The sequence below is a fragment of the Streptomyces sp. NPDC028314 genome (assembly GCF_055565795.1).
The window spans coordinates 602,891-659,788 of sequence record NZ_JBVHTP010000003.1; the positions used below are offsets into that span (position 1 = coordinate 602,891).

At 73.3% G+C, this 56,898-nt stretch carries 48 protein-coding genes (2 of these 48 only partly in view); 16 read left to right on the forward strand and 32 right to left on the reverse strand.

The features are described from left to right. The 6 genes from sigK to ACZ4TG_RS10655 all read right to left on the reverse strand — a co-directional run. A protein-coding gene (sigK, locus tag ACZ4TG_RS10630) for an ECF RNA polymerase sigma factor SigK (RefSeq protein WP_468161289.1) crosses the window boundary here: on the reverse strand, nucleotides 1-536 show its 5' portion. Its footprint begins 46 nt before the window's first position; only the first 536 of its 582 coding nucleotides appear in the window; the start codon lies at nucleotides 534-536; its stop codon lies off the left edge, out of view. Between the two features lie 196 nt (nucleotides 537-732). Further along, entirely contained in the window at nucleotides 733-1,206 is a 474-nt protein-coding gene (locus tag ACZ4TG_RS10635) for a hypothetical protein (protein WP_468161291.1), read from the reverse strand. A 96-nt stretch (nucleotides 1,207-1,302) separates the two neighbouring features. After that, on the reverse strand, nucleotides 1,303-3,114 hold the full coding sequence (locus ACZ4TG_RS10640; RefSeq protein WP_468161293.1) for a VanW family protein: 1,812 nt from the start codon (nucleotides 3,112-3,114) through the stop codon (nucleotides 1,303-1,305). A gap of 189 nt (nucleotides 3,115-3,303) precedes the next feature. Beyond that, complete coding sequence (locus ACZ4TG_RS10645; RefSeq protein WP_468161295.1) at nucleotides 3,304-4,914, reverse strand: phospholipase D-like domain-containing protein; 1,611 nt, start codon at nucleotides 4,912-4,914, stop codon at nucleotides 3,304-3,306. Between the two features lie 796 nt (nucleotides 4,915-5,710). Further along, nucleotides 5,711-6,871, reverse strand: coding sequence for an NHL repeat-containing protein (locus tag ACZ4TG_RS10650; protein WP_468161297.1), 1,161 nt, complete (start codon nucleotides 6,869-6,871; stop codon nucleotides 5,711-5,713). A gap of 30 nt (nucleotides 6,872-6,901) precedes the next feature. Further along, nucleotides 6,902-7,966 (reverse strand): gluconolaconase, encoded by a 1,065-nt coding sequence (locus tag ACZ4TG_RS10655; RefSeq protein ID WP_468161299.1) that lies wholly within the window; start codon nucleotides 7,964-7,966, stop codon nucleotides 6,902-6,904. Between the two features lie 572 nt (nucleotides 7,967-8,538). Here ACZ4TG_RS10655 and ACZ4TG_RS10660 point away from each other — a divergent pair. Further along, nucleotides 8,539-8,739 carry a hypothetical protein gene (locus ACZ4TG_RS10660; RefSeq protein ID WP_468161301.1) on the forward strand — a complete coding sequence of 67 codons (201 nt, stop codon included), beginning with the start codon at nucleotides 8,539-8,541 and terminating at the stop codon, nucleotides 8,737-8,739. Between the two features lie 627 nt (nucleotides 8,740-9,366). Here the strand turns inward: ACZ4TG_RS10660 and ACZ4TG_RS10665 are convergent. Both ACZ4TG_RS10665 and ACZ4TG_RS10670 read right to left on the reverse strand, forming a co-directional pair. Further along, on the reverse strand, nucleotides 9,367-10,200 hold the full coding sequence (locus tag ACZ4TG_RS10665; protein ID WP_468161303.1) for an NAD(P)H-binding protein: 834 nt from the start codon (nucleotides 10,198-10,200) through the stop codon (nucleotides 9,367-9,369). Nucleotides 10,201-10,486: 286 nt separating this feature from the next. Then, entirely contained in the window at nucleotides 10,487-11,050 is a 564-nt protein-coding gene (locus tag ACZ4TG_RS10670; protein ID WP_468161305.1) for a TetR/AcrR family transcriptional regulator, read from the reverse strand. Between the two features lie 92 nt (nucleotides 11,051-11,142). Between ACZ4TG_RS10670 and ACZ4TG_RS10675 the strand changes: the two genes are divergently transcribed. Beyond that, nucleotides 11,143-11,832 (forward strand): SDR family oxidoreductase, encoded by a 690-nt coding sequence (locus tag ACZ4TG_RS10675; protein WP_468161307.1) that lies wholly within the window; start codon nucleotides 11,143-11,145, stop codon nucleotides 11,830-11,832. 43 nt (nucleotides 11,833-11,875) lie between these two features. Here the strand turns inward: ACZ4TG_RS10675 and ACZ4TG_RS10680 are convergent, their stop codons facing one another. From ACZ4TG_RS10680 to ACZ4TG_RS10705, 6 genes are read right to left on the reverse strand one after another with little or no spacing between them, the layout of a single operon-like run. Next, complete coding sequence (locus ACZ4TG_RS10680; protein WP_468161309.1) at nucleotides 11,876-12,565, reverse strand: formyltransferase family protein; 690 nt, start codon at nucleotides 12,563-12,565, stop codon at nucleotides 11,876-11,878. After that, nucleotides 12,562-16,140 (reverse strand): non-ribosomal peptide synthetase, encoded by a 3,579-nt coding sequence (locus tag ACZ4TG_RS10685; protein ID WP_468161311.1) that lies wholly within the window; start codon nucleotides 16,138-16,140, stop codon nucleotides 12,562-12,564. The genes ACZ4TG_RS10680 and ACZ4TG_RS10685 overlap by 4 nt, the downstream gene beginning before the upstream one ends. Further along, entirely contained in the window at nucleotides 16,137-17,216 is a 1,080-nt protein-coding gene (locus ACZ4TG_RS10690; protein ID WP_468161313.1) for an NAD-dependent epimerase/dehydratase family protein, read from the reverse strand. The genes ACZ4TG_RS10685 and ACZ4TG_RS10690 overlap by 4 nt, the downstream gene beginning before the upstream one ends. Further along, nucleotides 17,213-19,258, reverse strand: coding sequence for a fatty acid CoA ligase family protein (locus tag ACZ4TG_RS10695; protein WP_468161315.1), 2,046 nt, complete (start codon nucleotides 19,256-19,258; stop codon nucleotides 17,213-17,215). Before ACZ4TG_RS10695 ends, ACZ4TG_RS10690 begins: the two co-directional genes overlap by 4 nt. Nucleotides 19,259-19,262: 4 nt before the next feature. Next, nucleotides 19,263-20,114: a hypothetical protein gene (locus ACZ4TG_RS10700; protein WP_468161317.1), complete on the reverse strand. Its 852-nt coding sequence runs from the start codon at nucleotides 20,112-20,114 to the stop codon at nucleotides 19,263-19,265. A 3-nt stretch (nucleotides 20,115-20,117) separates the two neighbouring features. Beyond that, the gene (locus tag ACZ4TG_RS10705; RefSeq protein WP_468161319.1) at nucleotides 20,118-21,068 is read right to left on the reverse strand and encodes a 3-oxoacyl-ACP synthase III family protein; all 951 of its coding nucleotides are present in this window, start codon (nucleotides 21,066-21,068) and stop codon (nucleotides 20,118-20,120) included. Nucleotides 21,069-21,725: 657 nt separating this feature from the next. On the opposite strand from ACZ4TG_RS10705, the gene ACZ4TG_RS10710 reads away from it, so the two are divergent. Together ACZ4TG_RS10710 and ACZ4TG_RS10715 are read left to right on the forward strand one after the other, a co-directional pair. Continuing rightward, the gene (locus tag ACZ4TG_RS10710; RefSeq protein WP_468161321.1) at nucleotides 21,726-23,228 is read left to right on the forward strand and encodes an MFS transporter; all 1,503 of its coding nucleotides are present in this window, start codon (nucleotides 21,726-21,728) and stop codon (nucleotides 23,226-23,228) included. Next, nucleotides 23,225-23,863: a TetR/AcrR family transcriptional regulator gene (locus ACZ4TG_RS10715; protein WP_468161323.1), complete on the forward strand. Its 639-nt coding sequence runs from the start codon at nucleotides 23,225-23,227 to the stop codon at nucleotides 23,861-23,863. Before ACZ4TG_RS10710 ends, ACZ4TG_RS10715 begins: the two co-directional genes overlap by 4 nt. 92 nt (nucleotides 23,864-23,955) lie before the next feature. Here ACZ4TG_RS10715 and ACZ4TG_RS10720 read toward each other — a convergent pair whose 3' ends face one another. Both ACZ4TG_RS10720 and ACZ4TG_RS10725 read right to left on the reverse strand, forming a co-directional pair. Continuing rightward, on the reverse strand, nucleotides 23,956-25,341 hold the full coding sequence (locus tag ACZ4TG_RS10720) for a sensor histidine kinase (protein WP_468161325.1): 1,386 nt from the start codon (nucleotides 25,339-25,341) through the stop codon (nucleotides 23,956-23,958). Continuing rightward, entirely contained in the window at nucleotides 25,338-26,027 is a 690-nt protein-coding gene (locus tag ACZ4TG_RS10725) for a response regulator transcription factor (RefSeq protein WP_468161488.1), read from the reverse strand. The genes ACZ4TG_RS10720 and ACZ4TG_RS10725 overlap by 4 nt, the downstream gene beginning before the upstream one ends. 80 nt (nucleotides 26,028-26,107) lie before the next feature. Between ACZ4TG_RS10725 and ACZ4TG_RS10730 the strand changes: the two genes are divergently transcribed. Together ACZ4TG_RS10730 and ACZ4TG_RS10735 are read left to right on the forward strand one after the other, a co-directional pair. Further along, nucleotides 26,108-27,292: a UDP-N-acetylglucosamine--N-acetylmuramyl-(pentapeptide) pyrophosphoryl-undecaprenol N-acetylglucosamine transferase gene (locus ACZ4TG_RS10730; protein WP_468161327.1), complete on the forward strand. Its 1,185-nt coding sequence runs from the start codon at nucleotides 26,108-26,110 to the stop codon at nucleotides 27,290-27,292. Continuing rightward, on the forward strand, nucleotides 27,289-28,293 hold the full coding sequence (locus ACZ4TG_RS10735; protein WP_468161329.1) for an SDR family NAD(P)-dependent oxidoreductase: 1,005 nt from the start codon (nucleotides 27,289-27,291) through the stop codon (nucleotides 28,291-28,293). The genes ACZ4TG_RS10730 and ACZ4TG_RS10735 overlap by 4 nt, the downstream gene beginning before the upstream one ends. Nucleotides 28,294-28,316: 23 nt before the next feature. Here ACZ4TG_RS10735 and ACZ4TG_RS10740 read toward each other — a convergent pair whose 3' ends face one another. Both ACZ4TG_RS10740 and ACZ4TG_RS10745 read right to left on the reverse strand, forming a co-directional pair. Next, nucleotides 28,317-29,426 carry a mechanosensitive ion channel family protein gene (locus ACZ4TG_RS10740; RefSeq protein ID WP_468161331.1) on the reverse strand — a complete coding sequence of 370 codons (1,110 nt, stop codon included), beginning with the start codon at nucleotides 29,424-29,426 and terminating at the stop codon, nucleotides 28,317-28,319. A 197-nt stretch (nucleotides 29,427-29,623) separates the two neighbouring features. After that, a complete protein-coding gene (locus tag ACZ4TG_RS10745) occupies nucleotides 29,624-29,797 on the reverse strand; it encodes a hypothetical protein (RefSeq protein WP_468161333.1) in 174 nt (57 codons plus the stop codon). A gap of 126 nt (nucleotides 29,798-29,923) precedes the next feature. Here ACZ4TG_RS10745 and ACZ4TG_RS10750 point away from each other — a divergent pair, with 126 nt between their 5' ends. Next, nucleotides 29,924-31,132, forward strand: coding sequence for an MFS transporter (locus tag ACZ4TG_RS10750; RefSeq protein WP_468161335.1), 1,209 nt, complete (start codon nucleotides 29,924-29,926; stop codon nucleotides 31,130-31,132). Nucleotides 31,133-31,207: 75 nt separating this feature from the next. Here the strand turns inward: ACZ4TG_RS10750 and ACZ4TG_RS10755 are convergent, their stop codons facing one another. After that, entirely contained in the window at nucleotides 31,208-31,636 is a 429-nt protein-coding gene (locus ACZ4TG_RS10755; RefSeq protein WP_468161337.1) for a hypothetical protein, read from the reverse strand. A gap of 502 nt (nucleotides 31,637-32,138) precedes the next feature. Here ACZ4TG_RS10755 and ACZ4TG_RS10760 point away from each other — a divergent pair. The 7 genes from ACZ4TG_RS10760 (at nucleotide 32,139) to ACZ4TG_RS10790 (ending at nucleotide 41,718) form a co-directional block, all read left to right on the forward strand. Continuing rightward, nucleotides 32,139-33,179, forward strand: coding sequence for a terpene synthase family protein (locus ACZ4TG_RS10760; RefSeq protein ID WP_468161339.1), 1,041 nt, complete (start codon nucleotides 32,139-32,141; stop codon nucleotides 33,177-33,179). 41 nt (nucleotides 33,180-33,220) lie between these two features. Beyond that, complete coding sequence (locus ACZ4TG_RS10765) at nucleotides 33,221-34,555, forward strand: cytochrome P450 (RefSeq protein WP_468161341.1); 1,335 nt, start codon at nucleotides 33,221-33,223, stop codon at nucleotides 34,553-34,555. Between the two features lie 194 nt (nucleotides 34,556-34,749). Next, nucleotides 34,750-37,650: an ATP-binding protein gene (locus ACZ4TG_RS10770; protein ID WP_468161343.1), complete on the forward strand. Its 2,901-nt coding sequence runs from the start codon at nucleotides 34,750-34,752 to the stop codon at nucleotides 37,648-37,650. A 185-nt stretch (nucleotides 37,651-37,835) separates the two neighbouring features. Next, nucleotides 37,836-38,321, forward strand: coding sequence for a hypothetical protein (locus tag ACZ4TG_RS10775; RefSeq protein WP_468161345.1), 486 nt, complete (start codon nucleotides 37,836-37,838; stop codon nucleotides 38,319-38,321). 47 nt (nucleotides 38,322-38,368) lie between these two features. Next, nucleotides 38,369-38,911 (forward strand): hypothetical protein, encoded by a 543-nt coding sequence (locus ACZ4TG_RS10780; protein ID WP_468161346.1) that lies wholly within the window; start codon nucleotides 38,369-38,371, stop codon nucleotides 38,909-38,911. Nucleotides 38,912-38,926: 15 nt separating this feature from the next. Continuing rightward, nucleotides 38,927-40,150 (forward strand): MAB_1171c family putative transporter, encoded by a 1,224-nt coding sequence (locus ACZ4TG_RS10785; protein WP_468161348.1) that lies wholly within the window; start codon nucleotides 38,927-38,929, stop codon nucleotides 40,148-40,150. Further along, nucleotides 40,147-41,718, forward strand: a complete 1,572-nt coding sequence (locus ACZ4TG_RS10790) for an amidase family protein (RefSeq protein WP_468161350.1) — start codon at nucleotides 40,147-40,149, stop codon at nucleotides 41,716-41,718. The genes ACZ4TG_RS10785 and ACZ4TG_RS10790 overlap by 4 nt, the downstream gene beginning before the upstream one ends. 62 nt (nucleotides 41,719-41,780) lie before the next feature. Here the strand turns inward: ACZ4TG_RS10790 and ACZ4TG_RS10795 are convergent, their stop codons facing one another. Beyond that, entirely contained in the window at nucleotides 41,781-43,349 is a 1,569-nt protein-coding gene (locus ACZ4TG_RS10795) for a monooxygenase (protein WP_468161352.1), read from the reverse strand. 63 nt (nucleotides 43,350-43,412) lie between these two features. Here ACZ4TG_RS10795 and ACZ4TG_RS10800 point away from each other — a divergent pair, with 63 nt between their 5' ends. After that, nucleotides 43,413-44,090 carry a TetR/AcrR family transcriptional regulator gene (locus ACZ4TG_RS10800; protein ID WP_468161354.1) on the forward strand — a complete coding sequence of 226 codons (678 nt, stop codon included), beginning with the start codon at nucleotides 43,413-43,415 and terminating at the stop codon, nucleotides 44,088-44,090. 69 nt (nucleotides 44,091-44,159) lie between these two features. Here ACZ4TG_RS10800 and ACZ4TG_RS10805 read toward each other — a convergent pair whose 3' ends face one another. Both ACZ4TG_RS10805 and ACZ4TG_RS10810 read right to left on the reverse strand, forming a co-directional pair. Then, entirely contained in the window at nucleotides 44,160-44,789 is a 630-nt protein-coding gene (locus tag ACZ4TG_RS10805; RefSeq protein ID WP_468161356.1) for a DUF305 domain-containing protein, read from the reverse strand. Nucleotides 44,790-44,908: 119 nt separating this feature from the next. Further along, on the reverse strand, nucleotides 44,909-45,322 hold the full coding sequence (locus tag ACZ4TG_RS10810; RefSeq protein ID WP_468161358.1) for a DUF6153 family protein: 414 nt from the start codon (nucleotides 45,320-45,322) through the stop codon (nucleotides 44,909-44,911). A 138-nt stretch (nucleotides 45,323-45,460) separates the two neighbouring features. On the opposite strand from ACZ4TG_RS10810, the gene ACZ4TG_RS10815 reads away from it, so the two are divergent. Continuing rightward, nucleotides 45,461-46,882, forward strand: coding sequence for a hypothetical protein (locus tag ACZ4TG_RS10815; RefSeq protein ID WP_468161360.1), 1,422 nt, complete (start codon nucleotides 45,461-45,463; stop codon nucleotides 46,880-46,882). Between the two features lie 76 nt (nucleotides 46,883-46,958). On the opposite strand, the gene ACZ4TG_RS10820 is transcribed toward ACZ4TG_RS10815, so the two are convergent. From ACZ4TG_RS10820 to ACZ4TG_RS10865, 10 genes are all read right to left on the reverse strand, one after another. Beyond that, nucleotides 46,959-47,474 (reverse strand): NADPH-dependent FMN reductase, encoded by a 516-nt coding sequence (locus tag ACZ4TG_RS10820; RefSeq protein WP_468161362.1) that lies wholly within the window; start codon nucleotides 47,472-47,474, stop codon nucleotides 46,959-46,961. A gap of 62 nt (nucleotides 47,475-47,536) precedes the next feature. Next, nucleotides 47,537-48,613 (reverse strand): SDR family oxidoreductase, encoded by a 1,077-nt coding sequence (locus ACZ4TG_RS10825; protein WP_468161364.1) that lies wholly within the window; start codon nucleotides 48,611-48,613, stop codon nucleotides 47,537-47,539. A gap of 20 nt (nucleotides 48,614-48,633) precedes the next feature. Beyond that, on the reverse strand, nucleotides 48,634-49,899 hold the full coding sequence (locus ACZ4TG_RS10830) for a beta-ketoacyl-[acyl-carrier-protein] synthase family protein (RefSeq protein ID WP_468161366.1): 1,266 nt from the start codon (nucleotides 49,897-49,899) through the stop codon (nucleotides 48,634-48,636). After that, a complete protein-coding gene (locus ACZ4TG_RS10835) occupies nucleotides 49,896-50,174 on the reverse strand; it encodes an acyl carrier protein (protein ID WP_468161368.1) in 279 nt (92 codons plus the stop codon). The genes ACZ4TG_RS10830 and ACZ4TG_RS10835 overlap by 4 nt, the downstream gene beginning before the upstream one ends. 54 nt (nucleotides 50,175-50,228) lie before the next feature. Continuing rightward, nucleotides 50,229-51,491, reverse strand: coding sequence for an aspartate aminotransferase family protein (locus tag ACZ4TG_RS10840; protein WP_468161370.1), 1,263 nt, complete (start codon nucleotides 51,489-51,491; stop codon nucleotides 50,229-50,231). 117 nt (nucleotides 51,492-51,608) lie between these two features. Next, nucleotides 51,609-52,061 (reverse strand): type II toxin-antitoxin system RatA family toxin, encoded by a 453-nt coding sequence (locus ACZ4TG_RS10845; RefSeq protein ID WP_468161372.1) that lies wholly within the window; start codon nucleotides 52,059-52,061, stop codon nucleotides 51,609-51,611. A gap of 124 nt (nucleotides 52,062-52,185) precedes the next feature. Continuing rightward, nucleotides 52,186-53,409: a GNAT family N-acetyltransferase gene (locus ACZ4TG_RS10850; protein ID WP_468161374.1), complete on the reverse strand. Its 1,224-nt coding sequence runs from the start codon at nucleotides 53,407-53,409 to the stop codon at nucleotides 52,186-52,188. Continuing rightward, on the reverse strand, nucleotides 53,399-54,532 hold the full coding sequence (locus ACZ4TG_RS10855) for an acyl-CoA dehydrogenase family protein (protein ID WP_468161376.1): 1,134 nt from the start codon (nucleotides 54,530-54,532) through the stop codon (nucleotides 53,399-53,401). The genes ACZ4TG_RS10850 and ACZ4TG_RS10855 overlap by 11 nt, the downstream gene beginning before the upstream one ends. A 4-nt stretch (nucleotides 54,533-54,536) precedes the next feature. Then, nucleotides 54,537-55,808: a cytochrome P450 gene (locus tag ACZ4TG_RS10860; protein ID WP_468161378.1), complete on the reverse strand. Its 1,272-nt coding sequence runs from the start codon at nucleotides 55,806-55,808 to the stop codon at nucleotides 54,537-54,539. A 334-nt stretch (nucleotides 55,809-56,142) separates the two neighbouring features. Then, nucleotides 56,143-56,898, reverse strand: the 3' portion of a protein-coding gene (locus ACZ4TG_RS10865; RefSeq protein WP_468161380.1) for an AfsR/SARP family transcriptional regulator. The gene runs 2,466 nt beyond the window's last position; only the last 756 of its 3,222 coding nucleotides appear in the window; its start codon lies off the right edge, out of view; it ends in the stop codon at nucleotides 56,143-56,145.

Sequence of the window (56,898 nt, forward strand, 5' to 3'; positions counted from 1 at the left end):
CGGAGCCTCGATTTGACCGTGCCCTCGGGGGACTCCAGGGAGCGGGCCACCTCCCGGTAGGTCATCCCCTCGTAGAAGGCCATCCGCACCGCCTCCCGCTGGGGCCCGCTCAGCGAGTCCAGGCAGCGCCGGACCCGCGCGTACTCGTCGCGGCCCTCGACCTCGTCGGCCACCTCGTCGAAGGGCGGCATCCGGTCCAGCAGGGCCGCCTTCTCCTCCCGCGCGCCCCGCGCCCGTACGGAACGTACGCGGTCGACGGCCCGGTGGTGGGCCAGCAGCAGCACCCACGCCTTGGCGGTTCCGAGCTCGGGCCGGAACCGGTCGGCGGTGCGCCACACCTCGATCATCACGTCCTGGGTCACCTCCGCCGCCTGCTCCTCGTCCCGCAGGACCCGGCAGGCCAGGCCCATCACCGGGGCGCACAGCGCGTCGTAGAGGGGGGCGAAGGCCTCGCGATCGCCCTGGGCCAGTCTCAGGAGGAGCGCGTCCGGTCCATCGGCCGCGTCGTCCGCGCCGCTGTCTGCCCTGTCCACCATCTGAGGTCCCGTGCTGGTCGGGTGCACCGGTCTTCGATCCCATCACCGATGCCGACCGGGCGCATCCGGAGCGCCGCCGGGCCCTCGCTCGCGGATCCTGCCGGCCCGGCAGGATCCGGAAGGGACGGACCGGGCGATGAGGGCCCGCGTGTGCGGGCCCTCGCCGACCGTCCGTGCTGCCTGGAACAGGGGGTCGTCACCAGCGGTGCCCCGAGCAGTCCCAGTGTCCCTTGACCCAGGTCTTCTCCCAATGCCCGGGGACGTGCACCCACTTCCAGTGGCCCTGGCCGCCGCGCCAGGAGTCGTGGCGACCGTTGTCTCCGTCGTTGTTCCCGTCGTGGTCACGGTCATGGTCCCGGTCGCGGTCGCGGTTCCGGTCGCCGTCCCTGCCACCGCCGCCACCGTTGTCGTGGTTGTCGTGGCGGTTGTCGTGGCGGTTGTCGTTGACCCAGCGCTTCTCCCAGTGGCCCTTGACCCACCGCTTCTCCCAGTGGCCCTTCTTCCAGACGCACTGGTCGCCGTGGTCTCCGGTGACGGACGCGGCCACCGTCTGTGCCGGGGCCGGAGCGGCCGCTGCGGGAACCGCGGCTCCCAGCGCCGCGCCGCCGACGAGAACGCCGGTTGCGGATACGGCTGCCACCCAGTGCCGAACACGGATGGGAACGGACATGGATCCCACCTCCTCGCCCTCACCCGTGTGAGAGCAGTGAGTGATGTGACACAAGTTATTCGGTGCCGCGGCGGGTCTGGATGGGACGGGCTGGAATCAGGCCTGCCGCGGCGCGCCCGCGGCGGCGGCCGCCGGGGCCGTGTCCGGGGCTCCCGGGGCGGTCGGCGCTCCCGAGGGGGACGGGCCCGCCGGGGTGCAGGTGACCTCGTCGCGCGGGGTGTAGTGCGTCCGGTACGTCTCGCGCTTCACCTCCTGGCCGCCCCGGAGGAAGATCCGGTCGACGGAGACGTCGAACCCTTCGAGGGGGCTCTGCACCTCGCAGGCCGGACCGGATCCCGTGCGCTTGGCGGGGGGCGTGACGGCGGTGCGCGGACCCTGGGTCGCGCGTATCTCGTCGTACTTCTTCGTGCCGAGGAAGGTGATGGTCACCGAGGTGTCGCTGGACTCGGCCTGGATGTAGATCGCGTGGCCGGAGTCGTTCTTCCAGCGCAGGTCGAGGGTGCCCCAGGCGACGGTGGCCTCGCGGCCCTCGGGGTAGCGCTCGATGTAGAAGGAGTGGGCGCCGTGCTCCAGCGGCTTGACGCCGGCGAAGAACAGGGCGTTGTACATGGTCGTCGCGACCGCCGAGACACCGCCGCCGGGCGACTTCACGTACTGGCCGTCATTGATCATGATCCCGTCGACGAAGCCGTTCTCCTTGGTGCGCTCGCCGACCCGCTTGTTGAAGCTCCAGGTCTCGCCGGGGAGGACGACGGAGCCGTTGATCAGCTCCACGGCGCGGCCGATGTTGGTGGTGCGGTAGGGCGCGGCCGGGAAGGCGACCGTGAAGGAGGACATCTTCTCCTTGATCCCGAGGCGGCGGGCCTCCTCGGCCGTCAGCTTGGGGCGGACCGGTGCCGCGCTGAGCTCCGCGGTGCGGGCGTCGGCTCCGGTACGGGTCAGCAGGGGCTCGACGGCCGCCCGGAAGGCCTGGTCGGTGACCTGGGTCCCGGTGCGCCCCTCGGCGGCCACGACGGCGCGGTTCGCGGTGTCGGCGCGCAGTACGGCGTCGCGCGGCTCGGCGGTGGCCGCGTCCACCTGCCGGGCGACCGCGGGGTCGGCCAGCAGTCCCTTGGAGTCGAACTGGGGCGTGAGGCGGCCGTTGCCGTCCGCCTTGACGTCCAGGTGGCTGCCGAGCACGGCCGGGGATATGGATATCGGCTTGCCCGCGAGGGTGAGCGTGACCGGGCCGGACATCGCGGGTGCGGCGAACTCCTTGAGGGCGCGTGCGGTCTCCTGCCGGCCCACGGCCGGCGGCGTCCGGTCGACGGGGAGCTCGACGGGGCCGCGCTGCGGGCTCAGGTAGGCGGCGCGTACGGCCTCGGTCACCTGGCCGGCGCGCAGCGCGACACCGGTGACGGGCTGGGTGACCCGGGCCTTGCCGCCCGTGAAGGTGATGTCTCCGTCGCGGGCCTGCCGGTCCTCGGCCGCGAGCCGGTCGGCCGCGGCGGCGCTCGTGGCTTCGTCCATGTGGATCACCGGCTCGACGGACCGGTCCCGCTCCGGGGCGAAGAGGCGTCCGATGACGGTGACGGGGTCGGATCCGTGGCTCGCGGCGCGGTCGACGGTGGCCGCGGTGTCGAGGGACAGGCCGAAGGAGGCGGGGGCCGCCTGCTGCGTCCGGTCACCGATCCGGAGGTCGAGGGGGGCGGCCGCGACCGGGCCGAGCTCGCGGTCGAGGGCCGCCTTGGCCTGCGTACGGCTCATGCCCCCGATGTCGACACCGCGTACCCGGGTGCCGTCGGCGACGGCGTCGCCGGCCACGATCAGGCCCGTGACGTACAGGCCGCCGAGGCCGAGGACGGCGCCCCCGCCCGCCAGGGTCAGGGCGATGCGCAGATTGCGCGTCCGGCGGTTTTCACGTCGCATGTCTCTCCCGGTGGTGGCGCTGGTACGTCGAGATGGCGCCTGGCACCCCACCCGAGGACCTGAAATGCGCCAGACCAGGGACCAGCATGGAGCAGATTCACGCAATATCGGACAAAATGTGCCCGTTCTCACGGTGCGGTGCCTCCCGGGGAGCGGCTGCGGGACGGCGGCTCCCCGGGCGCGGGAGGGTCAGGCGGGGCAGATCCCCCGCTCGTGGTCGACGGTGGCGGTCTGCCGGGAGTACTGCCACTGGGGGTTCAGCAGCTGGGCGCCGAGCTGCTGCGCGGCGCCGGGGCTCTCGACGACGTACCCGAAGTCCTGGAGCCAAGCCGGGTAGAGGTTCTTCGAACCGATGTAGAACGCCGAGTCGTCCACGGAGATCAGCTTGTGGTGCTGGGCGTACGGGTGGCCGTCCGCCCAGGTCGGGGCGTCGGAGCTGCGGAAGGTGGCCAGCTGGAGGTTCGAGCACATCGCCGTACGGGCGGCGGCCTTGTCCCCGGTGACCAGGGCGAGGCGGTCGCGGAGCGTGTCGCTGATCTCCGCGAGGGACTTGATCTGCGAGTAGCCGCCGCTGCCCACGGCGCCCCGGTTGGCGGGGTCGCTGACCACGATGCGGACCTTCACACCGGAGGCCAGCTTGGCCGCGAGGGCGTCGTAGACGCGGATGTCGTAGCGGGGCAGCGGCGGGCAGGTCGCGTTGAGGTCCTGCTGGGAGATCTCGATGTGCCGGTCCGCGCTGGAGATCAGCGTCCGCAGCGCGCTCTCCTCCGGGTTGACCGTGTCGTATTCGCGGTCGGCATTGGTGTTGTCGTGGAGGCCGACGACGCACTTGGTGTCGGGGGCGGTGGGCAGCCGGGGCCGGAAGGCCGAGGCGGGGTCGTTGCGCATGATGCCGACGCCGAGTCCGCCGACGGCGATGACCGGTACGTCGCCCTGGGGCGCCGGGGCCGGGGCGGCGGCCCCGGGCATGGACGGCATGCACGCCGCGCCGTTGGAGGAGGCGAACCAGACGCTGGCGATGTTGCTCTTGTTCTGGCAGGTCCAGGACCACAGCTCGTCCAGGTAGCGGCCGGCGGAGGCGGCCGCCGGCCCCCGCAGCGCGAGGTCGACGTCGGACACCGGGTGGGCGGTGTCCAGGTAGTCGTCCTTCCAGCTGTTGATCCCGCCGGTGACCACCGACTGGCCGTCGACCATGAGGATCTTGGAGTGGTTCCAGGAGAAGGCGGTCTTGGACGTCGTCATCGACGCCACGTTCAGGTCGATGTTCCGCGCGTCCGCGCCGAGCCGGGCGACGAGTTCGTCCCGGTACTTCGAGGGCACCACGTTGAGGTGGTAAATCGGCGCGGCACCGACCAGTACACGCACCTTGAGCTTGTTGCCCTTGGCGGCCGACGCCTTCAGGCCCGAGACGAGGGCGTCCTGGAAGGCACCGTTCGGGAAGGGCGCCAGGGTGGATATGTCCACGGTCCGCTGCGCCTGGGAGACGTTCTCGGTGATCTTCGAGAGCAGGCGTTCGGAACCGGTCCGCTGCGCGCAGGCGCTGTCGCCCCAGCAGCCGGGTGTCTGCAGGAGCCAGTCCGCCCCGCCGGGCGTCGAGGCGTCCAGGGCGTTGCCGGCGGTGCGCTCCCATACGCGGCCTTCCAGGCCGGGCGAAACCTGGCGGAGCTGCTGCTCGACCGCGTCGAGGTGCGGGGTCGTGGCGGCTGCGGCCGGGGCGGCGGGCAGGAGGGCGAGCAGCACGGCCGAGGCCGCGGCGCGGGCGGCGAAGCGGGGAGGACGGAGAGAGGTGGGGCGGAGCAATGTGGATTCCTTGCGAGAGGGGTCGCCGTCACCGCGCCTGACCACGACGGGACCTGACGGGGCGACAAGCAAGATCAACTCGCGGACGCTATCAGCCCGGTGGGCGGAGCGGCCGTCCCGCATATCGGATCCGGCCAGGGATTCCGGACGGCCGCGGGGGCGGAATATCCCGATTCACGAAGACCACTCCGGGCCCGCTCCCCGAAGGGGGCGCACACGCTGCCCGAGGGCCTGCCGGGGCGGGACCCGAAGCGGCAGGGCGGGACCGACCGGCGGGGAGCCAACTCGCGTGCGCAGCGGGCGGCTTGGCGCCCAGCGGTACGACCCTCGGCTCGAGCCGACGGCACCGCCGACTGCCTCCGGGGCCACGCGCTCTGCCCCTGAGGGGAGCCGTGTCCGCATTCCGCCTGCGGTCGGGTCGGCCACCGGAAGGAACCGCCGCACGCGGGCGGTTCGGCGCTTGCCGCGGGCGGGCCGGCCGGCGTACCGGCCGACGGGCCGGGCGGCGGGCCGGGCGGCGGGCCCGCCGGCGGGCCGCGACTGCGTGGCGGCGGGGGCGACGCCGCGCCGGCCGGGGCGGCCCGGCGCCAGCCGACCGGTCGACTGGCCGACCTGCCGACCTGCCGACCTGCCGACCTGCCGACCGGAACCGTGGTCCGCCGCTACGCGGCCGACGAGCCAGTCCGACCCGAGAACGCGACCGGCCCGGCGAACGACCACCGCTGCCGCACCGGACCGGGTACCCGGCCGTCAGCGGCGGGAACAACCCTGCCGGTCACTCCGGGACAGCTCCTGGCTAGGCCACGACCTTGCCGACACCGCCCAGGGCCTGGGCGGCACGGTGGTTGATCTGCCACAGCTGGCCTTCACGGTTGCTGACGTAGATCCAGCCGTTGACGGTGTCCAGCGCCAGGCCCTCGCACGTCCCCAGGCCGGTGGCCACCACGCGCTGCGCGCCGTCCGCGAGGGTGATCTCGTACAGGCGCCCGTTCAGGTGGTCGATGGCGTACGCCCGGCCGGCGCCGTCGAGGGCCACGCGGATGCTGCTCGCCCCGGGAAGGTTGGTCACGACGCGGTGGGTGCCGTCGGCCAGAAGGACCTCGTACAGGTGGCCGCCGCTGTCCTTCCGGCCGACGTACGCCTTGCCCCGCCCGTCCAGCGCCACTCCGCCGATGCCCTGCCCCAGGCCGGTGGCGACCGTACGCTTCTGTCCGCCCGGCAGGTCGACGGCGATCAGCTGCCCGTCGAGCCAGCTGGCGACGTAGGCCCTGCCCGCCGCCGCGTCGAGCGCGACGCCGTACGCGCCCGATACGTCGGCGATCTTGCGGGAGGAGCCGCTGGACAGGTCCACCGCGAGCAGGCGCCCGGCGCCGTAGTCGGTGGAGTAGGCCGTGCCCTGGGCGTCCACCTGCACCTCGCCGATGTCGCCCAGGGTGCTCGCGGCCACGCGCTGGGCCCCGGTGTCGACCTTCACCGCGGACAGCCTCTGGCCGCCCCTGTCGGCGACGTACGCCGTGTTCAGCGACGGGTCGACCGCCAGACCTTCGGACGCTCCCAGCCCCGTCGCGATGAGGGCGTAGCTCCTCCTGTTGCCGATGAGCTTCGACAGGTCTTCGAGCTTCGGCATGTCGTCGTCACCGATGCTCACCTTCGGCGGTCCGAACGCCTTCGTGGTCGCCGAGGCCATGCCGGACGCCGAACCGGGGTTCTCGGAGACCTGGCGCTGCGCGGCGGCCGCGCCCTGGGCGTTCTGGAAGAGCGGGCCCAGGAAACCCATGACGTCGAACGCCCCGTGAGCGGTCTGGCGCACGAGCCACGGGTCGCGCTCGCTCTCCAGCTTGCGCACGGCCTCCGAGACGTCACCGGCTCCCGGAGTGTCTTTGCCCAGCGCCTGAGCGGACTTGTCGGCGGAACCGGCTTCGTCTCCGCCGTTGTCGAAGATGTTCTTGAAGGACATGGGATTCCCCTCCTGAAGTCCCGACCCCTGCTAGAGGGGCTGCTTCTGGTTCTGGTAGTCGAGCACTTCCGGCTGGAAAACCCGGTGTTCTCCGGTGCGGACGGCGACGATTTCGGCGGTCCCCTTCTGCAGGAACCGCTTTCCTTCGTCGGCCAGGTCGAAGCGACTGGCATCGATGGCGGCTTCGCCGAGTTTCCACGCGATGACCCGGGAGAACTTCGGTTCGGCGGCCTGCGGCGGAGTCTCCTTCACCGCCACCGGCTCGGGATAGTACAAGGCGACCCAGCCACCGAAGGTGACGGGGAATTCGTAGTCGAACTGGCGAATCTGGCGCCGCGTCGTGGCCATGACGTCCGCCCGGCTGCTGATTTCGAAGCTGACCGACGACTGGTGCTTCCATTCGGTGGTCAGCGAACCACTGACGGAGCCCGTGATCCCGAGCAGGAGCTCTCCCCACAACTCCCCGGTGCCGGTGACGGAACTCGTGGCCTGGGTGTTGCTCGTCGCTTCGGTCTGGGACTCCGTGTTGACGCCCTGGTTGTCCTTGCTGTTGAGCAGGGTGGTCTTCTGGTATTGCTTCATCTCCATGCTCTTCTGGAGCTGCTGCTGGAGCGATGCAATGGACTTCGCCCCGAAGGTGAGCTTCACCTCGCCCTGGAGCGACCAGCTGATCGTGTTCGAAATCGAGAATTCGACCGTGTCCGTCACGGTGATTTTGATCGGGTCGGTGCCATTGACGTACGTCTGCTTGGAGATCATGTCGGGAGGGGGCTGCTGGATGTCGCTCCGCTCTTCGACGACCGGTACGCCGACATTCGTGTAGGCGCGCCAGCCGCGCTCGTGCGCGGTCCCCTCCTCCGGCGGGTAGCCGCCGTAGCGCACCTTGTTCAGGGAGAACCCGATCGGGTCGATCTGCTTGCCTCCGCCCTGGGGCGTCCGCTTGAGTACGTTCCGTAATTGGTTCCGCTGTAGGATGCCGGCGGCCCTGGCGGCGATTGCGAGTTCCTCTTGGTTCCGCGTGGTCAGCGGGTGGCGCATGAATACGTCATTGATGTAGGCCGTTCCCACATCGTTTTTCGCGCTGCTGTTTCCCATGCCTTTCAAACCCTCCCTGCGTCGCAGACCGGTGACGCTACGCATCCGGCGACGGATGATCATCAAGCTGAACTCGCCACCTGGTGAGAACCGGACAGAAGCCGCTGACCAGGCGTTTTGATGGCATGCGGGCGGGCGCGCCCCCGGCCGGTCCGCTACCTCCGGAGGCCGCGTTCCTTGATCTTCGGGGCCAAGATCCACTTGTCCGATGCGGCGGCCTCGGCACGGAGCCGGGCGCGCGGGGTGTCCGGAACCGGGGTTCTGTGGCTACCGCCACTGCCGGGCCCGCCCTTTCCGGCTCGATTTGACCTCGCCCGGATGTTCGACTCCGCGGCGCGGTGGCACAGGCGGCCCGAACGACTGCCGGTCAGGCAGTGCGCACAACGTCAGAAGGGGTCAGCGTCAGGCGATCCGGAGGACGAGCGAGCTACGGCGGCCTACCCGTCACTACGTGAGAACGTCAGCCGGTCGGGCGCTGTCCCGCCTCGGATGCGGCGCGGCTTCCGTGGGCAGCCGTCCGGCCCGCGCGCCCCGGGAAGTGTCCCGACGGGCGGCGCGTCGTTGGCTTCGGTATGACTCTTGCACGCCGCCTGGCCGCCACAGCCGCCCTGTCCGTCGCCGCCGTGAGCCTCGGCCTGACCGCCGCCCACGCCGATGCCCCGCCCGCCCCGCCCACGGTCCTGGAGCCGCTCCTCACCAACGGCGACCTGGGCGAGACCGCCAACTCCGTCAGCGGACAGCTCGCCGAGAGGCTCAACCACACCGAGCTCTGAGGCTCGGCCCGCGTTTCCCAGCTCCCACGGTGCGGTGCGATATCGCGGGGCGGGGGGGACAGACCAGGCCTGTCCGGGCGTTCTTCGTGGACGCGGCGCCCCCGCACGGCACCTCGTCGCGTCGGCAGCCCGTGCGGCTACGGTCACGTACGAACTGCGGTCTCGGCCTTGGGAGGCAGACCCCGCGGCCGGACGCGCGAAGACGCCCCGGACGGAACCAAGTCCCTCCCCCGGGCCTGCGCCGCCGAGGTGATCGCCCCAGTGCCGGACTCGCCCGCGCGGGGCGGTAGCCACCACGCGGGATACGTCGGCCGCGTCGAGACAGACCGGCAGCCCCACGAGGCCGACGGCGCGCTCGGGCCAGCGCCCTGTGCGGCCCCCGATCACCCCCACCGGCCAACCGGCGCCAGCCACGGGACGCACGGTCGGACCTTCCCTCCACCAGAGTCTGGCGCCCTGCCCGACCGTGTCAGCCGACGGCCCAGTGGCAGCCCCTCAGGCCGTCCCCCCGGCCAGAGCCTCGCGCCGGCCGAGCGCCCCGGCCGAGCGCCGCGCGCCCGCCATGTGTCGGCGTACCCCTGAATGTGCGCACCGGAGTACGGGTGAACGCGCTCAGGCCCGGGCGCTTCAACGGAAGGCGTTGGCGTTCTCCGAAGCCCACTGCCGGAACGGGCGGGCCGGCGTTCCGGTGACCTGTGAAACCGTGTCGCGCACCATCAGCAGCTCGTGGTTCACGTCTCCGCCGGTGACGTCGAGCACCGCGTCCGCGGCCTCGGGCCCGAAGACGGCGGCCATCTGTGCGCGGGCCTGCCGGCGGCTGATTTCGGCGAAGGGAACCTCCCGACCCAGTGCTGCCGCGATGGCCTCGACCTGCTGTCGGGCGGTCACCGGCTCTGGACCGGTCAAGGCATACGTGCGTCCGTGGTGGCCGGGCTCGGTCAGTGCCACGCGTGCCACCGATGCGATGTCGGCGGGGTGGATGGTGGGCAGCGCGGTCTCGGCGTACGGCGCGCGGACGGTCTCGTGGCCACGGATGGCGGCGGCCCACATCAGGGCGTTCGAGGCGAACTGCGTCGGCCGCAGGATCGTCCAGGCCATGCCGCTCGCCTTGAGCAGTTGCTCCACCGCCAGGTTCTCGCCGGCGGGGCCGAGGTGCGGGTGGGTCTGGACGGTGATGGACGACACCAGCACCACGTGCTCCACGCCCGCCTGCCGGGCGGCTTCGAGGATGTCGGCGTCCGAGCCCAGACGCGACACGAGAAACAGCGAACGCACCCCCTCCAGCACGGGCTTCAACGACGCCGGCTCTGCGAAGTCGCCCTCCACGGCCTCGACCCCTTCGGGGAAGACGGCCCGTGCGGCATCACGGGTGAGCCCTCTCAGCGGCCCGACACCGCGTGCGTGCAGCTCCTTCAGCAGGGCACGGCCTATGTTTCCAGTGGCTCCGGTCACGAGGATCATGGGCGTGTTTCCCGTCGTCAGATGATCAAGTAGGCGACACGCTAGAACCTCGATCATGCTTCAGGTCAAGAACACGCCTGGCCATGCCCGCGGTCGACTTCAGCGTCTCCCGCGGCAGCGCATCCCGCCCCGCCGGATCAGCTCGGCCGGCCGTCCGCCGGCCCCTGAAGCGCCGCCGACTCCCCGGCCCGGCCCTCGCGCCCGCCGGCCCGCGGGCGCGAGGGCCGGGCCGTCGGGCCAGCCCGGGCCTCGCCCCCGCCCGCCGCCGGGGGGCGGGGCGGTGCCGTCAGGGGGTTGCGTCGGTCAGGGCTTCGCGGGCCGCGCGCAGGATCTCGTCCGACAGGGGTGCCCCCCTGGTCGCGCGGGACAGGACGAGCGCGCCGACCATCGTGCACAGGCGGGCGATGCCGTCGTCCTCCTCCGTGGCGAGCGAGGCGGCGAACGCCCGGACGCCCTCGGCGTAGACACGGTGGGCGTCGGCCTCGCCCTGGTCGCGGGCCATGTCCGAGGCGAGGGCCGCCGTGGGGCAGCCGCCGCCCGCGTCGTCGCGGTGCTCGGCGGAGAGGTACTGGTCGATCAGCTCCCGGCGGGCCGCCCCGTCCTGGCCGCGAGCGCGCTCCACCCGGGCCACCTGCAGCGCCTTCTGCTCCGCGAAGGCGTAGCCGGTGGCCTCGCCGATGAGGGCGTCCTTCGACTCGAACTGCTTGTAGAAGCCGCCATGGGTCAGCCCCACCGCCTTCATCACGTCCGCCACGCTGACGCCGGTGCCCTGTTCCCGGAAGAGCCGGGAAGCGGTGGCGACGACGCGCCTGCGGTTCTCCTGCGCCTGCTGCTGGGATACGCGGCCCACTGATCCACCCGTCTCGACTGGATGACACTTGCAATCTATTCTACGAGGGATTTAGATTACAGACAGCATCTAATCTGCCGAGAGGGAAGACCATGGATCTCAAGGACTCTGTCGCGGTCGTGACCGGAGCCAACCGCGGACTCGGGCGGCATCTCGCCGAGCAGCTGGTCCGGCGCGGGGCGAAGGTGTACGCGGCCGCGCGCCGCCCGGAATCGGTCGACATCGACGGCGTGACGCCGCTGCACCTGGATCTCGCGGACCCCGGATCGATCCGCGCCGCCGCGCTCACGGCGGCGGACGCCACGCTGCTGGTCAACAACGCCGGAGCCTCGACCGGCACCGCCCTCATCGCGGGCGACCTCGACAACGTGCGCCTGGAGATGGAGACGAACTTCTTCGGCACCCTGGCGGTGACGCGTGCCTTCGCCCCCGTCATCGAGGCCAACGGAGGCGGGGCCGTGCTCAACGTGCTGTCCGTCCTGTCCTGGCTGCACCCGGCGGGCGCCGGCGCGTACAGCGCCGCCAAGTCCGCCGCCTGGTCCATGACGGACTCCGTCCGCGAGGAGCTGGCGCCGCGCGGGATCGGGGTCACCGCGCTCCACGTCGCCTACATGGACACCGACATGGCACGCTCCGTCCCGGCGGAGATGAAGACCGATCCGGCCGTGGTCGCCGAGCAGGCCCTGGACGGCGTGGAGCGCGGAGTCCCGGAGGTACTGGCCGACGAGGTCACCCGCGGGATCAGGCAGGGCCTGGCGGCGCCGCTGACCGCGACCGCCTGAGCCGGCCGGGGGCCCCGCCGTGACGGTGGGGCCCCCGGCCGGTTCAGCGGAGGGTCCGTTCGGCCTCCAGGGCGCGGGCCAGCTCCGGCGCGTGCGCGGCGAACGGCCCGAGGTCGGTGGCACGGGCGTACGCCGGATGGTCGCGGTGGCCGGGAAGGCGGTCCAGGGCGCGCAGGCCGTAGTACGCCGACGGGCCCCGGGGCCGGGAGGAGGCGGCGGCCGGGAAGGGCGTCCCCGCGGCGACGGCCGGGAGCGCCTCCTCGAAGAGGGCGTGGCAGGCCCGGATGCCCCGGAGCATGACCTGGTGGTAGCGGTCGTCAGGGGCTACCGGGAAACGCCTCTCCGCGAGGACCCGCCCGGTGTCTATGCCCTCGTCGACCTCGTGCAGCGTGGCGCCGTACTCCGCGTCACCGTTCAGCAGGGCGAAGAGGACCGCGACGGACGGCAGGCCACGGTGCTGCGGGAGCAGGCCGTTGTGGACGTTGTGGATGCGCAGGCCCAGGGAGAGCACGGGCGTGCGCAGGATCCGCCGGTTGTTCAGGGACCAGACGATGCCGTCGGTGGAAGCGGCCGCGAGGGCGGAGGCCTCGGCGTTGATGTCGGCGGCGGCGAGGTGCGGGGCTCCTGCGGCGTCCCCCGGATCGTCGGAACAGACCAGGTCGACAGCGTGTCCGCGCGCCGCCGTGTGGGCGACCGCGCGGCGCAGCAGGGCCCCGTCACCGATGAAGATCATGCGGGGACCTCTTCCCGGGCGGCTTCGACGTGGGCGCAGACCTGGTCCAGGGTGACGTCGCGGACCAGCGATTCGAGGCGGCTCATGAAGAGCGCCGACTGGGTCTCGCTGAGCAGGTCCGAGGCGACGGCGGTGAGCATCTCGATCAGGGCCAGCGAGTCGCCGCCCAGGGACTGGAACTCCGAACGGGCCGTGAGGGTACGCGCCTCGACGCCGAGCACCGCCGCCCAGTGACGGGCGACCTGCGCCTGGAGCGTGGCGGGCCGGGCGGTGGCCCCGCCGCCGTCGGGCTCGCCGGGCCCGAAGGGGTCCGGGAGGGCGTCCAGTTCGGCCTTTCCGCTGACCGAGCGGGGTATGTCCGGGACGACCGTGATGCGGGCCGGCACCAGATGGGCAGGCAGCCGGCGGGCCAGTTCCGCGCGCAGCACGGCGGGCAGATCGGGGGCCGCACCGTACGCCGGGGCCGCGCCCGCGCCGCAGACCTCCGCCGCACCGGACACCGGTTCCGCACCGGGTACGGGTTCCGAAGCGGATACGGGTTCCGAAGCGGTACCGTACGCCGCGCCCGGGCCGGAGACCTCCGCCGCGCCCGAGGCGGAGCCCGCGGGGACCACGTACGCGCACAGGACCGGCGACGCCGTCCCCGGGCGGCTGCGCGCGGCCACGACGGCCCGGCTCACCGCGGGATGCGCCTCCAGCGCGGCGACGATCTCGGCGGGTTCCACCCGATGGCCGGCGATCTTGAGCTGGCCGTCGACCCGCCCCGCGAACTCCACGGCGCCGCCCGGCAGTCGGCGCCCGAGGTCGCCCGTGCGGTAGGCCCGTACGCCATCGGAGCCGGTGATGAAGGGCGACGGGCCCGCGTCGGGCCGGCCGAGGTAGCCGCGGGCCACCTGGAGGCCGCTGACGACGAGCTCCCCGGTGCGGCCGATGTCCGCCTCCCCCGTCCCGAGGACGTGGCCGTCCCGCGTCACCAGGTCCACCCGGGCCGAGGGGCCGGCCGTGCCCAGGGGAACGGTGGCGCCCCTCTCGCTGCCGTCCACGACGTGGGCCAGGCAGGCGACGGTGGCCTCGGTGGGCCCGTAGCCGTTGATGATGCGGCAGTCCGGGCCGAAGGCGGCGCGGGCTGCGCCCACAGCGGCGGGCGTCAGCGGCTCACCCCCGAGCAGCAGGGTGCGTACGGAACCTGCCCCTCCCTCCAGCAGCGCGAGGTGGGAGGGGGTCAGCGCGAGCGTGTCGGCGCGGTGATCGGTGACGAGCCAGCGCAGCGTGGCCCGCGAGGGCGCGCCCGGAGACAGGACGGTCGTACCGCCGGCGGCCGGCGGCAGGAACAGCGGGAAGCAGGAGATGTCGAAGGCGTACGACGCGGCGAAGCCGAACCGGGTCCCGTCCGTCACACGGCAGACCTCCGCCATCCACCGGACGAAGCCCATGAGGCTGCCGTGCTCGATCTGGACGCCCTTGGGGCGCCCGGTGGAGCCGGAGGTGTGCATGACGTACGCGAGGTTCCCCGGCTCCGGGGCGGGCGGCAGCGGCCCGCCCGCGGGCGCGTGGGGGACGTCCTCCGCCGCGAGCAGCGGGCACGGTACGGACACGGCGAGCGAGTCGGCGAGGTGGCGCTGGGTCAGGCACAGCCGGGCACCGGACTCCTGGAGGACCTCCTTGATCCGCTCGGCGGGGTGGGCCGGATCGAGGGGGACATAGGCGGCGCCCGCCTTGAGGATGCCCCACAGTGCGCCGACCCCTGCGGGCGACCGGTCGACGATCAGCCCGACCGGATCCTCCCGGCCCACGCCGCGGGCCGCCAGCTCGCGGGCGACGGCATCGGAGCGGCGGTCGAGCTCCGCGTACGTGACCGCCCCCTCGGGCCCGTCGAGCGCGACCGCGTCCGGAGTACGGGCGGCCCGTGCGCGGAGCAGGTCGACGACGGTGGCCGCGGCGGCGGGCCGCCCGGAGCGGGGCGAGCGCGGAGCGGGCGCGGAAGGCGGCGGGGCGGCGGCAGTGGTGGCGGAGGTGAGCCGGGCCAGCGCGCCGTCCAGCAGGTGTGCGGCGCGCGCGGCGAGGCCGGGGCCGCCCCGGACCCCCATCGTCAGCTCGGTCGCCGTGGGGGTCTCGGCCGCGACCAGCGAGACGGGGACGAGCGGCGCGTGGACGGGCAGGGCGTAGACGGTGGCTGCGGTGAACCCGCCGCCGCTGTACTCCCCCGGATCCAGCCGGCCGAGGTGCGAGACGACGGCGGAGGCGAGGTGGCGGTCGACACGGGTGGCCGTGGCCTGCGCGGCGCGCAGCAGCAGCGCCGAGGCGGCCTGCGGCAGCGGGGCGAGGGCCGACTCGAAGCCGGCGGCGAGTTCGCGCCGCTCGGCCAGGGCCCGCAGCAACGCGGAGTGCGGGCCGGTCCAGTCGGTGCCGGGGTCCAGGTCCAGGAAGAGGGGCAGGGTCAGGTTGCCGGTGGCGCCGATGCCGGGACGGTGGCGGCGCAGGTCGACCGGGACCATGATCCGGCCGGGCCGGCCCGTGGCGTCGGTGAGGGCCTGGGCGAGCCGGGCGGTGAGGGCCGGGTGGTGGCCGGGCAGGGTCCGGCGCAGCCACAGGGTCCGCTGCGGCCCGGCGGCCGGCCGGCCGAGCGGCGAGGGCCGGTCGGGGAGCAGCGCGGGGCGGCGGGCGGCCGGGGCGAGCAGGCGCAGCAGACCGTGGTCGGTGACGGGCGCCAGGGCGGGGCGGGCGGGCTCCCCGCGCAGGGCGCGGAAGACCTCGCGTACCCAGATCAGGGCGCCGTGACCGTCCATCAGGGCGTGCGAGACGCTGAACACCAGCGTGGTCCGCGTGCCGGTGCGGCCGTCCGGCCGGGCCGGACCTACGGCTCCCGCATCGCCGGTGCCGGTGCGGGTGCCGCCGCCGAAGCCGGTGCCGGAGCCGGTGCTGCCGCCGGGACCGCAGCCGGTACCGAAGCCCGTGCGGGTGCTGCCGCCGGGACCGCAGCCGGTGCCAGTGCAGGTGCCGAAGCCATCGCCGGGGCCGGTGCCGGTGGCGCCGCCGAAGCCGTCGCCGTCGCCGTCGCCGAAGCGGTTGCCACCGCCGGTGCCGAAGCCGGTGCCGGTGCCGGTGGCGCCGCCGGTACCGGTGCCGTCGCCGCCGCCGAGGCCGCCGCCGAAGCCGTCGCCGCCGCCGAAGCCGGTGCCGGCGCAATGGGCGGCGCTCGCGGGCGAGCCGGGTATCACCAGCACCTCGCAGCCCGGCGGGTCCGTGCGCCGCGCGGGGCCGTTCAGCAGCGCGGCCGTGGCCGGCGCCGCCACCTCGAAGGCGCGGGCGGCCGACGGGTCCGCGTACCGGATCCGCGGCAGCGGTCCGTCGGCGCTCCACACCCCGCCCCGGCGTACCAGCCGGGACCCGGGGCAGGCTTCGGCCGCCTGGGCCAGCGCCGCCCGGAGCCGCCCGGGGTCGGGGACGCCGTCGCCCTCGACGAGGATGCGCAGCGCCATGGCACCGCGGGCGTCGCCGGCCGCGAGGTAGAGCCGTTCGGTGGGCGAGACCGGGCGCCGGTACCGGTGGCCGGTGGCGGTCTGGGGGCGGGTCATCGCGGGTTGCCTCCTTGCTCGTTACGAAGGGGGGCGGGTCCGGGCCGGGTCCACGCGTCCACGCCGCCGATGGACTCCACCCAGCGCAGCAGTTCGCGCACCCCGTCGGCCTGCCGGCGCGGCGGGTCGTAGCCGAGGTCGCGCCGGGCGGCGCCGGTGTCGTACGTGGTGGAGCGGGTGAGGAGGGCCATCATGTAGCGGCTCATCGGAGGACCGGCGGGGGCGGACCCGGGGCGCAGCCGCCACAGCGTCTCGACGGAGGCGGCGAGGGCGCGGCCGACCGGCAGCGGGATCCGCGGGCCGGGCGGCGCGCAGCCGAGCCGCGCGCCGACCCCGGAGAGGAAGGCCCACAGGTCGGTCGGCTCGGCGTCCGCGACGAAGTACGCCCGGCCGCCGACGCGTTCGGGCGGGGCGGTCGCCGCCCGCAGGCAGGCGTCGGCGGCGTTGTCGCTGTGGCACAGCGAGACCAGCACCCGCTTGCCGCCCGAGAGGTCGGGCAGCCGTCCGGCGTGCATCGCGCCGATCATGCGGGGCAGGAACCCGGCGTGGTCGCGGGGTCCCCAGATGCCGCGCGGGCGCAGCGCGCAGGTGGTGAACCGCCCGGTGTCCGCGGCGAGTACCTCCTGTTCGGCGCGCGCCTTCGTCTCGCTGTACAGGTTGTGGAACCGGTCGGGGTACGGGGTGGACTCGTCGATGCCGAGCCGGTCGCCCTCGCCCGGCCGCATCAGGGCGCTGGGGCTGGAGACGAAGACGAACCGGGCCGCGCCGGCCGCGCGGGCGGCGTCCAGCAGCCGCCGGGTGCCGGCGACGTTGGCCTCGTGGAACTGGGCGCGGCTGCCGTGGTCGACGACCCGCGCGGCACTGTGCAGGACGGTGCCGCAGCCCGCGGTGGCCGCGCGCAGAGAGGCCTCGTCCCTGAGGTCTCCTACGGCGAGTTCGACACCGGGCAGGGAGCGCAGCCGGGCGGTGTCGCCGCCTTCGCGTACGAGGGCTCTGACGCGGTGGCCGTCGCGCAGGCAGGCGTCGACGAGGTGGCCGCCGAGGAAGCCGGTGGCGCCGGTGATCAGGATTTTCACAGGTTCCGCCACCAGGTCGCCCCGTAGAGCATGGTGAGCGTCGTGGCGGCCGCGGGGCCGTGGCCGGCCGCTCGGGCCCGGGGCAGTGCGAGCGGTATCTGCGCGGCGTGGGCGCCGATGCTGAGGAGGGCGTCGAGCCACCAGAGCCAGTGCAGCAGTGGTACGGCCGGTGCTCCCGCCGTGGCGGCCCAGAGCGCGCCGCCGAGGAGGTACGTCCACCCGGCGAGCGGGATCAGGCGCTGCGCGCCGGCGCGGGACCACAGGGGCGCGGCGGGGGCGAGCCTGCGCTCCGCCCACCGGCCGAGCTCCTCACGGCCGATCTTGGCGTTGTGCCGGATGTCCACGGGGAACGCGGGGTGGCGCAGGAACCGCTCCAGCCCGGCCGTCGGGGCGTGGGCGGTTGCCAGGGCGCGCAGTTCGGTGGCGAGGTCCTGCCAGGCGGCTTCGTCGAGCGGGGTGCCGGTCTCCACGCAGACGACGGGGTCCTGTGCGCCGGCCGGGCCGGTGCCGACGAGGGCGCTGCGTCGCACCAGCGGGTGGGCGTTGAAGACGCCCTCGCACAGCACGGTGTACAGGTCCTGCCGGGCGGTTCGCACCCGCTGGGCCGCGCGTCCGCAGAACCACAGGCGCCCGCTCTCGTCGAGGTAGCCGAGGTCGCCGGTGCGGTGCCAGACACGGGCCCCGCCGGCGGACCGGCCCTGGGACGCCTGCTCCCCGTCCGCCTGCTCCCCGTCCGCCCGCTCCCCGTCCGCCTGCTCCTCGTACACCTTGTGCAGTGCGTCGGCCTGCGGGGCCGCGTGGTAGCGGGGGCTGACGGACTCCCCCGCGACGAGGATCTCGCCGACCCGGCCCACGGGCAGGGCCGAGTCCGGTCCGAGGGCGGGCATCGGCCCGTCGGTGACGGGGACGATCCGCAGGTCGGTGCCGGGGACGGGCCGGCCGACACAGGTTCCCGCGCCGAGCGCGCTGCGTTCGGCGGTCCCGGTGAGGATCTCCTCGGACTCGATCGAGGTGATCGGCAGGACTTCGGTGGCCCCGTAGGTGACGTGGATCCGCGCCTTCTCGTCGAGGACGCCGCGCAGTGCGGCGACGACGGACGGCGGTACGGGCGCGCCGCCGGACACCACGCAGCGCAGGTCGGGCAGGGGGTGCGGGTGGGTCGTGAGGTGGTCCGCGAGGTTCCGGAGCAGGGCGGGCGAGGCGAACATCGTGCTGACGCCGAATCGTTCCAGCGCGTCGACGAGGAGGCCGGAGTCGGCCTGTGCGACCTTGGCCGGTGCCAGCGGGGCGAGCACGGTGGTGGAGCCGTAGACCAGGTCGAGCATGCCGTAGAAGGGCAGGGTGACCAGGGAGACGTCGTCGCGGGTGCGCCCGTGGGCGGTCTCGATCTGGCGGGCGATGGAGAGCGCCATCCGGTGCGTGTACTCGACTCCCTTGGCGGGGCCGGTGCTTCCGGTGGTGAAGCCGATCATCAACAGGTCCTCGCCGCTCACCTCGGGCGGTGCGGTGCGCGGGCCGGGGAGGGACCTCAGGCGGGCCAGGGTGTGCCCGCCCCACAGCCCGAGGCGGCCGAGCGTGACCGGGATCCGGACGGCGGAGAAGGTGCGGCGGCCGAGGATCCGCACCAGGTGGGCGAGCGGGGGTCCGATGAACGCCTCGGCGCCGACGGCCCGGTAGCAGTGGAGCATCCGGCGCAGCCCCATGCCGGGGTCGACGACCACGGGGACCGCGCCCGCGCGGAAGAGGGCGAAGACGAGCGCGAACAGCTCGGGTCCGGGCGGCGCCATGAGGACCGTCCTGGTGCCCCGGGTGATTCCGGCGCGGCCGAGTCCGTGCGCGAGTTCCTCGACGCTGTCCTGCAACTGGCCGTACGTGAGGGTGCGGTACCGGGGGCTGCCGTCGGGCTCGTGGCCATCTGGGTGGATGACGGCCGGCTTCTCCGGGAAGGTGCGCGCGTTGCGCTCCAGGCGGGCCGCGAGGCCCGCCGCGGCGCCGGGGTCGAGCCGGTCGGTGCGGGTGCCCTGGTGGGCCGTGGTGGTCACGGGGTCACCAGCCTTCGGGCCGGTAGCTCGCACAGGCCGCGCTGGGGCCGGCGCCCGCCGTGACGAACAGCAGCCGGTCGTAGCCCTCGGGCCGTCCGGCGGCCATGGCGTGGAGGTAGCCGAGGACCGGTGCGGCGGTGTGCGGTTCGCCCGTTCCGCCCGGGGGAAGTGCCTCGGCGGCGGTGTCCGGGCCGATCACCAGGGTGCGGTCGAGGTCGAGTTCGTACGCGGCGGCGTAGTCGGCGACCGCGGTGGCGGCGAGTTCGCGGATCTCGCGGTGGTGGTCCGCGGAGCGGCGCACGGTGATCCGGGACCGGCCGTCGCCGCCCATGCCGGCGGTGTCCAGGTAGCCCTCGGCACCGGGGCCGTCCGCGGTGTAGTGCCGTACGGGGCCGAAGCCGGCGGCGGGGTCGGGGCTGCGTTCCAGGAGGAGGGCGCCCGCGAGGTCCGCGTACGGGTAGTCCGGGTCGCGGCGCGCGTCACCGCCGGGGTGGACGTCGGCGGCGGTGACCAGGAGGCGTTCGGTGCTGCCGGTGTCGAGGAGCGCCTGGCCGACCTCGACGGCGTTCAGCACTCCGCAGGCGCCGTTCATGAGGTCGAACGAGAAGCCGGCTGCGGGGTCGACGAGGTAGTCCAGGCTGATACCGGCCTCCTTCTGCACCAGGGCGGCGAGGGCGGGTTCGAAGGTGTTGGACTCCCGGTAGACGCCCACGTTGACGAGGACGCCGACGGCGGAGGGGGACAGCCCGGCCCGGTCGAGGCAGTCCCTGGCGGCCTGCCCGGCGAGGGCGACCGAGGTGGCGGGTGCGCCGGTATCGGGCGCGGAGGTGCCGGCGGCGGTGATGATCATGCCCATGGTTCAGACCCCCAGGTTGGTGACGGTGGCCGACAGGGCTCCGGTCACCACGCCCGAGGCGGCGGGGACCAGGAGGAACGTGGAGCCGCGACGCGCCGTGCCCGCGGCGAGGTGCTCGCGCAGCGTCAGGAAGTGTGAGGTGGTCGCGGTGTTCCCGTACCGTTCCACGACCGCGAGCGAGGCGGGCATGGGTGCGCCGAACTCCGCTTCTCCCGTGCGATTCGCATAGTCGATGAAACGGGTGCCGACCTGGTGCTGGATGACGTAGTCGAATTCCTCGCCCGCGAAATCCCGGCCGTTCTTGGCCAGCAGATCTCCGTGGAATCGGGGCCAGAGGGCGAGCCGGTCCTTGTTGTGCATCTTCTTGTTGTCCGTGTAGAGGGCGATTCCCTCGGTGCGGTCACTCGGCATTCCCATGCACAGGTGCGAGAACTCCGAACACGTCATCAGGTCGATGTAGTGGATCCGGTCGGCCTCGTCGACGGACCGGTCCAGAATGACCGCGGCGGCGGAGTCGCCGACGGACAGCGAGGCGAACTGCGGGTCGTAGGAGTCCCCGATCTCGCGGGCCGCCGTGTCGGCGACCTTCGTCGCCTGCTCGCCGCTGACGACCATGCCGCTGCGGACCGCGCCGGAGCGGATCATGCGGTCGAGCACGTACACACCGGTCATCATCCCGGCGCAGGCGTTCGAGACGTCGAAATGGATGGCCGAGCGGGCTCCCAGCTCACGGGCGAGGGAGCCGGCGAAGGACGGTTCGAAGAAGAAGCGGTCACCCTTGAAGCGGGTGATGGACGCCGATATCACGATGTCCAGGTCTGCGGCCTCGTAACGGGAGGCGGCGAGGCATTCGCGGGCGGCGCTCAGGGCCATCCCGTACGAGTCCTCACCGGCGGCGGGACTCGGATCGCAGATCCGCCGCTCGGCGACCCCGGTGATCCTTTCCACGTCCACGTCCCGCAGGTTCGGTGTTCTCGCGGTCAGTTCCCGTGTGGTCAGCCTGGTCTCCGGTAAATGGGCTCCGATGGATTCCATACGGCTTGCCGATTTCGCTGTTCTCAATGTGTTCTCCGTAGTGGGCGCACGCGGGCAGCGGGATATCGCTGCGGCGGAATGGCGCAGAGGATGCTGGTGACGGACAGCGAAGTTACCGTAGCGTACGGATTTGACGGTGCTGTTACGAGGTCACCCAGAACCGGACTCACCGGTCGAATATCGGCCAATTGCCCGAGGGGCGACATTCCGCCGGATCCGCCGCCGCGGGGGCGGCCCCAGAGCGCGCGGGAGGGGGCCCCGTCGGGGCGGGGCGGCCGCGTCGCCCCGCGCCCGGATCGCCCGCGCGGGCCCGTCCCGTCGAAAACCTGTCCGGAATCGCGCGGTCCGCCTTGACCGCCCGGGAGCGCCCGGCCGACGAGCGGGGGCACGGCCGGGAGCAGACGTACGCGGGAGACCGCGAAGCCGATCGCGTCGCCCGACCGGACCGGTTCACCCCCGGGGGCGAACAGAGGGGGACACCGGGCCGCAGACAGGGGGTGCACAAGCGTTTACCCTGGGGGTGAACAGTTGTGCACCCCTGCGTGCGCCCCACCCCCGTTCCGTGTCTGGAGCAGCATGCCCGCCGCGATACCCGCTCCCGGTCCGGCGCCCGATACGACGCCCGCCCACACCCCCGACTCCCCTCACCCCGCCCTTATCGTGCCGGTCCTCGCCTTCTGCGGCATGGTCGTCGCCGTCATGCAGACCCTGGTGGTGCCGCTGCTGCCGCACGTCCCCGACCTGACGGGCGCGAGCCCGGGCGCCGCCGGCTGGCTCGTCACCATCACCCTGCTGACGGGTGCGGTGTTCACCCCCGTGCTCGGCCGGGTCGGGGACATGTACGGCAAGCGCCGGGTCCTGCTCGCCTCGCTCGCCGTGCTCACGGCAGGCTCCGTGCTGTGCGCGGTCAGCTCCCACATCGGCGTACTGATCGCGGGCCGGGCGCTCCAAGGCGCGGCGCTCGCCGTCATCCCGCTCGGGATCAGCATCATCCGCGACGAGCTCCCGGCGGAGCGGGTGCTGTCCTCGATCGCCCTCATGAGCTCCACCCTCGGCATCGGCGCCGCCATCGGCCTCCCCGTGGCCGCCCTGGTCATCGAGAACTTCGACTGGCACACGATGTTCTGGGCCTCGGCCGCCCTCGGCCTGCTCGACCTGCTGCTGGTGCTGTGGATCGTCCCCGAGTCGCCCCTGCGCACCACGGGACGTTTCGACGCACTCGGGGCCCTCGGCCTGGGCGCCACCCTGGTCGGCCTGCTGCTCGCGATCACGCAGGGCGCCGACTGGGGCTGGACCTCCGCGCGCACGCTGGGCCTGCTGGCGGCCTCGATCGTCGTCGGGCTGCTCTGGGGCCGCTTCGAGCTGCGGACCCGCTCGCCGATGGTGGACCTGCGCGTATCGGCGCGTCCCGCCGTGCTGCTGACCAATGTCGCCGCCCTCCTCATCGGTTTCGCCTTCTACGCGAACTCCCTCGTCACCGGCCAGCTGGTGCAGGAGCCGACGAGCACGGGGTACGGGCTCGGGGCGTCGATCGTGGTGAGCGGCCTGTGCCTGCTGCCCGGAGGGCTGGCCATGGTGGCCCTGTCCCCGGTCTCCGCCCGGCTCTCCGCCGCGTACGGTCCCCGTACGGCGCTCGGGCTCGCGGCGGCCGTCATGGCCGTGGGCTACGTCGTGCGGTTCTTCACCAGCCACAGCCTCTGGCTGATCGTGGCCGGTGCCACGGTGGTCGCCTCCGGCACCGCCATCGCCTACTCGGCGCTGCCCGCCCTCGTCATGCGGGCCGTCCCGGTGAGCGAGACCGGTGCGGCGAACGGGCTCAACACCCTGATGCGCTCCGTCGGCCAGGCCTGCTGCAGCGCCGTGGTCGCCGCGGTGCTCGCGCACGTCACCTTCGTGGCCGGCGGGCACACCGCGCCCACCCTGCACGCCTACCTGCTGATCTTCCTGATCGCCGCCGGAGCGGCCCTCGCGGCGCTGGTCGCGGCCCTCTTCCTGCCGTCGGCCCGCTCCAGGCACGGCGCGCAGGGCGGTACCGTCGCGGTGACAGCGTCCGTGTCCGCCGCCCGGGAGAGCACATGAGCACCGCCGAGGAGTCCGCGACGGCGTCCGGTACCGACACCGAGGCCGGGACCGGGACCGAGGCCGGGACCCGGACCGGTGCCGAGGCCGGTGCCGGGACGGGGCGCGACGCGATCGTCCGCGCCGCGCGCAGGGCCTTCACGCTGCGCCCCTACGCCGAGGTCACGATGCGCGGCATCGCCGCCGCCGCCGGTGTCAGCCCATCCCTGATCGTGAAGAGGTTCGGCAGCAAGGAGGCGCTGTTCAACACGGTCGCCGACTTCCGGCCGGCCGCCGACGCGCTGTTCGCGGCGCCACCGGACGCCCTCGGCCGCCATCTGGTCCTGACCATGGTCCGGCTGCGCGACGAGCTCCGCGGGGATCCGCTGCTGCGGGTCGTCTTCTCCCTCGGCAACGAGGACGAACGCACCCTGCTGCGCGAACGCTTCCGCGAGCAGGTCACCGACCGGCTGGCCGCGACCCTGACCGGGCCGGATCCGCAGCTGCGCGCCGAGCTGATCGCCGGCCAGCTGCTGGGCCTGGGCGCGACCCTGAGCCTGCACCGCCCGGACGGCGCGGGGAGCCGTACGACCGCGGAACGCCTGGCGGAGCTGTACGCGCCCGGGCTCCAGCGCCTCATCGACGGAACCGGATGACCTGAGCCCGGGATCCGGCCCGGCTCCTGAGCCCGGCTCCTGAGCCCGGATCCGGGACCCGGATGCCGGCCCCGCCTTCCGGTCGGGGCCGGTCACCCCCCGAAGGACAGCCGGAACAGCGCGCCCCCGCCGGGCGCCGCCTCCGCCGTCAGCTCGGCCTCGTGCGCGCGGGCGATCTGCCGCGCCATCGCGAGGCCCAGCCCCGACCCCGGCAGGGCCCGCGCCGCACCGGCGCGGTAGAAGCGGTCGAAGACGTACGGGAGGTCCTCCTCCGCGATGCCCGGCCCGTGGTCCCGTACGGTCAGCTCGGCCTTGCCGCCCCGCACCGCCAGCTCCACCTCCACCGGAGCCCCCGCCGGGCTGAACTTCGCCGCGTTGTCCAGCAGGTTGCCCAGCAGCCGGCTGAGCCTGGCCGGGACGCCGGGCACCACGACCTCCTCCGCCACCCGCACGACGACGGGTACGGAAGGCCGGTGCGCCCGCGCCGCCTGTGCGCAGTGCTCCACCAGCCTGCCCAGCCGTACCTGTTCCACCAGCGGCTGCGGTTCCTCGTCCCGGGCGAGCTCGATCAGGTCGTTGACCAGCCCCGTCACCTCCCGCAGCTGCCGCCCCAGCGCGAGCGAGGCCCGTCGGCGCTGCTCCTCCGTCAGCCGCTCCCCCCGCGCCAGCAGCTCCGCGTTCGTGCGCAGCGCGGTCAGCGGCGTCCGCAGTTCGTGCGAGGCGTCCGCGACCAGCCTGCGCTGCGCCGTGACGGACTGCTCCAGCTCTCCCAGCATGGTGTTGAAGCTCCCGGCGAGCCGGGTGATCTCGTCCTCCCGGCCCGGCGGCGGCAGTTCGATGCGGTGCCGTGGATCGCGGGTGGCGGCGATCCGCTCGGCGGTGGCGGTGAGCCGGGTGACCGGTGCGAGGCCGGTCCGCGACACCCAGTACCCGAGCACGGCGGCGAGCAGCACCCCGGCCGCGCCGGTCAGCGCCAGCCACCACGCGGCCCGCGCGATGCCCTCTTCGACGGTGTCGGCCCGCAGCGCGACCTGGAGCGCCCGCCCGGTCGCGTAGTCGGTGGTGAGCATCCGCGCCGGGTGCCCGGAGTGGACGATGTTCGTGTAGTACGGCGCGTGCCGGCCGGCGGCGACGGCCCTGGCCGCGGGGTCCACGGGCAGCAGGTACGGCTGCGCGGGGTCCCGCGCCGGATCGGCCGGTACGACCTGTGCGCAGGCGGGCGCGGCCAGGAAGCGGCATTCACCGGCCAGGGTCGCCGGTGCGGAGCCCGGGTTGCGCTGGGCCGCGAGCCGGGCGGACTGGGTGAGGCTGAGGTCGAGCTGGTCGTACAGGGCGCTGCGCACGACGAAGAAGGCCGCCGTGCACACCCCGACGGCGACCAGCGCCACCGCCGAGGTGACCGCCAGCGCCAGCCTGGTCCGCAGCGGGCGCCGCCTGCGCCAGACAGGGCCCGCGCCGCGCCGCCCGGCGCCCGTCACACCGCGTCCAGCCGGTAGCCGACCCCGTGGACGGTGTGCACCAGCCGGGGCTCGCCGCCGGCCTCCAGCTTCCGGCGCAGGTAGCCGACGTACACGGCGAGGGAGTTGGAGTCGGGGCCGAAGTCCCTCCCCCATACGAGCTCCAGGATCAGCTCGCGCGGGAGCACCTGGCCGGGGTGGCGCAGGAGCAGTTCCAGCAGCGCGGCCTCGGTGCGGCTGAACTCCAGCGGTCGCCCTCCCCGGTGCCCGGTGCGGGTCTGCGGGTCCAGGACGAGGTCGGCGAAGGCGAGGCGGGTGTCGGCGCCTCCCGGTGCGGGTGCGGCCCGCCGCAGCAGCGCCCGTACCCGGGCCACCAGCTCGTCCAGGGCGAAGGGCTTGACCAGGTAGTCGTCGGCCCCGGCCTCCAGGCCGTCGACCCGTTCGCTCACCGAGTCCAGGGCGGTCAGTACGAGTACGGGCGTACGGTCGCCCATCGCCCGCAGCTGCCTGCACACCCCGAGCCCGTCCAGGACGGGCATCATCACGTCCAGGACGACGGCGTCCGGCTCCCAGGCCGCGACCTCGGACAGCGCGGCCAGCCCGTCGGCGGCGCCGCGCACCTCGTACCCCTCGACGGCCAGCCCGTCCTCCACCGCGGCCCGTACCTCGGGCTCGTCGTCGACCACCAGAATCCGCTGTCTGCTCATGGAGCTCATGGGCAAAGCCTGCCAAAGGCCCCGGCCGAACCTCTTAGAACGTTCTTAGGGCGCACCGGGAGAGTGCGGCCATGACCACACGAGACACTCCCCCGGCTCCCCTGTCCGTCGTGATCGGCGCGGGTGGCACCGGCGGCCACATCTACCCGGGGCTCGCGCTGGCCGAGGCGCTGCGCGCGGCCGTCCCCGGCGCCGTGGTCTCGTTCATCGGGACCGAACGGGGCCTGGAGACCGAGCTGATACCGGGTGCCGGCTACCGCCTGCACACCGTCGACATGATCCCCTTCGACCCGGCGCTGGGTGCCAGGCGCTATCTGCTGCCCGCCGCGCTGGTGCGCTCGGCGCACCAGGCCAGGGCCGTGATCCGCGCACAGGGCGCCCACGCCGTGGTCGGCATGGGCGGCTACCCGAGCGCACCCGCCGTGCTCGGGGCCCGGCTCGCCGGGCTCCCGGCCGTGATCCACGAGTCGAACGCGGTACCGGGCCGCGCCAACCAGTTCGCGGCGCGGCTCACCCCGCACATCGCGGTGGCCTTCGACCGCAGCAGGGCCCACCTGGCCGGCGGGGCGCGGGCGCTGACCACCGGTATGCCGATCTCGGCGGCGCTGGCGGGGCTGGCCGGGCGGTCCGCACACGAGCGGGCGGCGCTGCGCGCCGAAGCCAGGCGGGCGCTGCGGGTGCCGGACGGGCGGCGGCTGGTGGTGTTCAACGGCGGCAGCCTGGGCGCCGTCCGCCTCACCGGGGCCGCCGTCGGGCTGGCCGGGCTCTGGCAGGGGCGGGACGACGTACAGCTGCTCGTCAAGACGGGTCCGGCCGCGCTGGCGGACACGGTGGCGGACCTCGTGGCCTGCGGCGGGGAGCGGATCGCGCGGGCCGTGCCGTACCTGGACCGGATGGACCTGGTGTACGCCGCCGCCGACCTGGTGGTGTGCCGGGCGGGCTCGGCGACGGTGGCGGAGCTCGCCGCGACCGGGGTGCCGGCCGTCCTCGTCCCCTACCCGCACGCGCCGGGCGACCACCAGACCCACAACGCCCGGGTGCTGTCCGACGCGGGCGCCGGGCTGCTGCTGCCCGACGGCGCCACGACGGCCGACCGGCTCGCGGACCTCGTGGGCCCTCTGCTGGCGGACCCGGCCCGGCTGGCGGCGATGGCCGGCGCCGCCGACCCCGGCCCGCACGCGCGGGCCGCCGAACTGCTGGCCGCGGAGGTCCTCCGCGTCGCCGGCGTCCCCTTCCCGACACTGGAGCGCATATGAGCACGCAGAACGACTGGCACGACCGCACCGTCCTGGTCACCGGGGCCGAGGGCTTCATCGGCTCGACGCTGGTGGACCTGCTGGTGGCCCGGGGGGCGCGGGTGCGCGCCTTCGTGCACTACAAGCCGTACGCCGAGAAGGGCCACCTGGCGCGCTACCTCGCCGAGCCGGACGGGCCGGTGGAGATGTGGGCCGGCGACATCCGCGACGCGGGCCGGGTCAGCGACGCGGTGGCCGGGTGCGACACGGTGTTCCACCTGGCGGCGCTGATCGGGATCCCGTACAGCTACGCCTCGCCCGGCGCGTACGTCCAGACGAACGTCACCGGTACGGAGAACATGGCCGAGGCCTGCCGCCGGCACGGCGTGCGCCGCCTCGTGCACACTTCCACCAGCGAGGTCTACGGAACGGCCCTGACGGCCCCGATCGCGGAGACCCACCCGCTCCAGCCGCAGTCCCCGTACTCCGCGTCGAAGATCGGCGCGGACATGATGGCGCTCTCCTTCCACCACGCCTTCGAACTGCCGGTGACGGTGGTGCGCCCGTTCAACACGTACGGCCCGCGCCAGTCCGCGCGCGCCGTGATCCCGACGATCCTGGCCCAACTCCACTCCGGGGCGCGGGAGATCCGCCTGGGCTCCCTCTCCCCCACGCGGGACTTCACGTACGTCACGGACACCGCGGCGGGCTTCCTGGCGGTGGCGGACTGCGACCGGGCGCTGGGCGAGGTGGTCAACCTCGGCACGGGGCAGGAGATCTCGGTCGGCGACCTGGCCCGGGCGCTGATCGCCGCCTCCGGCCGGGAGGCCCGCGTCGTGGTCGACCCCTCACGCCTGCGTCCCTCGGGCAGCGAGGTCCAGCGGCTGCTGTCGGACAACTCCCGGGCCCGCGACTGGGCTTCCTGGCAGCCGGAGGTCTCCCTGGAGGAGGGCCTGCGGCGTACCTCCGACTGGATCGCGGAGAACCTCCACCTCTTCGCCCCGGACCGCTACCAGGTCTGACAGCGGCCGGGGCGGGGCGGGCGCTACCGGCCGCTGTCCGCCAGCATCGTGGGCGGCGCGTCGCGCTGGTGCGGGAGCGGCGGTGCGGGCGGCGCCGGCTGGGGGCCGTCCTGGTTCAGGGCGACGGTCCGGGTGGGGGCGGGGATCGAAATGCCCTCCGCCTTGAACCTCTGGTGCAGGCGCTTGATGAACTCGTGCTTGATCCGGTACTGGTCGCTGAACTCCCCGATGCCCAGGATCACCGTGAAGTTGATCCTGGAGTCCGCGAACGTGTGGAAGCGGACGGCCCCTTCGTGGTCGGGGACCGCGCCGTTGATGTCGGCCATCACGCTGTCGACCACTTCGAGGGTCACCCGCTCGACGTGCTCCAGGTCGCTCTCGTAGCCCACTCCCACCTGGACCGGGATGGACAACTGCGCTTCCGGCTGGGTGTAGTTGGTCATGTTCGTGCGGGCCAGCCGCCCGTTGGGGATGATCACGAGGTTGTTCGACAGGTTGCGGACCACGGTGTTGCGCCAGTTGATGTCGACGACGTACCCCTCCTCACCGCTGGTGAGACGGATGTAGTCACCGGGCTGCACCGTCTTCGACGCGAGGATGTGCACGCCGGCGAACAGGTTGGCGAGGGTGTCCTGCAGCGCCAGGGCGACCGCCAGACCGCCCACGCCGAGGGCGGTGACCAGCGGTGCGATGGATACGCCCATGGTCTCCAGGGCGACCAGGAAGCCCATCACGAGCACCACGATCCGCGTGATGTTCACGAAGATGGTCGCCGAGCCGGCCACACCGGTCCGCGACTGCGCCAGGGACTGCACGAGGCCCGCGACGACGCGGGCGGCGCTGAGCGTGGCGATGAGGATGAGCAGCGCGGTCAGGGACTGGTTCACGAAGCCCGACAGACGCGTGGTGAGGGGCAGGGTGGAGGCGGCCACCGCCACGCCCGCGATGACGGCCGCCCCCGGCGCGAGGGTGCGCAGCGCGTCGACGATGATGTCGTCCCCGGTCCAGCGGGTCCGCAGGGCGTGCTTGGCCAGCCACCGTACGAGGGCCCGCAGCAGCAGGGCGGCCAGGCAGCCCGCGGCCAGCGCGATGCCGGCCACCAGCCAGTCGTGCAGGACGAGGTCCCGGTTCAACGGACGCCCTCCGCTCCGCGCCGGACCGGGGAAGCGACGACGGGCGCTGCCGACCGTCGTATGGGGTGTGTCGTCACCTTGTCACCTGTCAGTTTGTCGTGCATGGAGCTTCGTTCGGGCATGCGTACGCATCCGGAACGGGGCTGCCATCCTGCCCCATGGGCAGATCGGTTCCACAGGTGGGCCGGTGGTGGGGCTCAGCCCGCGAGGGCGGTGCCTTCCTGGTCCTGGACCACGACCAGGAAGGCGTCCTGGTCCAGGTCCATCACGACGTGCGCCGCTTCTCCCAGGGCGCGGCGCCTGGCGGCGGATTCCTCGGCGGGCCAGCTGCCGCGCGGTCCGCCGGCGGGGAAGTACTCCAGAACCCTCATACCCGTCACTCCCAGCACCTCCGGCCGACGGTACCCACAAGGCTTTTCCACCGCTTGCCCGCGCCGCCCGCCGACATGCGCGCCCGTAACGCTCCGGCGCGCGTCCGCGCTCCTACTGTGTGCTGCATGACACGGATGACCAGCCCGTCCGGTACGCGGCACCGGCGCCGGCCCGGGTACCTGAGCGCGGCGGCGGTGTTCGCGATCGGCATGGCGGGGACGACGCTGCCCACCCCCCTCTACGGGCTGTACCGGGAGGAGCTGGGCTTCTCCGAGCTGATGGTGACGCTGGTCTTCGCCGCCTACGCGATCGGTGTCATCGCCACCCTCCTGGTCGCCGGGAACTACTCCGACGCGGCGGGGCGCCGCCCCGTGCTCCTGTACGCACTGGCCCTGGCGGCGCTGAGCGCGGGCTGCTTCCTTCTGGAGGGCGGGCTGCCGCTGCTGTTCGCCGGCCGGGTGCTGTCCGGGTTCTCGGCCGGGCTGCTGAGCGGCGTGGGTACGGTCACCGTGCTGGAGCTGGCGCCTCCCGGGCGCAAGGCCCGCGCCGGGCTGGCCGCGACGGCCGCCAACATGGGCGGGCTGGGCTGCGGCCCGCTGCTCGCCGGGGTGCTGGCCCAGTACGCACCGCTGCCGCTGATCCTGCCCTTCGTGACGCATCTGGTGCTGCTGGCGGTCGCGTGCGTGCTCGTCCTGCTGCTCCCCGAGACGGTCGAGCATCCCCGCCGCCGGCCGCCGCTGAGGCCGCAGGGGCTCTCCGTGCCGCCTTCGGTCCGCGGTGTCTTCGTACCGTGCGCCCTCGCCGCCTTCGCCGGGTTCGCCCTGCTGGGCCTGTTCACCTCGGTCGCGCCCGCCTTCCTGGCCGAGACGCTGGGCGTGGTCAACCACGCCGTCGCCGGGCTCGTCGTCTTCACGGTGTTCCTGGGTTCGACGCTCGGCCAGTGCCTGGTGGGGCGCATGCCGGTCGGCAGGGCGCTGCCGCTGGGCTGTCTCGTCCTGGTCGTCGGTCTCCTGCTGGTCGGCAGCTCCCTCTGGGCCGAGTCGCTGCCGCTGCTGGTGGCGGGGGCGGTGTGCGGCGGCGTGGGACAGGGGATGGCCTTCCGGGCCGCGCTGAGCGCCGTGAGCGACGCGGCTCCGGCCGCCCACCTGGGCGGCACGGTCTCCTCGTTCTTCGTCGTCGCGTACACCGGCATCTCGCTGCCGGTGGTGGGCGTGGGCGCGCTGACGCTGTGGATCGGTCTGGTGGGCGCGGGGCTGACGTTCACCGCATGCGCCACCGTTCTGGCCGCCGGGACGGGGCTGTACCTGCTCAAGCACCCGCCGTCGACGTCCTGAACGCGGTCCGCGGGCCCCGTGAGGCGACCTCGGTCAGGGGGCCTCCGTCAAGGGCCTTCGATCACGGGGTCCCGGTCACGGCATCGTGGAATCGGTGGCGCGGACGATCCCGTCGAGCTCCGTGTCGATCCACAGCCGCTCGGCCCGGTCGGGCGGGGACGCCTGCGCGCGTCCGTCGACGGGGCGGGTGTTCTCCACGACCGCCCAGCCCTTGCCGCCGTCCGGGGCGGCGAGTTCCACCAGGCGGTGGTCGAGGTGGCCGGTGATCATCACGGCCATGAGGGACAGGTACTCGCGCTGGAGGTCGGGAGCGAGCTCGCCCTCTCCGGGCACCTCGAGCACGGCCTGGTGGCCGTCGGCCAGCAGCGCGCAGGTGGTCTGGACGGCATGGATGAGCACCTCGAACCGCTCCGCGTCCAACCGCGCCCGCAGGAGCTCCAGATACGGACCCAGGACATCGACCTCGCTGTCGTCGCCAGGGTCGGCCGGTTGGTACCCGGTCATCTCTCCCCCCTCCCCGGACGGCCGTGTCCCTCGCAGTGTAGGCAGCGCCCGGTGGTCGGACGGCGCTCTTCGGCCACCCGCCGACCCGACGCGGATCCGGCCTCCGGCACCTGTGGCCTGAACTGGCCTGCCCTGACCCCGTGTTGCGGGGGGCTCGTCGTCAACTCCCCTTCAGGGAGGCCCCTCCCGGCTGAACCGGCGATCCCGAGCGCGCGCTTCGCATATTTTCCGTGAATATGCCCGAAGCGATTTCACGATGAATTCGACGTCTTCACCCGTCCTACATTGACAGTGCGCTGCACTCTGAGGGTTAATTGCATGTCACGTGGCCTGATGTGGTCGCACATGGCGCGATCAGGTTGGTCCGCGACCGTTTCATTCCAATAGTCGCAGTGTGTCACTGTGATGACGTTGCACCAGAGGGGCGTTCGGCGTCGTAAGTTGAATCGCGATCGTACATTGAGCGGGTATTGGCGAATCCGACTCTTCCGTGGGGGGATCAATGGCCCAGCTCAACTCTTTCTCCGTTCCCGATTTCCACCTTCCGTTCGGGAACTCCAAGCATCCGCAGGCGGCACGGGCCAACGCCGAAGCCACGTCGTGGGCGGTGCGCCACGAGCTCGTCACCGACGCCTCCGAGCAGTTCGCGGGCATCGGATTCGGCCACCTCGCGGGCCGGGTGAGCGGCGAAGTGCCGTACGAGCGGGTCGCGCTGCTCGCCGAGTGGATGGCCTGGTCGTTCGTCCTCGACGACCAGCACGACCACCTCATCAGGGCGGGTGAGCTGGCGGCCTGGGGGCCCGTCACCGATGCGATCACCCAGTACCTGGCCACGGGAAGCTCCGGCATCGGCGCGTCCAGGCAACGGAATCCGCTGGTGAGCGCCTTCATCGACCTCTGCGACCGGATCCTGGCCGGAATGCCGGAACGGACCGCGGCCCGCTACCGGGCCCACGTCCCGCTCATGCTCGGCTCCTTGGACCAGGAGGCGGTCAACCGGACGGCCGGGGGCCGCCCGACGGTGGAGGACTACATCCTCACGCGCCGCCACAGTTCCCAACTGCTGCCGATGATGGACATGGTGGAGGCCGGACTGGGCGTCGACCTGCCGCAGCGCGTCCACGATTCCCCTGAGTTCCAGGCGGTCGTCGCGAGCGCGGTGGACGTCATCTCGTGGGGCAACGACGTCTTCTCCCTGCCGAAGGAGCACTCCTGCGGGGACAACAACAACCTCGTCTCCCTCATCTCCTCCCGGGACGGATGCCCCCTGACCGCGGCGGTGCAGTCCGTCGAGGGCCGGATCCAGGCGCGCATAGAGGACTACGTGGCGGCGGAGCGGCGCCTGTTCCAGGTCATGGACGCGCACGGCGGGACGGACCCGTCGGTGCGGGCCGCCGTCTCCCGGTGCGTGCGTAGTTATGAAGACTGGATGATCGGTGCGGATCTGTGGCAGCGTTACGAGTGCACGCGGTACAGCGACGAACGGTTCGCGGCCGGGCTGGAGTCTGCGTACACCCGCCCGGACCTGGTCTCCGTGGCATGACAGGGGGACGACCCATGGCGCAGGTGGAGCATCGCGGCCCTGTGGTCCAAGCACCCGTGGCACCCGGGCGGTTACCGCTGCTCGGCCACGCGCTGCAACTGTGGCGGCAGCCGATCGCTTTCCTGGAGTCCTTGCGGCAGCACGGCGAGGTCGTGCGGCTCGACATCGGCACATGGCCCGTACACGTGCTGACGAGTCCGGATCACGTCCACGCCGTACTGGTCCAGCAGGCGCAGCGGTTCGGTCGCGGCAGGGTCTTCGACCGGCTCCGCCCGATGTTCGGCAACGGCATCGTGACGACCGACGGCGAGTTCCACCGCAAGCAGCGCCGGTTGATCCAGCCGGCCTTCCACCGCAACCACATCTCCGAGTACGCCGAGGTGATGTGCCGGCAGGCGGAGGAGATGTCCGCGTCGTGGACGGCGGGCCGCGAGATCTCGATGCTCACCGAGACGCGCCGGTACGCGCTGTCCTCGGTCGCCGAGATGATCTTCTCGGGGGACCTGAGCCGGCCCGCCGTCGCGGAGGTGCACCGCTCGCTGCCGATCGTTCTGGAAGGCATGCTCGTGCGCGCGGTCATGCCCAAATCCCTGGACCGGCTGCCCATCCCGCTCAACCGGCGGTTCGACACGGCCGCCGCACGCCTGCGCCGGATCATCGACCAGGTGATCGCGCAGTACGGTGCCACCGGTGCCACAGGACAGGACCGTCACGATCTGCTCTCGCTGCTGCTGTCCAGCGCGGACGCCGAGACGGGCGCGACGATGAGCGCCGAGCAGGTGCGGGACGAGGCGATCGCCATCATGTTCGCCGGCACGGAGACTCCGGCGACCACCCTGGCCTGGATCTTCCACGAACTCGGCCGTCACCCCGAGGTGGAGAAGCGCCTGCACGCCGAGGTCGACGCGGTGGTGGGCACCCGCCCCGTCCGACCCGCCGATCTCTCCGAACTGACCTACACGAAGAGCGTGTTCCAAGAGGCACTGCGCATGCACTCGCCCCTGCTCTTCACCAGGCGCGCTCTGGTTCCCGTCGTCCTCGGCGGTGTCTCGATCCCGGCCGGCGCCGAACTGGCCTACAGCCCCTACGCGTTGCACCGTGACCCCGGACTGTTCCGCGACCCCACGGTCTTCGATCCGGACCGCTGGCAGGCGGACGCGAACGAACAGCCGCGTGATCACCGGTACATGCCGTTCGGGGCCGGCCAGCACCAATGCATCGGCGACTCGTTCGCGGTGGCGGAGATCCTGGCGGCGGTGGCGAGCGTGGCCTCGCGCTGGCAGTTGGCCCCCGCGCCGGGCATCACGGTGCGTGAGGTTCCCGCGGGCATCCCCCAGCCCAGCGAGCTGCCCATGATTCCCGTCGCGCGCCGCTGACCCTGCCGGAGCCATTCGATCCGGTTTTTCACGGGCGGTATCCAGCCTGATTTCCGATGTCATATGGCGCTAGGTCAGCGGAGCGTACAACGTCACTCTCGAACGAGTGGCGAGATGCCGCAACAATGTCCTTCAGCAGGAACAACGCGCCCTCGTGGCCGTACACTCGGCCGCACGCGCAGGAGGGGGCAGGAATGTCACATGTCACGGAACCACGGGGGTGGGCTTCCCAGCCTCCGCTCGAACGGGAAAGCGAAATTCTGGCGATCCACCACGCGGTGGACGGTCTGTGCGGCCTCTCGGACAACGGTTCAACCACCCGCCGCGGGGGCGTACTGACCTTCGCGGGGTCGGCCGGCATCGGCAAGACCACCCTGCTGACCGAGGCCCGGCGGCTCGCCGCCGAGCGGGGCTGCACCGTGCTGTTCGCCCGCGGTGGCGAGCAGGAGAAGCAGGTGCCGTTCCACGTGATGCGCCAGCTCATACAACCGACGTTCGCCGCCATGCGCGAGGACGAACGGCTCGATGTCCTCGGCAACTGGTACAGCATCGTCGCCCCGGCGCTGGGCCTGACCGCCGCTCCGAACGGCCCTACCGCACCCGATCCCCAGGGCGTGCGCGACGGGCTGGACTGGGTCGTCACCCATCTGACGGTGCGGAGCGCGCCCGTCGTCCTGGTCCTCGACGACGCCCACTGGGCGGACGCAGAATCCCTGGCATGGCTGACCGCCTTCGCGGCGCGGGCCGAGGAACTGGCCATGCTGATCATGGTGGCCTGCCGACCGGACGAAATCCCCGCCGATGCCGCCCCGCTGCGCGCCCTGATGGGGCGCCAGGGGTCCCGTCCGCACGAGCTGTCTCCCCTCACCACCAGCGCGGTGGCGCGCATCGTGCGCGACGCCCTCGGCGAGAGCGCCGACGACGTGTTCTGCCGGGAATGCTGGGCCATCACCGGCGGGAACCCCTTCGAGGTCGTCGAGTTGGCCATGAAGGGCCGCGACCGCAGGCTGGAGCCGCACCAGGACAACATCCCCCAGCTGCGCGATCTGGCCTCCGCCGTCAAGGGCAGCGGACTGATCGACCGCCTCGAACAGCTCGGACCGTCCACCGTCCGGTTCGCCTGGGCCGCCGCGGTTCTGGGCACCGCGGTCCCGACCGGCATCGTCGGAAGCGTCGCGGCCCTCGGCGAGGCACAGACCGCCGAAGCCATCGACCAACTGCGTACCGCACGCATCCTGACCGTGCTCACCAGCCTGCGGCGCAAAGAGGTCGTGGAGTTCTTCCACCCCCTCATCGCCACCGCCGTGTACCGGTCGATTCCGCCCGGTGTGCGCGTCGGCATGCACGGCATGGCCGCGCAGGCCCTGGTCGACGACGGACAAGGCCCCGCTGCCGCCGCCCGGCACCTGCTGGAGATGCATCCCGAGGGCGACCCCTGGGTGGTACAGCAGCTGCGTCAGGCCGCACGCGACAGCTTCTCCGCGGGAGCACCGGACGCCGCACGGCGCTATCTGGCGCGGGCGCTTCGTGAGCCGCCGGACGTCGAGGACCGGGCCGAGGTGCTGTTCGAACTCGGCTCCGCCAACCTCCTGCACGATCCCGCGACCACGATCAACCAGCTCAGAACCGCCCTCGAAGAGCCCAAGACCGAACAGGGCCTGCGGGAAGCGATCACGTATCGGCTCGCGCAGGCCCTCGCCCACACCGGCCAGTTGGCCGAGGCCGCCGGCCTCCTCGCCGACGAGGCCCGACGTGCCACGAGCTCCCGTACCCGGCTGCGGATGCAGGCCGAACAGTTCAAGTGGAACTCGGTCCGCGTCGACGAGGAGAACTCACCCGCCCGGTCCCGGCTCCTCGCCCAGTTCGCCAAGCGACTCACCGGCCGCGGTCTGCCCGAGCGGCACATCCTGGGTCTGCGCGCCTGGGACGCCGCCATGCGCGGCGAGCCCGCCGCCACCTCCCTGGACTACGCGGAGCAGGCGCTGGACGGCGGCATGAGCTGGACCGACCAGGACTTCGGCTTCGAGGTGCCCGCGTCCTTGGCCATCACGCTCATGTACTGCGACCAGCCGGGCCGCGCCGAGGAGCTCTTCAACACCGGCATCGTCGAGTTCGAGTCGAAGGGCTGGCGCGGCGCGCACCTGTCGTTCGTCTACACCCTGCTCGGCTACGTCCGCTACCGGCGCGGACGCCTCGCGGAGGCCGAGGACTTCGTTCGCAACGGCCTGCAGATCGCCGACCGCGTCGGACACGGAACCCCGGCGCAGTGGTACGCGATCGGCACCCTGATCGAGACGCTGATCGCCCGCGGGAACGTCGCCGAGGCCAAGGAGGTCGCCCGTACCTACAAACTGGCGGACGGCTTCCCCAAGGCCGTCGTCTACCCCGACCCGCAAGCCGTGTGGGGCAAGCTCCTCCTCTCCCAGGGAAGGATCAAGGAGGCGGAGCAACACCTCGTGGCGGCGGGCAAGCGTCTCGACCTGCGCGGCACGCGCAACCCCTCCTGGAGCCCCTGGCAGCTCGATCTGGCCCTCGCACAGGTGACCCACGACCGGGACCAGGCACGCGCCACGGCAGCCGAAGCCGTGGCTCGCGCCCGCGCGTTCGGGGCCTCCAGCGTGATCGGCCACGCCCTGCGCGTCGCGGCGACGGCCGCGGACCCGTCTCAGGCGACCGCCCTGCTGCAGGAGGCGGTGGACCATCTCGAACGGTCGCCGGCCGCCTACGAACTCGCACACGCGCTCATCGACCACGGTACGGCCCTGCACGTCATCGGCGACCCGCACCAGGCGGCCCAGCAGCTCTACCGGGGCATGGAGACCGCGGCCGCCTGCGGGGCGGACGCGCTCGCGAACCGGGCCCGCGCCCAGCTCGCGTCGACCGGGCTGCGGCCGCGCCGTCTGTACACCTCCGAACAGGAAACCTTGACGGTGGCCGAGCACGCGGCCGCCCATCACGCGGCCCGCGGCCTCGACAGCACGGCGATCGCGAAGGAGATGCACACCGACACGCAGGCCGTCTCCGAGCTGCTGTCCGCGGTCTTCACCAAACTCGGCACCGACCGGCTCGGACTGCGCCGGGCCCTCGGAGACTGAGGACCGGCGGCTTCCCCGCCGCCCAACTGCCCGGCGAGAGCCCGGATACCGCACCCCCGTCGGTATCCGGGCTCTCGTCGTGCCCGCGGGCGGATCTCCCGCATCCCGACCCCGAAGTCGAACCCGGGCTTCCATATCCGGGCCATCAACTATAGTTTAGGGCGAGCGAGAGAAAGCGGCGTAGCGTGGCACCAGCAGAAGAGAGACCGGACACCGGGGCCCCGGAGAGGCGTCCCGCGCCCGTACCGGGTCCGGGAGCGCCGTTCAGCGATCGCCTGAACTACCTCTTCGACCGCGTACGCCCGCCCGGCGCGAAGGAGTTCAGCAACGCCCATGTGGCGCGGACCATCTCTTCGTACGGCAAGGAGAGCTGTACCGGTGCCTACGTCGGCATGTTGCGCAAGGGCGAACGGACCCCGACCATCACGCTCGTCCCGCTCTTCGCCCGGTTCTTCGGTGTGGAAGCCGGCTACTTCGTCGAGGACGAGGTCACCCGGAAGGTCACCGACCAGTTCGAGCTCCTGCGCAAGCTCAGCCAGGCCGGTGTGAAGGAGATCGCCATGCGGTCGATCGGGCTGTCCGCGAAGAGCCTGGGCAAGGTGCTGGAGGCGATCGAGGTCGTGCGGGAGCAGGAAGGGCTGCCGGCGAAAAGCGAGAAGGACCTGCCGTGACGGGCTCCCGCAGATGCACCCGTCTGCCGACACCGAGAGGAAGCCGCATGTGGCGTCGCCGTCGAGACGGTCGTGCCGTCGACGAAGCCGCCGAGGTCGAACGGCGCAGCCGGGCGTTCCTCCAGGAACTCCAACTCCCCTCCGTCGACAGCGTGCTGGATCTGGTGCCGTTCATGGAGGAACGGCTCGACCGCTCGATCCGGCTGATGCCGTTCACCCCCGACGCCTCGGACCCGGACGCCCTGGACGCCTCCGCCCCCTGCGGCCTGTGGCTCGCCACCGAGTCCACGGACTACGTCTTCTACGACACGGGCATCAGCCGGCCGCACGCCGAGATCATCGTCGGCCACGAGTTCGCGCACATGCTCCGGCGGCACAGCGGCAAGGCCGCGCTCTCGACGGGCACCCTCGGCGGTCTGATCACCGACATCGACCCGGGCACCGTTCAGCTGGTCCTCGGCCGGACCCGCTACAACAACCCCGAAGAGTTCGAGGCCGAGATGCTCGGATCCCTCCTCCAGGAGCACGTGAGCGCCGGCCGCCGCGGCTCCGAGGACACCGACCCCATAGCCCGTACGCTGCTGCGCTGACCCGAATACGAGCCCGTGAAAGACATCCTCCACCCCTTGTGCCTGCTGATCGCCGGAACGGGTTTCCTCTTCCTCCTGCGTGACCTCGGCAAGAGCCGGCGCGACCCGGCGCTGTCGGCCCTGGCGTTCACCTACGGCTTCTCCGCGCTCAGCTACGCCATCTCCCTGACCTGGGTATGGGTGCGCATCGACAGCACGCTCGGCGTCACCAACATCGCCGTACCGCTCGCCCAGAGCTGTGTGGTCCTCGTCCTCGCCCTGCAGGCCACGGTCCTCGCCCACTGGTCCAAACCGCCGGCCGAAGCCCGGCGCCGGGGCCGCCGCCTCATCACCGCGGCCGCGGCCGTCATCGTCGGCATGGGCGTCCTCTTCACCCTCCTCACGCCGACGGCGCAGCGGCCCACCGACTTCTCGCTGTACTACGCCCACGACCCCTTCTTCCAGGCGTACCTGACGCTCTACATCGCCACGTACACCGTCGCCGAGGCGTACCTGGCCCGGTCCTGCTGGAAGTACGCCCGCACCGCGTCCAACCCGTGGATCGCCCGCGGTCTGCGCCTGATCTCGGTCGGCGCCGTCATCACCCTGGGGTACAGCGCCATCCGCATCGGGGCCGTCCTGGGGGCGGTGTTCGGCTTCAGCGTCAAGAGCCTCGACCCGTACGCCTGGCTGTGCGGGGACATCGGCGCCGCCCTCACGCAGATCGGCTACTTCCTGCCCACACTGGTCAGCCGGAGCACGGCGGCCCGCGCGTGGGTCACCGCGCACCTGCGCTACCGGCGGCTGCGCCACCTGTGGTCCGCCATGGACCGGGCCGACCCGGGCATCGCCCTGCGCCGGCCGGGCCGCCAGCGCGAGGACATCCTGCGGGGCCGCAGCGCCGACTTCCCCCTGCTGCGCCGCCGCGTGGAGATCCGCGGGGGCCAGAAGCTGCTGCGCCGCTACCTCGACCCCGCCGTCCGGTCCGGTGCGCAGGCCCGCCGCGCGGCCGAAGGCCTGACCGGTGCGACGCTCGCCGCGGCCGTCACCGCCGACCAGATACACGACGCGCTCGCCCGGCACCGGGCCGGCGACCCCGTCGACGCGCCGGCCGACTACGCGGACGCGGAACTCCCGCTCGCCACCCCGGAGGACGAACTGCTGCACCTCGGACGGGTCGCCGCGTTCTTCAGCCCGCTCCGGACGGAGACCGCCGAGGTCTCCGACGCCGTCAGCCCCTCGACAGGAGCCCGTACGTGATCTTCCGCCGCACCCTGCTCATCGCCTCGACGGTCGTCGCCGCGGCCGCCGCCATGACCTCGTCCGCCGGCTCCCGTCCGCGCACCACGGGGAAGCCCGCGCGGGCGGACCTGCACCTGGCCCCCGCCCACGAACAGCTCTCCGCGCTGCGCCGGGGCGACATCACCAGCCGCGCCCTCCTGGAGCGGTATCTGGACCACCACGGCAAGGTGAACCCGGAACTGAACGCGGTGGTCACCCTCGACGCCGACGCCGCGCGCGCCGCCGCGGACAGGGCCGACCAGCACCTCGCCCGGACCGGGAAGACCCTCGGCGCCCTGCACGGCCTGCCGATGACGGTGAAGGACGCCCTGGAGACGAAGGGCATGCGCACCACGTGCGGATCGCCCGAACTCGCCGACCACGTGCCCTCCCGGGACGCCGACGCCGTGGCCCTGCTGCGCTCCGCCGGCGCCGTCGTCCTCGGCAAGACCAACGTGCCGGTCATGTGCCAGGACATCCAGACCGCCAACCCCCTCTTCGGGACGACCCGGAACCCCTTCGCCGTCGGCCGGACGGCGGGCGGCTCCTCCGGCGGAGCGGCCGCGGCCGTCGCCGCCGGCCTGACCGCCCTGGAGGTCGGGTCGGACCTGGCCGGCTCGCTCCGGCTGCCCGCCGCGTACTGCGGGGTCTACGCGCTGCGCACCTCGCGCGGAGCGAGCCCCATCGTGCCGACCCGCGGACACGTCCCGCGCCCCCCGGACTGGGCGACCAGCAGCGACATGGTCACCCTGGGGCCGATCGCCCGCAGCGCCGAAGACCTCGACGTCCTCCTCGGTGTGCTCGCCGCACCGTCCCCGGCCGACGGCGCCGCCTGGGCGATCGACCTCCCGGCCCCGACGCAGAGCCGCCTCGGGCAGTACCGCGTGGGCGTGTGGGCCGACGACGAGTACTGCCGCGTCGACGCCGACACCCGCGCGGTCCTGGACCGGGTCACCACTCTGGTGCGCCAGGCCGGCGCCGAGGTGGACGACTCGGCCCGGCCCGTGGACTTCGCCGCGAGCGACCTGCTGTTCCAGCGGCTGCTGTACGCGACCTCGGCGGCCAGTGCGACGGACGCCGCGTTCGCCTCGGAGGTCGAGGCCGCGGACAAGCTCCCCTCCGGCGACCCGGGCGGCCTGTACCTGCACGCGCGGACCATGCGGCACCGCGACTGGTGCGTCGCCGACGAGGCCCGCCAGCAGCTGCGCGCGAAGTGGGCCCAGTACTTCACCCGTCACGACGTCCTCATCACGCCGGCGGCCCCGTCGGCCGCCGTCCCCGACCAGACCTCCGTTCCCCTCCCGCAGCGGTCCATCACCGTCGACGGGGTGAAGCGGCCGTACTTCGCCCAGACGAGCTGGCTCAACCTGGCCGGACCGGTGGGCCTGCCCGCGCTGGTCCTGCCCGCGGGAACGACCGCCGACGGGCTGCCCCTGTCCGTCCAGCTCATCGGCCCGTACCTGTCGGACCGGACCCTCGTCGCCGTGGCGAAGCTCCTCGCGCGGGTCCTGCCCGCGCCCGCGAAGGCCCCGGCCCTGTCCGGCTGACGGGGCCCCGAGAACCGGGGCCGTCTCGCCTGACACGGGGGTGCAGACGGGACGGCCCCGCACTACGGGAAGAGGGTCCCGGGTCGATCCCGGGGCCCTCTTCCGGCGTTGTGCGCGGCGGGCTCGCCCGCCCAGGCGGTCAGCGCCGTGCTCCGGTCGGCGCGGCGCCGGCGGGCGTCGGTGCCGCGGGTCGCCCAGGCGATGTGGCCGTCGGGACGTACGAGCACCTCGGTCACCCCGTCGAGCTCCGGATGACCGTCGCGCTCGGTGACCGCGAACGCCGACACGTGGGCCCGCCGGCCGCTTTCGGGCAGGTCCGCTGCGGAGTCCGCTCCGGCGGCGAGGTCGAGCAGGACGAACCGTCCTGCGGAGAACAGCTCGTACGCCCGTTCCGCGTCCGACCCCCTGGCGGTCAGCGCGATGTCGGGCATGCGGCGCCCGACCAGGGGATCGCTTCCGGGCGAGGGGGGCTCGTACACCGTCGAGAGGGCGGAAACCTGCCCGGCGAGGCGGCGGTTGACCTCCTCCATGCCCAGCAGTTCGTCCAGGAGCCCGCGCAACGCGGCGGCGGGGCGCCGGTACTGCGGGACGAGTGCGAGTTCCGCCAGCAGGGTCTGCACCTCGGTGTTCTCGGTGACGGCCCGGCCGGCCGGGCGGCGCTCCGCGTCATAGGTGTCGAGGAGGCCCGGCGGGGCCCAGCCATTGATGACGCCGGCCAGCTTCCAGCCCAGGTTCGCGGCGTCCTGGAGACCGGTGTTGAGGCCCTGGCCCGCTGCCGGGAAGTGGATGTGGGCGGCGTCGCCCGCCAGCAGCACCCGGCCTGCCCGGTAACGGTCGGCGAGGCGGGTGGCGTTGCCGAAGCGGGACAGCCAGCGCGGCGCCGCGACACCGCAGTCGAAGCCGCAGATCCGGGTCAGCGACGAACGGAACTCCTCCAGCGTGACCGGTTCCCGGGCGGGAGTGCGCAGCCGTTCCGGGTCGAGGTACACGAACCGGGTGAGCCCGCCTTCCAGCGGTACGACCAGCACACCGCGGGCCCGGGCGGCGTCGAGGGCGGCCGCGTCCGGTGTGACGGCCGCGAAGTCGCCGAGCACTCCGGTCAGCGTCTCGTCGGTGCCGGGGAAACCGACGCGGGCGGCCTGCCGCACCGCGCTGCGGGCGCCGTCGCATCCGATCACGTACGGCGCGCGCACCGTTTCGGGGACGCCGCCGGGGCCGCGCATCTCCACCACCACCGCGTCACCCTCCTGGGTGAGCCCGCGGAGCTCGTGGCCGCGGTCGATCCGCGCGCCGAGCTCGGACGCGCGTTCCGCGAGCAGGGCTTCGGTGTGCGCCTGGGGCAGGAAGAGCGTGTACCCGTGGCGGGTGTCGAGCGCGGAGAAGTCGAGCCCGGTGTCGAGGCCCGCGAAGTGCCAGCCGGGCACGGCCCTGCCCCGGGCGAGGAAGCGGGGGGCCAGACCTCGCAGGTCCATCAGTTCCATGCTGCGCGGGTGCAGGGTGAGGGCCCGCGAATCCCGCTGGGGCTCGGGGCGGCGCTCCACGACGCGGGTCCGCACGCCGGCCAGCGCGAGCTCGCAGGCGAGCATCAGGCCGGTCGGCCCGGCGCCGACGACGAGGACTTGGGTGTCCATCGGGGGACCTCCCTATTTAGTGAACACCGTTCACGTGAACGGTGTTCACTATGATGGTTTTCCATGAGCACCCCGTCAACCCCGGGCCGGGGCCGTCCCGCCCGGCTCGACCACGCCCGAACCGTCGAGACCGCGCTGGAACTCCTGGACGCCCACGGCCTGGAGGCCCTTACGATGCGGCGCCTGGCGGAGGCGATGGGCGTCCAGGCCGGCGCGCTGTACCGGTATTTCGCCACCAAGCAGGACCTGCTCACCGCGATGGCCGAGCGGATGCTGGCCGAAGCCGTCCCGAAGCGAGGGGACGGCAAGGAGGGCGACTGGGGCGAGGAACTGGCCATCCTGGCCCGGGGGTTGCGCACCGCGCTCCTCGGCCGCCGGGACGGCGCCCGCGTCTTCGCAGGTACGCATGCGACCGGCCCCAACACGCTGGGCTTCGCCGACCGGATGATCGCCGTGCTGCGCGAGGCCGGGTTCCCGGACGAGGACGCGGCCCGGGCGCTCATGGCGGTGGCCGACTTCACCGCGGGCCACACCCTGGAGGAACAGGCCGCGCTCCCGTCACGGGACGGGACCGGCGCCGACCCGGAGCGGCTGCGCCAGGCCGCGGCGCCGGAGCGGTTCCCCCACCTGGCCGCGGCCCTGCCGACCCTCGCCAGCACGGACTTCACGGGCCACTTCGAGTTCGGCCTGCACCTGCTCCTCCAGGGCCTGCGCAGCCTGCACCCCGCCGCGAAGCCGTGAGGCACGGCGCCGCCGCGGCGCGGACCGCGAGGGGGCGGGCGCCTGTCGGCGGCCGCCCCCGGGGCCCGGTCAGTCCTTGCCGAGCAGACCGTTCATCCGGGTGATCTCGGCGGTCTGGGAGGAGACGATGGCGCCGGCCATGTCCTTCGCGCCCTGGTGCGCGCCCTCCTTCTGCTGGGTCTTGGCCATCGCCACCGCGCCCTCGTGGTGCTTGATCATCAGCTCCATGAAGGCCGTGTCGAACGCCTTGCCCGAGGACTTCTCCAGCTTGCCCATGTCCTCGGCGTTCATCATCCCGCCGGCGCCGTGCGCGGAGTGGTCCGCGGCGCCTTCGGCCGGCGCCGGCTCACCCCAGGACACCAGCCATCCGGACAGCGTCCGGATCTCGGGGGCCTGGGCCTTGCGGATCTCCTCGGCGAGGGCCTTCACCTCGGCCGACTCCGCCCGCGTGGGCGCCAGGCCGGCCATCTCCACCGCCTGGCGGTGGTGCGGGATCATGCCCTGGGCGAAGGCGACGTCCGCCCCGTTGTGCTGCCCCGGCGCGGCCGGCGCCGCGGCGGAAGGGGACGTACCGCCGTGCCCGCCGTGACCGGCGGAAGCAGCACCGCCCGAGCCGCAGGCGGCAAGGACGAGGGCTGCCACGGCGGTTGCCGCGACGGCGGTGGTGATACGGCGGATCCGGGAACGCTGCTTGCTCATGGTGGTGCAACTCCTTGGCCGCGGCCCCGGTCGGAGCCGCGGAAGATCGCGGAAAGAGGGCGTGCCGGAGCACGGTCCCCGCTCGCCTGACCGGCGCTACCGGGACCGTGCGGGCCGCTCTATATCCGCAGGAGCTGCAGTTCGGACAGGTCGGGCGGCGCCCGCCCGCCGCGTGCGGCCGCCGGGGCGATGCCAACCGGTCCCGCGGCCGGCGCCGCGCCGTCGACGGCCGCTGCCAGGGCGGGCGGTACGTACGCCGCACCGACGCCGGCGGCGGCGCAGGTTCCGTCCGCGTGCCGGGCGTGGCCGGAGCCGTCGGCCGAGTGGGAACAGCCTTCGCCGGCGTGGTGCGCGGCGCCGCCCTGGGGCATGGCCGTGACGGCCCGGACGGGAGCCTGCCGGGCTCCGCCCGCGTGAGCCGCCCCGGGGCCGAGGCCGTGCATCGCCAGCACCCCGGCCAGCACCGCCAGCACCAGCAGCACGGAGCCGCGCCCGGCGGGGCGGCGGCTCGTCGGCTGCGCGGCGGAGGTCATGGGCTCATCGTACGGCCGAAGGCGGGGCCGTTGAGGGGTGGCCGGTTATCACCGTCGCGGCGGGAGTGCCTGGCATGATCGACCCTCACGTTACTTGTCAGTAGCGCAACCTCCCCCCAACCAGAAGGTCTTACGTACGTGCGCATGCTCGCCAGACGCCTCCTGCTCCCCGGCCTCACCACCCTGGCACTCACCGCCACCGGCTGCTCCACCGCCCCCCACACCGGTACGGCTGCCCCCACGAGCCCCGCCACCCTCGCGCCCGCGGCCGACGGCACACAGCAGCTCGACGTGGCCGCGGCGCCCCAGGGCGCCCCCACGCCGACGGCCGTGACCCGCGGCGGCTCCGAAAAGGGCAGCGGCGCCCCGAAGAAGTCCGCGCTGAAGGTCGCCTCCTACGACAAGGCGACCGGACGGGCCGTCATATCCGCGGCCCCGCAGGGGGCCGCCCCGTCCACCCCGTCCGCTCCGGCTGCCCCCTCCGCGGGTGGCTCCCCCGCGCCCGACAAGCCCGTCGCGGTGGGCGACGTCATCGCCAGCGCACCGGTGCCGGGAGCCCCCGACGGCCTCCTCGCGAAGGTCACCGAGATCGGCAGGAAGACCGACCGGGGCACCGAGGTCAAGACGGCCCCCACGACGCTGTCCGCCGCCCTCAACGACGACAAGGCCGACGGCAAGGTGCCCGTGGACCCGGCATCGGTCACGGTCGAGCCCCTGATGAAGGGCGTCACGTTCTCCTGGGCCAAGAGCCAGGGGGTGCGGTTCGGCCCCGAGGGCGCGAAGCTGCCCCTCGGCAACCTGCGGCTCGACGTGAACGCCCCGATCGACACCGCCCCCGGCGCCCCCGTCTCGGCCGGTGCCTCGGTCTCCGGGTTCGTCCAGCTCGCCCCCACGGTGGAGTTCGCGTACGACGGCTCGGGCGGCGCCGGCCCGCGCTCCGCCTTCCTCGGCATGAGCGGCGACTGGTCCTCGCAGTGGAACCTCAAGGGGCACGCCGCCGCGAGCACGGGTGCCCCCAAGCGGATCCCGTTCGCCAAGCTGCACAGCGCTCCGGTCATCCAGGTGGGCCCGGTCCCGGTCGTCGTCAACCTCGACCTGACCGTGTACGTGCAGGTCGAGGCCGACGGCCGCGTCACCCTCGACGTCCGGCAGGAGGTCAAGGGCGACTTCCGGGTCGGCGGCAGCTACGCGACGGGCAAGGGCTGGAATCCGGTCAGCACCTCCAACGTCCAGAGCTCGCCGGTGAAGGCCGAGGTGACCGCCGCCGGCCGCGTCAAGGGCGCGCTCGGCGCCGAGGCCTCCGTCGGCCTGTACGGGGCCGTCGGCGTCTCCGCGGACTTCGCCCCCTACCTGCGCGGCGAGGCCGACGCCAAGGCGTCCGCCTCCACCGACGGCAAGACCTCCGTGAGCGGTGCGTGGGCGCTGTACGGCGGCTTCGACCTGAGCGGACAGCTGCAGTTGCAGCTGTCCCTGTTCGGCACGCCGGTCTTCGAACGCCGCATCCCGCTGGGCGCCCTCAACCGCGAGTGGCCCCTCGCGAGCGGCAAGTCCAGTCTGTAGCAGACCCGTTGACCCCGGTGCCCCCGTCCGGTCCGATCAGGACCGTACGGGGGCACCGGCGTGTGCGGCCCCGGTATCAGACGTGCCCCGGAACCGGGCTGCGGAGCATCGTCGCGCAGCGGTGGAGTTCCGAGGCGAGGGTGTGGCAGCGGCGCAGCAGGGGTCCGTCCGGCGTGGGGGTCCCGCGCGGGCCGGGGACGAAGTCGGCGGGACACGCCGCGATCTGGGTGGGGGCCACCCAGCCTCCGAGTGCCTTGGCCACCGTGCGCAGGTGCTCGCACACGACGCTTCCGGTACGCGGGCCGGCTCCGTGGGCGACGAGTCCGACCGCCGTGTCGGCCAGCCAGTCGCCCGGTACCTCGTCGAGCGCGAGCTTGAGCAGGCCCGAGTAGCTGGCGTGGTGGACGGGGCTGGCGAGCACGACGGCCTCGTAGCTCCGGGGGGCGTCCCGCAGCCGCGGACCGGCGGGCTCGGCCAGGTCGAGCGAGGTCACGGTGGCGCCCCGGGCGAGCAGGGCATCGCCCACCAGCGCGGCCAGCGCGGTGGTGCCGGAGCCCGCCCGGGGGCTTCCGCTGATCAGGAGGGCGTGCACGGTCGGTTGTCCTTTCCTCGGGCGGGTGGCGGCAGGGGCGGCGGGACCGGGCCCCCGGTCCCTCATGCGGCGTCGATCAGCGTCCACGGCACGGTACGGCCGAGGGCCTGACGGGGCTTGCTCCGCGCCCAGTGCAGCACCGACGCCGCCATCACCGCGCCGGGGTCGGCGACCTTGTGGGTGGGTTCGAAGGGCTCGCTCATGCTGGTGTAGCTCTGGAACATCGCCAGCAGCTTCACGGCCTCCTGCTGGACGGGAGAGAGCCACTGTCCGGCCAGCGGCAGGAAGAAGCGGTTCCAGCTGTCGGTGGACACGGTCGGCGGCTGCGCGATCGTGTCGACGCCGTGCTCGGCCCGGAAGGCGTTGAGGGTGTCGCAGGTGATGCGGACCAGGTCGGAGAGCCGCATGCTGTCCTGTCCCGACGCGATCACCTCGGTGCGCGGGGAGGTGGGCGGGGCGGCCAGGGCGGCGCCGGCGATCACCTCGGCGACCTCGTCGACGGGGCTGATCTCGGCGTAGCCGCCCGGGTCCCCGACGACGACCGCCGCGAGGCCGGAGACGAGCGCGGGGAAGAGGCTGTAGGGGCCGGAGAAGCGGTCGATGCGGCCGTCGGCGCGGCGCCCCAGGACCAGCGGCGGGCGGACGATCGTCGCGGGGCCGCGGTGCTCGGTGGCCACGATCTCCTCGCAGACGGCCTTCGACCACTCGTAGCCGTTGCGGTAGCCCTCGAACTCCGCTCCCCTGAGGTCCTCGGGGGCGCGCACCCCGCCGACGTAGGCGGTGGAGACGTGGACGACGTGGGTGTCGGGCCCGGCCAGTGCGAGCACCGCGCGCAGGGTCCGTATGTTGGCGTCGGTGGCTTCCTGGCGGGTCATGGTCCAGCGGGTGGACGCGGCGGTGTGCACGATGACGTCCCAGGGCCGGCCGGTCAGGGGGTCCGGGGCCGGTTCGACGCCGATGTTCCAGGGCACGGGTGCGGTGTCGCCCGCGCGGCGGGCGGTACGGACGATGTCGGGAGCGGTCCGGGCGGCGACTTCGGCGGCTCCGGGGGCTACCGCGGCTCCGGGGGCTCCGGCGGCGAGGCGCGCGGCCACTTCGGTGCCTACGACGCCGGACGCGCCGGTGACGAGGATGCGCATGGCAAGGGCTCCTGGGGTGCTCAGGTGGCGGGCTGGAGGACCAGGCAGACGTTCTGTCCGCCGAAGCCGAAGGAGTTGGAGAGCACCGGGGCGCTGTCCACGCTGCGCGGGTCTCCGGCGACCACGTCGATCCGGTCGGACTCGGAGGCGGTGGTGAGGTTGGCGACGGGGGGCACGATCCGCCGCTCGGCGCAGACCAGGGCGATCGCGGCCTCCAGGGCGCCGGAGCCTCCGATGAGGTGCCCGGTGACGCCCTTGACGGCGGTCACCGGCGGGGCCTGCCCGTTGAAGCACCGGTGGATGGCGGCGGCCTCGGCGCTGTCGTTGGCCTGCGTGGACGTTCCGTGCGCGCTGATCTGGCCGATGTCGGACGGCAGCAGGCCGGCGTCGGCGATGGCTGCCGCCATGCACGCCGCCGCGACGGCCCCGTCCGTGTGCGGGGCCACGATGTGGTGGGCGTCGGCGTTGGTGGCGTAGCCGGCGATCTCGCCCAGGATGGTCGCTCCGCGGAGCAGCGCGGAATCGCGCCGCTCCAGTACGAGCACGGCGGCGCCCTCGCCCATGACGAAGCCGTCGCGCTGGGCGTCGAAGGGGCGGCTGGCGTTGCGGGGGTCGTCGTTGCGGGTGGACAGGGCCTGCATGCGCGAGAAGCCGCTGAGCATGAAGGTGGTCACCGCGGAGTCGAAGCCGCCGGCGACGGCCACGTCCAGGTCCCCGTACTGGATGCGGCGGACGGCCTCGCCGATGGCCGTGGCTCCGCTGGCGCAGGCGGTGGCATAGGTGACGCAGGAGCCCTGGAATCCGTAGTGCATCGCCACGCGGGCCGCGGCGGAGTTGGCCATGGTCCGGGGAACGGAGTGCACGGGCATGCCCGTGGGGTTGGCGTCGTTGTCCCGTACGAGCGCCTCCATGGTGGGGAGCCCGCCGATGCCGGTACCGAGGTGGACGCCCACCCGGGAGGGCGGCAGGTCGGGCAGCGCGGCCTGCCGGACGGCGTCCGCCGCCGCGCACAGGGCCAGTTCGGTGGGGCGGTCGATCTGGCGGCGCTCGCGGCGGGTGAGGTAGGAGTCGATGTCGAAGTCGGGCACCCGGCAGGCGATGTGGACGGGCGAGCCGCTCTCGACGAGGTCCGCGTGCACCGCGGCGGCGGGGCGGGCCGCCAGGACGGTGTCCATGACCTCGTCGAGGGTGAGGCCCGCCGGGGACTTCACGCCGATCCCGGTGACGACCACGCGTGGGCGCTCGTACGGCCGGCCGGGACCGGGCGCGGGGTGGTTCCGGGTCATGAGCGGCCGGCCTTGCGCTCCGCGAGGAAGGCGACGGCCTGGCCGACGGTGTCGGCCCGCATCAGGTCCTCGGCCGAGATCCGCACGTTGAGCGCGCGTTCGAGCTGGGCGCCGATCGACATCATCTCCAGGCTGTCGATGCCGTACTCGGCCCGCAGGTCGGTGCTTTCCACGATGGCGTCGGGGGCGGTGCCGAGAACGTCGGCGATGGTCTCGCGGACCACGCCGAAGAGGTCGGCGGGGGATGCGGTGGTGGTGTGTTCGGTGGGGTTCACCTGGTGCCTCCGGTGGGAGCTGGTGGGTGGTGGTCGTGAGCGGGGAGGGGGCCGTCAGCCGGGGAGGCCGGCCGGGGCCGCCGCCTCCAGTGCGGTGTCGAGGATGTCCAGCGCCTCGTCCAGCTCCGCCTCGGTGGTGACGAGCGGGGGCAGCAGCCGCACCGTGGTCGGGCGGCCGAGGCAGGGCGAGACCAGCAGTCCGTTGTTGGCCAGGGAGACCACGGCCTCGCCGGCCGCCGCGGGGGTGGTGAACTCGATGCCCCACAGCAGTCCCCGGCCGTGGTGCCCGCCCATCACCCGGGGGTGGCGCTCACCGAGGGTGCGCAGGCCGTCGGCGAGCCGGGCCGACAACTTCTCCCCGTGCTCGGCGAGTTCCTCCACGGCCTCCAGGGCCGCCGGGAGCGCGGCGCAGCTCAGCGGGTGCCCGCCGAAGGTCGCCGAGTGCAGGAAGGGGTCCTGCGCCAGCGGGGCGTAGAGCTCCTCGCTGCACACCACCGCGGACAGCGGCACGACGCCGCCGCCGAGCGGCTTGCCGACGAGTACGGCGTCGACGGGCAGGCCGTCCGCGAGGGCGACCGACCGCTCGCCGCAGCGGCGCAGCCCGCACTGGATCTCGTCGGCGATGGCGAACGCCCCGTGGGCGTGCGCGTCCTCGCACCACTGCCGCAGGACGTCGGTCCGCAGCGGTACGGCGCCGTTCTCGCCCTGGACGGGTTCGAAGACCACGGCGGCGACCGGGGCCGCCTCCAGCTGCGCGCGGACGGCGTGCGGGTCGTCGGGGTCGATGTGGACCACGTCCACCACGGCACCGCGCAGCCCGGCCCGGAACAGCGGGCTGTGCGTGAGGGAGAGGGCGCCCAGGGTCTTGCCGTGGTAGCCGCCGTTCACGGCGAGCACCCGGTCCCGCCCGGTGGCGAGCCGGGCGAGTTTCACCGACACCTCGACCGCGTCGGCACCGTTCAGGCCGAAGTAGACCTTGGGGAGCCGGCCGCCGAGGTAGTCGGAGAGCCGGGCCGCCGCCTGCGCGGCCACCGGGTTGGCCAGGCTGCGCGTCGACGTCGGCATGACCCCGAGCTGCCGGGCGACGGCCGCCACCACGCCCGGGTGGCGGTGGCCGAGGAGGGCGACCGCGTAGGAGCCGAAGTCGAGGGCCGTACGGCCGTCGGAGAGGGTGACGCGGGAGCCCAGAGCGCTGGCCTCCACGGCTCCCTGGCCGGCGAACTTGCCGGTCAGCGCCAGCTTCGGGGACTGGTGGCGGCGGAGTTGGCCGAACACCTCGCCGGCGTCGGGCGGGGCGGGCGTGGACGGGGCAGCCACAGGGGACCTCCTGGAGAGGGGTGGGATCGCGGAACGGACGGTGCGCACCGGCGAGGGAAAGGGGGCGTTGCCGTCAGGGACGGCGGCGGTTCGGGAACGCGGCAGGCGCGGGGCGCCTCAGCGTGCGGCGTCGCCGGTGAGCCGCCGCTCCAGGGCGTGCAGCATCTGCTGGGCGTTCTCGCGCAGGGCGGTGGCGGCGACGGGGTTGAGCATGTCGGCGAGCAGCGGGATCCCGATCTCGAACTCGACGGTCAGGGAGACGTGGCTGCCGCCGTCGTCGGAGGGGCGGACCGCCCAGTGGCCGACGAAGTGGGCGAGGTCGCCGCTGACCTGGTGGAAGTCGAAGCGGCGGGCGGTGTGGTCGAGCCGTTCGGCCTCCACCCACTCCAGGACCGAGCCCTTGAGGTGGACGGACCAGGCCGTCGTCCGCTCGTCCTCGCCCGTGCGGTCGACGATCGTGACGGACTGGACGCTGTCCATGCAGGAGGAGTAGCTCTCGACGTCGATGACGGCGTTCCAGCTGTCCTCGGGGCGGGCGGCGATGGGTATCTCTACCTGGACGAGGGGCATGGTGGTCTCATTTCTGTGGGGAGCCGTGCGGGGCTCGTCGGTGACGTCCCGGGGAATCCGGGGAGTTGGGGATCACGGGGACGCCGGGGGGCCGGCGGAGGGCCGGCGGGGGGCCCGGCGGCCGTCAGGACTTGGGCGCGAGGGCCTGTTCCCGGGCGGCCTCCAGGGCCCGCGGCAGCAGGAGGCGCAGGACGGCCCGGGGCAGCCGGCCGGTGTGGGTGAGCGCGTACGACTGCTCGACCAGTTCGCAGCCGAACTCGCGCTTGGGCTCGTAGGCGGTCTGCGCGAACCGGATGTGGCGGCAGCCCCGGGTGATGGCCAGCTCGATCGCCGCATAGTGGAGGTTGTGGTAGAGCCGCGCCCGGTGGGCGAGCCCGTAGTCCAGGCCGATGCGGGCGCCGACCGCGCCGCTGCCGCGGAACAGGCAGTGCAGGTACCCCACCAGGCGGTCACCCTCGAAGCAGGCGACCAGCCGCTGATCGGTCCCGTCGCCGTCGAACAGGGCCCGGACGAACTCCTCGTCGAGTACGTCGAGGGTCTGGTCGGCGCGGTCCATGACCTGCCGGTACAGCCGCATCATCTCGGGGACGAGGTGGCCGAACTCTTCGAGCACCTCCATCCGGAGGTCTTCCTGCTGGCGGAACTTCCGTATCTTGTTGCGGGCGTTGCGCCGCGGTTTGGCCGGCAGGGAAGCCAGGTAGGCCTCGAAGTCGCTGTACTCCAGGGGGAGTTGTGTGTCCGGCAGCGAGGCGACGGTGAAGAAGCCCGCATGGTCCAGGGCCGGGCGCAGCGCGTCGAGGTCGTGCGGGGCGAAGTCCTTGAAGACGACGGTGCCCAGGCGGTGGCCACGGGCGAAGTCCATGACCTCGCGCACCAGCAGGCGGGCCACCGGTGCGGGAAGCGGGCCCTCCCCCATGACGTGCCCCTGGCCGAGGAAGTTGCCGCAGAACAGCATCGGCACCCGTACGAGCCCGGGGAAGGTCCGGGCCACCGGCGCCATCAGGCGGCGTTCGCGAGGTCCCACGACCCGGTCGAGACGCAGCCCGCGCACCGCGCTGAGCGGCAGGATCGCGAACGGCAGGCCGTCCCGGCGTACGAGGAGGTAGGCGTACGCGTCCGGGCCGATCTGCGCGCGCTGCATGGCGGTGAACACGTCCCGGCCCCACATGGGGTCGTCGGCGGGGGCCAGCTCGTCCCACACCTGCCGGGGTACGTCCTCGGCGCGGTCCAGCCGCTCCACCGTGTAGGCCGAGTCCCTCGCCGGGTCCCTCGCCGAGTCCTTGGCCGGTTCCCTGTCCGGGGCGGACGGCCGGGGACCGCCCGGTGCGGCCCCGCCCTCAGCCGACACGGAGGGGCTCGCCGTCGAGCGCCGCGCACAGCGGCTCGGCCATGCGCCCGCGGGACGGCGGGTGGAAGTTCAGTCCGGTGGCCGCCGAGGCCAGGTAGGTGCCCTCGTCGGAGCCGATGAACGACATCCCGCCGAGCGCCTCCAGCGCGGTCGCCGTGGTCCGCGCGATGGCGTCCTGGGCCGCGTAGCGGGCGGTGAGCGCGGCGGCCAGCAGGGGCTCGCCCCATTCCGGGGACTCCCCCATGGACCGGGCCACGGCTTCGACCGCCAGCATCGCCGCGTCGACCTCGGTCACGAGCGCCGCGCGGACCGCCGCGGGGGCACGTCCCTGCCGGAGCACGCGTTCCACCAGGGCGCTCGCCGTGCCCAGGTAGCCGGCGGTCATCAGCAGTTCGAACCAGAGGAAGCCCGCGACGTTGAGGGAGTCCAGCACCGAGTCGGCGGTGACCTCGGTGAGTACGACCATCTGCGGGTCGAGCGCGACGTCTTCGAGGACCACCTCGTCGCTTTCGGCGCCGGCCAGCACCGAGCTGCGCCAGAAGGGCCGCACGGAGACCCCCTTCGTGTCGGCGGGGACGATGGCGACCGCGAGGCGTTCGGTACCGTCCTCGTCCGTCATCACCACCGAGGCCGTCAGGAGATCCATCGAACGGGCCAGGCTGCACGGCTTCTTGCTGCCGTTCAGCACGACCTCGCCGCCGCGGCGCTCGGCCCGGATGGCGGGCCGCAGGATGGACTGGCCGGTCCGCCCCTCCGAGAACCCGGAGGCGAGCAGCATCCGCTTGCCGACGATGGCCTCCAGGAGCATCCACTCGAAGCCGGCGCCGTGCTTGGCCGCCTCCACCAGGCTCGCCACGGAGAAGTGGTGCATGGTCGTGGCGACGGCCAGCGACGGGCAGCGGGCGCCCACGGCCCGTTGCAGGCGCACGGCTTGCAGGGGGTCCGCTCCGATCCCGGTGTTCTGCCGCGGCACCAGCAGGCCCGCGCCGCCGGCCTCGCGGAACGCCGCGACGGCCGGGCTGCCGGGCCGTTCCAGCTCGGCCAGCGGGTGGCGGGCGAGCTCGGCGTCCAGGCCGGGGAGCAGTGCGTCGAGCACCGCGCGTTCGGTGTCCAGGAATCCCATGGCGTCAGTCCTTCGCCGTCGTCGTGGAGCCGGCCCCGGCGTGCGCACGGGCTGCTTCGGGGCCGTCGGTGGTCAGGGGGAGGTCCTCGTACATGCGCAGGCTGAAGGACTCGCGCCGCACCGGCGCCCCCGCCAGGGCGAGGCCGGGGAAGCGGGCGAAGAGGCGGCGGACGGCGATGGCGCCCTCCAGCCGGGCGAGGGCAGCGCCGAGGCAGTAGTGCGGGCCCGCGCTGAAGCTCAGCACCCTGCTCCCGGACCGGCGTACGTCGAAGCGGTGCGGGTCGGGGAACTGGGCCGGGTCGCGGTTGGCGGCGGCGAGCACGGTGGTGACGTTGGCACCGGCGGGTATGGTCACGCCCCCGATCTCGGTCCGTACGGAGGAGATCCGCTCGGTCATCTGGACGGGCGTGTCCCAGCGCAGCGCCTCGTCGACCGCCTGCGCCGCGAGGTCGGGATCGGCGCTCAGCGCCGCCCGCTGCTCGGGGTGGGTCAGCAGTGCGTGGGTGGCGATGCCCAGCATGGCCGTGGTCGTCTCGAAGCCGGCGACGAAGACGAGGAGCAGCGTGTCGACCAGCTCCCGCCGGGTCAGCCGCTCCTGGTCCTCCCCGGCCGCGAGCAGCACCGTGGCGAGGTCCTCGCGGGGCTCGGCCGCGCGGCGGAGCAGCAGGTCGTCGAAGTACGCGCGCAGCTCGGTCACCGCGGCGTCGGCGCGGGCCCAGTCCTCCTCGGTTCGCACCGGTTCCAGGAGCCGGCTGGCGTCGCCGCCCAGGCGCCGGAAGCGGGGACGGTCCGCGGCGGGGACGCCGATCAGCTCGCCTACGACGGCGACCGGCAGCGGATATCCGACCAGCTCCTGGAAGTTGGCCGCGGCGCCCTCCGCGGTGGCCTCGGCGAAGGTGTCGAGCAGCGAGTCGGTGAGCTCCTCGACCGCCTCGCTCAGGGCGGCCACGCGGCGCGGGGTGAAGCCCGCGCTGACCAGCCGGCGCAGCCGGGTGTGGTCGGGCTGGTTCGCGCGGAGCATCGAGGCGTAGAAGAAGTCGGCGGCCGGGTGCTCGCGCCAGTCCGGCAGGTTGTCCTCGCACCAGCTCAGGTCGGGGGTGCGGAACGAGCTGTCGGTCAGCACCGCCTGGCAGTCGGCGTAGGTCGTCAGGAAGAACGTGTCGAGGTCTTTGTCGTAGTAGACCGGTGCGGTCTCGCGGAGCGCTTCCAGTGCCGGGAAGGGGTTCTCCCGTCCTTCCGGCGTGAACATGGAGAAGAGCAGAGCCTGGGGGTCCAAGGGAGTCCTCAGCAGATCGGCGTGCGGTCCCGGGGTACCGCTGTGTGCCCGGGCCCGCCCCGGCAGGGCCGTCCGTTGGGGGGGAGGACGTCCTTGCCGGGGCGGTGGGAGGAGCCTGTCACCGCCGTGCTCGCGCGGCCTCAACAGCGCATCAACGGGACGTCAACCGGGCCGGGGTGGGGCGGGTTCGGTGGGGTGGGTTCGGTGGGGTGGGTTCGGTGAGGTGGGTTCGGTGAGGTGGGTTCGGTGAGGTGGGTTCGGTGGCGTGGCGGGGTGTGCGGCCCGGGCGGTGAACGGCGGCACCGCCGCACCGCCGCACCGCCGGGCCGCCGCGTCAGCCGGCGTCGAGGCGCGCCTGGACGTCCGCCGCCTCCGGCATGCGCAGCTCACGGAAGATCCGGAGCGCCTGCCGGTGGTAGAACGCCGCCTGGCCCGGCCGGCCCTGCGCGCCGACCGCGTCTCCCAGCTGGGTCAGCGCCCGCCCCAGCAGGTACCTGTCGCCGTGCAGCGTGGCGATGTCCCGGGCCTCCGTCGCGTGGGCCAGTGCCTCCTCGTGCCGGCCCAGCAGGTTGAACGCCTCGGCGAGCCCGCCCAGCACCAGCGCCTCGCGGAAGGCCGAGCCCGTCTTCCGCCACAGCCGCAGGCTGGTGCGCAGGCACGCCAGTGCCTCCTGCCGCTGGCCGGTGTGGAGCAGGATCTGCCCGAGTGCGCGCAGCGCGTTGGCCTCACCCGCACCGTCCCGGCAGGACCGCGCCAGTGCGACCGCGGCGCGGCCCGACCGTACGGCCTCCTCGGCGTATCCGGACGCCAGCTGGGCGAGGCCGAGGTAGCCGAGGGTGACGGCTTCGCAGGCGGGGCTGTGCGGCTCCCGGCTCAGCGGCAGTGCCTCGCTGAGGTACTGCGTGGCGGCGGCGAAGTCGCGGTGGGCGAGCGCGCAACCGCCGAGGGCGTTGAGCGCGTGCGCGAGCAGCGGCCACCGCTCCTCACGACGGAACACCTCGGCCGCCGTGCGCAGGTGCGGCAACGCCCGGCCCATCTCGAACCGGATGGCGAAGGAGCCGCCCAGCAGGAGGTGGGCGATGCCGCCGGC

Bases quoted from the DNA above. Each gene is read 5' to 3' on its own strand.
- ACZ4TG_RS10635 (WP_468161291.1), bottom strand. From the start codon at position 1,206: ATGTCCGTTCCCATCCGTGTTCGGCACTGGGTGGCAGCCGTATCCGCA.
- ACZ4TG_RS10640 (WP_468161293.1), bottom strand. From the start codon at position 3,114: ATGCGACGTGAAAACCGCCGGACGCGCAATCTGCGCATCGCCCTGACC.
- ACZ4TG_RS10650 (WP_468161297.1), bottom strand. From the start codon at position 6,871: ATGTCCTTCAAGAACATCTTCGACAACGGCGGAGACGAAGCCGGTTCC.
- ACZ4TG_RS10655 (WP_468161299.1), bottom strand. From the start codon at position 7,966: ATGGGAAACAGCAGCGCGAAAAACGATGTGGGAACGGCCTACATCAAT.
- ACZ4TG_RS10660 (WP_468161301.1), top strand. From the start codon at position 8,539: ATGACTCTTGCACGCCGCCTGGCCGCCACAGCCGCCCTGTCCGTCGCC.
- ACZ4TG_RS10665 (WP_468161303.1), bottom strand. From the start codon at position 10,200: ATGATCCTCGTGACCGGAGCCACTGGAAACATAGGCCGTGCCCTGCTG.
- ACZ4TG_RS10675 (WP_468161307.1), top strand. From the start codon at position 11,143: ATGGATCTCAAGGACTCTGTCGCGGTCGTGACCGGAGCCAACCGCGGA.
- ACZ4TG_RS10680 (WP_468161309.1), bottom strand. From the start codon at position 12,565: ATGATCTTCATCGGTGACGGGGCCCTGCTGCGCCGCGCGGTCGCCCAC.
- ACZ4TG_RS10685 (WP_468161311.1), bottom strand. From the start codon at position 16,140: ATGACCCGCCCCCAGACCGCCACCGGCCACCGGTACCGGCGCCCGGTC.
- ACZ4TG_RS10700 (WP_468161317.1), bottom strand. From the start codon at position 20,114: ATGGGCATGATCATCACCGCCGCCGGCACCTCCGCGCCCGATACCGGC.
- ACZ4TG_RS10710 (WP_468161321.1), top strand. From the start codon at position 21,726: ATGCCCGCCGCGATACCCGCTCCCGGTCCGGCGCCCGATACGACGCCC.
- ACZ4TG_RS10715 (WP_468161323.1), top strand. From the start codon at position 23,225: ATGAGCACCGCCGAGGAGTCCGCGACGGCGTCCGGTACCGACACCGAG.
- ACZ4TG_RS10725 (WP_468161488.1), bottom strand. From the start codon at position 26,027: ATGAGCAGACAGCGGATTCTGGTGGTCGACGACGAGCCCGAGGTACGG.
- ACZ4TG_RS10730 (WP_468161327.1), top strand. From the start codon at position 26,108: ATGACCACACGAGACACTCCCCCGGCTCCCCTGTCCGTCGTGATCGGC.
- ACZ4TG_RS10735 (WP_468161329.1), top strand. From the start codon at position 27,289: ATGAGCACGCAGAACGACTGGCACGACCGCACCGTCCTGGTCACCGGG.
- ACZ4TG_RS10745 (WP_468161333.1), bottom strand. From the start codon at position 29,797: ATGAGGGTTCTGGAGTACTTCCCCGCCGGCGGACCGCGCGGCAGCTGG.
- ACZ4TG_RS10750 (WP_468161335.1), top strand. From the start codon at position 29,924: ATGACACGGATGACCAGCCCGTCCGGTACGCGGCACCGGCGCCGGCCC.
- ACZ4TG_RS10755 (WP_468161337.1), bottom strand. From the start codon at position 31,636: ATGACCGGGTACCAACCGGCCGACCCTGGCGACGACAGCGAGGTCGAT.
- ACZ4TG_RS10760 (WP_468161339.1), top strand. From the start codon at position 32,139: ATGGCCCAGCTCAACTCTTTCTCCGTTCCCGATTTCCACCTTCCGTTC.
- ACZ4TG_RS10770 (WP_468161343.1), top strand. From the start codon at position 34,750: ATGTCACATGTCACGGAACCACGGGGGTGGGCTTCCCAGCCTCCGCTC.
- ACZ4TG_RS10780 (WP_468161346.1), top strand. From the start codon at position 38,369: ATGTGGCGTCGCCGTCGAGACGGTCGTGCCGTCGACGAAGCCGCCGAG.
- ACZ4TG_RS10795 (WP_468161352.1), bottom strand. From the start codon at position 43,349: ATGGACACCCAAGTCCTCGTCGTCGGCGCCGGGCCGACCGGCCTGATG.
- ACZ4TG_RS10800 (WP_468161354.1), top strand. From the start codon at position 43,413: ATGAGCACCCCGTCAACCCCGGGCCGGGGCCGTCCCGCCCGGCTCGAC.
- ACZ4TG_RS10805 (WP_468161356.1), bottom strand. From the start codon at position 44,789: ATGAGCAAGCAGCGTTCCCGGATCCGCCGTATCACCACCGCCGTCGCG.
- ACZ4TG_RS10810 (WP_468161358.1), bottom strand. From the start codon at position 45,322: ATGACCTCCGCCGCGCAGCCGACGAGCCGCCGCCCCGCCGGGCGCGGC.
- ACZ4TG_RS10825 (WP_468161364.1), bottom strand. From the start codon at position 48,613: ATGCGCATCCTCGTCACCGGCGCGTCCGGCGTCGTAGGCACCGAAGTG.
- ACZ4TG_RS10830 (WP_468161366.1), bottom strand. From the start codon at position 49,899: ATGACCCGGAACCACCCCGCGCCCGGTCCCGGCCGGCCGTACGAGCGC.
- ACZ4TG_RS10845 (WP_468161372.1), bottom strand. From the start codon at position 52,061: ATGCCCCTCGTCCAGGTAGAGATACCCATCGCCGCCCGCCCCGAGGAC.
- ACZ4TG_RS10855 (WP_468161376.1), bottom strand. From the start codon at position 54,532: ATGGGATTCCTGGACACCGAACGCGCGGTGCTCGACGCACTGCTCCCC.